The 56,003-nt window shown below is 73.4% G+C and carries 54 protein-coding genes and 1 riboswitch (2 of these 55 running past the window's edge); of the genes, 24 read left to right on the top strand and 30 right to left on the bottom strand.

All coding sequences use genetic code 11. From position 1 onward, the window contains the following. The 4 genes from purH to LN652_RS18110 form a co-directional block, all read right to left on the bottom strand. Positions 1-92, bottom strand: the beginning of a protein-coding gene (purH, locus tag LN652_RS18125) for a bifunctional phosphoribosylaminoimidazolecarboxamide formyltransferase/IMP cyclohydrolase (RefSeq protein ID WP_230441982.1). 1,486 nt of this gene lie to the left of the window's left edge; the window shows 92 of its 1,578 coding nt (coding positions 1-92); it begins with the start codon at positions 90-92; its stop codon lies off the left edge, out of view. A gap of 35 nt (positions 93-127) precedes the next feature. Further along, a riboswitch (ZMP/ZTP riboswitch) is annotated at positions 128-206 on the bottom strand. A 2-nt stretch (positions 207-208) separates the two neighbouring features. Then, positions 209-841, bottom strand: coding sequence for a phosphoribosylglycinamide formyltransferase (gene purN / locus LN652_RS18120; RefSeq protein WP_230441981.1), 633 nt, complete (start codon positions 839-841; stop codon positions 209-211). 9 nt (positions 842-850) lie between these two features. After that, positions 851-2,047: a YibE/F family protein gene (locus LN652_RS18115; protein ID WP_230441980.1), complete on the bottom strand. Its 1,197-nt coding sequence runs from the start codon at positions 2,045-2,047 to the stop codon at positions 851-853. Positions 2,048-2,050: 3 nt separating this feature from the next. Beyond that, positions 2,051-3,340, bottom strand: coding sequence for a cell division protein PerM (locus tag LN652_RS18110; RefSeq protein ID WP_230441979.1), 1,290 nt, complete (start codon positions 3,338-3,340; stop codon positions 2,051-2,053). A 137-nt stretch (positions 3,341-3,477) separates the two neighbouring features. On the opposite strand from LN652_RS18110, the gene LN652_RS18105 reads away from it, so the two are divergent. From LN652_RS18105 to LN652_RS18095, 3 genes are all read left to right on the top strand, one after another. Continuing rightward, positions 3,478-5,367, top strand: a complete 1,890-nt coding sequence (locus tag LN652_RS18105) for a SigE family RNA polymerase sigma factor (RefSeq protein WP_230441978.1) — start codon at positions 3,478-3,480, stop codon at positions 5,365-5,367. A 36-nt stretch (positions 5,368-5,403) separates the two neighbouring features. Continuing rightward, positions 5,404-6,153 carry a hypothetical protein gene (locus LN652_RS18100; protein WP_230441977.1) on the top strand — a complete coding sequence of 250 codons (750 nt, stop codon included), beginning with the start codon at positions 5,404-5,406 and terminating at the stop codon, positions 6,151-6,153. A 142-nt stretch (positions 6,154-6,295) separates the two neighbouring features. Beyond that, positions 6,296-6,505, top strand: coding sequence for a hypothetical protein (locus tag LN652_RS18095; RefSeq protein ID WP_230441976.1), 210 nt, complete (start codon positions 6,296-6,298; stop codon positions 6,503-6,505). A 27-nt stretch (positions 6,506-6,532) separates the two neighbouring features. On the opposite strand, the gene sucD is transcribed toward LN652_RS18095, so the two are convergent. Next, on the bottom strand, positions 6,533-7,414 hold the full coding sequence (sucD, locus tag LN652_RS18090; RefSeq protein ID WP_230441975.1) for a succinate--CoA ligase subunit alpha: 882 nt from the start codon (positions 7,412-7,414) through the stop codon (positions 6,533-6,535). A 17-nt stretch (positions 7,415-7,431) separates the two neighbouring features. Next, positions 7,432-8,601: an ADP-forming succinate--CoA ligase subunit beta gene (gene sucC, locus LN652_RS18085; RefSeq protein ID WP_230441974.1), complete on the bottom strand. Its 1,170-nt coding sequence runs from the start codon at positions 8,599-8,601 to the stop codon at positions 7,432-7,434. A 129-nt stretch (positions 8,602-8,730) separates the two neighbouring features. On the opposite strand from sucC, the gene LN652_RS18080 reads away from it, so the two are divergent. From LN652_RS18080 to LN652_RS18070, 3 genes are all read left to right on the top strand, one after another. Then, on the top strand, positions 8,731-10,053 hold the full coding sequence (locus LN652_RS18080) for a cryptochrome/photolyase family protein (RefSeq protein WP_230441973.1): 1,323 nt from the start codon (positions 8,731-8,733) through the stop codon (positions 10,051-10,053). Positions 10,054-10,253: 200 nt separating this feature from the next. Further along, positions 10,254-11,027 (top strand): M23 family metallopeptidase, encoded by a 774-nt coding sequence (locus tag LN652_RS18075; protein ID WP_230441972.1) that lies wholly within the window; start codon positions 10,254-10,256, stop codon positions 11,025-11,027. Between the two features lie 338 nt (positions 11,028-11,365). Then, entirely contained in the window at positions 11,366-11,503 is a 138-nt protein-coding gene (locus tag LN652_RS18070) for a hypothetical protein (RefSeq protein ID WP_230441971.1), read from the top strand. Between the two features lie 94 nt (positions 11,504-11,597). Here LN652_RS18070 and pcrA read toward each other — a convergent pair whose 3' ends face one another. From pcrA to LN652_RS18040, 6 genes are all read right to left on the bottom strand, one after another. Next, on the bottom strand, positions 11,598-13,991 hold the full coding sequence (pcrA, locus tag LN652_RS18065; protein ID WP_230441970.1) for a DNA helicase PcrA: 2,394 nt from the start codon (positions 13,989-13,991) through the stop codon (positions 11,598-11,600). An 81-nt stretch (positions 13,992-14,072) separates the two neighbouring features. Further along, positions 14,073-14,426, bottom strand: coding sequence for a hypothetical protein (locus LN652_RS18060; protein ID WP_230441969.1), 354 nt, complete (start codon positions 14,424-14,426; stop codon positions 14,073-14,075). Between the two features lie 35 nt (positions 14,427-14,461). Continuing rightward, positions 14,462-14,908, bottom strand: a complete 447-nt coding sequence (locus tag LN652_RS18055) for a universal stress protein (RefSeq protein WP_230441968.1) — start codon at positions 14,906-14,908, stop codon at positions 14,462-14,464. 1 nt (position 14,909) lies between these two features. Continuing rightward, positions 14,910-16,340, bottom strand: coding sequence for an APC family permease (locus LN652_RS18050; RefSeq protein ID WP_230441967.1), 1,431 nt, complete (start codon positions 16,338-16,340; stop codon positions 14,910-14,912). Positions 16,341-16,407: 67 nt separating this feature from the next. Then, entirely contained in the window at positions 16,408-17,088 is a 681-nt protein-coding gene (locus LN652_RS18045; RefSeq protein ID WP_230441966.1) for a LuxR C-terminal-related transcriptional regulator, read from the bottom strand. Next, on the bottom strand, positions 17,085-18,386 hold the full coding sequence (locus tag LN652_RS18040; protein WP_230441965.1) for an ATP-binding protein: 1,302 nt from the start codon (positions 18,384-18,386) through the stop codon (positions 17,085-17,087). The genes LN652_RS18045 and LN652_RS18040 overlap by 4 nt, the downstream gene beginning before the upstream one ends. Before the next feature lie 144 nt (positions 18,387-18,530). On the opposite strand from LN652_RS18040, the gene LN652_RS18035 reads away from it, so the two are divergent. Both LN652_RS18035 and LN652_RS18030 read left to right on the top strand, forming a co-directional pair. Then, positions 18,531-19,790 (top strand): PspC domain-containing protein, encoded by a 1,260-nt coding sequence (locus LN652_RS18035; protein WP_230441964.1) that lies wholly within the window; start codon positions 18,531-18,533, stop codon positions 19,788-19,790. A gap of 11 nt (positions 19,791-19,801) precedes the next feature. Then, positions 19,802-20,113 carry a hypothetical protein gene (locus tag LN652_RS18030; protein WP_230441963.1) on the top strand — a complete coding sequence of 104 codons (312 nt, stop codon included), beginning with the start codon at positions 19,802-19,804 and terminating at the stop codon, positions 20,111-20,113. Here LN652_RS18030 and LN652_RS18025 read toward each other — a convergent pair. Both LN652_RS18025 and LN652_RS18020 read right to left on the bottom strand, forming a co-directional pair. Then, complete coding sequence (locus tag LN652_RS18025; protein WP_230441962.1) at positions 20,102-21,793, bottom strand: aminotransferase class V-fold PLP-dependent enzyme; 1,692 nt, start codon at positions 21,791-21,793, stop codon at positions 20,102-20,104. The genes LN652_RS18030 and LN652_RS18025 overlap by 12 nt on opposite strands. A 35-nt stretch (positions 21,794-21,828) precedes the next feature. After that, entirely contained in the window at positions 21,829-22,833 is a 1,005-nt protein-coding gene (locus LN652_RS18020; RefSeq protein WP_230441961.1) for a glycerophosphodiester phosphodiesterase family protein, read from the bottom strand. A gap of 66 nt (positions 22,834-22,899) precedes the next feature. Here LN652_RS18020 and LN652_RS18015 point away from each other — a divergent pair, with 66 nt between their 5' ends. The 9 genes from LN652_RS18015 to LN652_RS17975 all read left to right on the top strand — a co-directional run bounded on the left by LN652_RS18015 (position 22,900) and on the right by LN652_RS17975 (position 34,053). After that, positions 22,900-23,442, top strand: a complete 543-nt coding sequence (locus LN652_RS18015) for a YbaK/EbsC family protein (protein ID WP_230441960.1) — start codon at positions 22,900-22,902, stop codon at positions 23,440-23,442. Between the two features lie 50 nt (positions 23,443-23,492). Next, positions 23,493-24,161, top strand: coding sequence for an alpha/beta hydrolase (locus LN652_RS18010; RefSeq protein WP_230441959.1), 669 nt, complete (start codon positions 23,493-23,495; stop codon positions 24,159-24,161). A 79-nt stretch (positions 24,162-24,240) separates the two neighbouring features. Next, positions 24,241-25,953, top strand: coding sequence for an ABC transporter ATP-binding protein (locus tag LN652_RS18005; RefSeq protein WP_230441958.1), 1,713 nt, complete (start codon positions 24,241-24,243; stop codon positions 25,951-25,953). Beyond that, a complete protein-coding gene (locus LN652_RS18000; protein WP_230441957.1) occupies positions 25,950-27,698 on the top strand; it encodes an ABC transporter ATP-binding protein in 1,749 nt (582 codons plus the stop codon). The genes LN652_RS18005 and LN652_RS18000 overlap by 4 nt, the downstream gene beginning before the upstream one ends. A 55-nt stretch (positions 27,699-27,753) precedes the next feature. Further along, a complete protein-coding gene (locus tag LN652_RS17995; RefSeq protein ID WP_230441956.1) occupies positions 27,754-28,707 on the top strand; it encodes a hypothetical protein in 954 nt (317 codons plus the stop codon). Positions 28,708-28,906: 199 nt separating this feature from the next. Beyond that, entirely contained in the window at positions 28,907-29,947 is a 1,041-nt protein-coding gene (locus tag LN652_RS17990) for an LLM class F420-dependent oxidoreductase (RefSeq protein ID WP_230441955.1), read from the top strand. Next, complete coding sequence (locus LN652_RS17985; RefSeq protein ID WP_230441954.1) at positions 29,935-30,825, top strand: oxygenase MpaB family protein; 891 nt, start codon at positions 29,935-29,937, stop codon at positions 30,823-30,825. The genes LN652_RS17990 and LN652_RS17985 overlap by 13 nt, the downstream gene beginning before the upstream one ends. Beyond that, positions 30,818-31,966, top strand: a complete 1,149-nt coding sequence (locus tag LN652_RS17980) for an acyl-CoA dehydrogenase family protein (protein WP_230441953.1) — start codon at positions 30,818-30,820, stop codon at positions 31,964-31,966. Before LN652_RS17985 ends, LN652_RS17980 begins: the two co-directional genes overlap by 8 nt. Positions 31,967-32,079: 113 nt before the next feature. After that, positions 32,080-34,053 (top strand): carboxypeptidase-like regulatory domain-containing protein, encoded by a 1,974-nt coding sequence (locus LN652_RS17975; protein WP_230441952.1) that lies wholly within the window; start codon positions 32,080-32,082, stop codon positions 34,051-34,053. Between the two features lie 10 nt (positions 34,054-34,063). Here the strand turns inward: LN652_RS17975 and LN652_RS17970 are convergent, their stop codons facing one another. From LN652_RS17970 to LN652_RS17960, 3 genes are all read right to left on the bottom strand, one after another. Then, positions 34,064-34,408 (bottom strand): hypothetical protein, encoded by a 345-nt coding sequence (locus LN652_RS17970; RefSeq protein ID WP_230441951.1) that lies wholly within the window; start codon positions 34,406-34,408, stop codon positions 34,064-34,066. Between the two features lie 31 nt (positions 34,409-34,439). Continuing rightward, positions 34,440-35,060: a hypothetical protein gene (locus LN652_RS17965; protein ID WP_230441950.1), complete on the bottom strand. Its 621-nt coding sequence runs from the start codon at positions 35,058-35,060 to the stop codon at positions 34,440-34,442. Positions 35,061-35,178: 118 nt separating this feature from the next. Next, positions 35,179-35,706, bottom strand: a complete 528-nt coding sequence (locus LN652_RS17960) for a SigE family RNA polymerase sigma factor (protein WP_230441949.1) — start codon at positions 35,704-35,706, stop codon at positions 35,179-35,181. Between the two features lie 136 nt (positions 35,707-35,842). On the opposite strand from LN652_RS17960, the gene LN652_RS17955 reads away from it, so the two are divergent. Then, a complete protein-coding gene (locus LN652_RS17955) occupies positions 35,843-36,058 on the top strand; it encodes an amphi-Trp domain-containing protein (RefSeq protein WP_230441948.1) in 216 nt (71 codons plus the stop codon). Positions 36,059-36,073: 15 nt separating this feature from the next. Here LN652_RS17955 and LN652_RS17950 read toward each other — a convergent pair whose 3' ends face one another. Beyond that, the gene (locus LN652_RS17950) at positions 36,074-36,898 is read right to left on the bottom strand and encodes an NADPH-dependent oxidoreductase (RefSeq protein WP_230441947.1); all 825 of its coding nucleotides are present in this window, start codon (positions 36,896-36,898) and stop codon (positions 36,074-36,076) included. Positions 36,899-36,999: 101 nt separating this feature from the next. On the opposite strand from LN652_RS17950, the gene LN652_RS17945 reads away from it, so the two are divergent. After that, the gene (locus LN652_RS17945; protein WP_230441946.1) at positions 37,000-37,791 is read left to right on the top strand and encodes a DinB family protein; all 792 of its coding nucleotides are present in this window, start codon (positions 37,000-37,002) and stop codon (positions 37,789-37,791) included. 23 nt (positions 37,792-37,814) lie between these two features. On the opposite strand, the gene LN652_RS17940 is transcribed toward LN652_RS17945, so the two are convergent. Together LN652_RS17940 and LN652_RS17935 are read right to left on the bottom strand one after the other, a co-directional pair. Then, complete coding sequence (locus LN652_RS17940) at positions 37,815-38,756, bottom strand: NAD(P)/FAD-dependent oxidoreductase (protein WP_230441945.1); 942 nt, start codon at positions 38,754-38,756, stop codon at positions 37,815-37,817. After that, the gene (locus LN652_RS17935; protein ID WP_230441944.1) at positions 38,753-39,985 is read right to left on the bottom strand and encodes a flavin monoamine oxidase family protein; all 1,233 of its coding nucleotides are present in this window, start codon (positions 39,983-39,985) and stop codon (positions 38,753-38,755) included. The genes LN652_RS17940 and LN652_RS17935 overlap by 4 nt, the downstream gene beginning before the upstream one ends. A 58-nt stretch (positions 39,986-40,043) precedes the next feature. Here LN652_RS17935 and LN652_RS17930 point away from each other — a divergent pair, with 58 nt between their 5' ends. Beyond that, entirely contained in the window at positions 40,044-40,229 is a 186-nt protein-coding gene (locus tag LN652_RS17930) for a PspC domain-containing protein (protein ID WP_230441943.1), read from the top strand. Positions 40,230-40,235: 6 nt separating this feature from the next. Here the strand turns inward: LN652_RS17930 and LN652_RS17925 are convergent, their stop codons facing one another. Then, complete coding sequence (locus LN652_RS17925; protein WP_230441942.1) at positions 40,236-40,547, bottom strand: hypothetical protein; 312 nt, start codon at positions 40,545-40,547, stop codon at positions 40,236-40,238. A 138-nt stretch (positions 40,548-40,685) separates the two neighbouring features. Here LN652_RS17925 and LN652_RS17920 point away from each other — a divergent pair, with 138 nt between their 5' ends. The 3 genes from LN652_RS17920 to LN652_RS17910 all read left to right on the top strand — a co-directional run bounded on the left by LN652_RS17920 (position 40,686) and on the right by LN652_RS17910 (position 45,604). Beyond that, entirely contained in the window at positions 40,686-42,542 is a 1,857-nt protein-coding gene (locus LN652_RS17920; protein WP_230441941.1) for an AMP-dependent synthetase/ligase, read from the top strand. After that, complete coding sequence (locus LN652_RS17915) at positions 42,539-43,378, top strand: glycerophosphodiester phosphodiesterase family protein (RefSeq protein WP_230441940.1); 840 nt, start codon at positions 42,539-42,541, stop codon at positions 43,376-43,378. The genes LN652_RS17920 and LN652_RS17915 overlap by 4 nt, the downstream gene beginning before the upstream one ends. 75 nt (positions 43,379-43,453) lie before the next feature. Beyond that, a complete protein-coding gene (locus LN652_RS17910) occupies positions 43,454-45,604 on the top strand; it encodes an MMPL family transporter (protein ID WP_230441939.1) in 2,151 nt (716 codons plus the stop codon). A 31-nt stretch (positions 45,605-45,635) separates the two neighbouring features. On the opposite strand, the gene map is transcribed toward LN652_RS17910, so the two are convergent. From map to LN652_RS17885, 5 genes are all read right to left on the bottom strand, one after another. Further along, the gene (gene map / locus LN652_RS17905) at positions 45,636-46,409 is read right to left on the bottom strand and encodes a type I methionyl aminopeptidase (protein ID WP_230441938.1); all 774 of its coding nucleotides are present in this window, start codon (positions 46,407-46,409) and stop codon (positions 45,636-45,638) included. Then, entirely contained in the window at positions 46,406-47,137 is a 732-nt protein-coding gene (locus LN652_RS17900) for a type 1 periplasmic-binding domain-containing protein (RefSeq protein ID WP_230441937.1), read from the bottom strand. The genes map and LN652_RS17900 overlap by 4 nt, the downstream gene beginning before the upstream one ends. A gap of 24 nt (positions 47,138-47,161) precedes the next feature. After that, the gene (locus tag LN652_RS17895) at positions 47,162-47,470 is read right to left on the bottom strand and encodes a hypothetical protein (protein ID WP_230441936.1); all 309 of its coding nucleotides are present in this window, start codon (positions 47,468-47,470) and stop codon (positions 47,162-47,164) included. A 13-nt stretch (positions 47,471-47,483) separates the two neighbouring features. Beyond that, positions 47,484-49,199 (bottom strand): sodium:solute symporter family protein, encoded by a 1,716-nt coding sequence (locus LN652_RS17890; protein ID WP_230441935.1) that lies wholly within the window; start codon positions 49,197-49,199, stop codon positions 47,484-47,486. A gap of 90 nt (positions 49,200-49,289) precedes the next feature. Next, entirely contained in the window at positions 49,290-49,673 is a 384-nt protein-coding gene (locus LN652_RS17885) for a VOC family protein (RefSeq protein ID WP_230441934.1), read from the bottom strand. A gap of 74 nt (positions 49,674-49,747) precedes the next feature. Between LN652_RS17885 and LN652_RS17880 the strand changes: the two genes are divergently transcribed. Next, positions 49,748-50,101 (top strand): hypothetical protein, encoded by a 354-nt coding sequence (locus LN652_RS17880; protein WP_230441933.1) that lies wholly within the window; start codon positions 49,748-49,750, stop codon positions 50,099-50,101. 124 nt (positions 50,102-50,225) lie between these two features. Here LN652_RS17880 and guaA read toward each other — a convergent pair whose 3' ends face one another. The 4 genes from guaA to LN652_RS17860 all read right to left on the bottom strand — a co-directional run. Further along, positions 50,226-51,803, bottom strand: coding sequence for a glutamine-hydrolyzing GMP synthase (guaA, locus tag LN652_RS17875; RefSeq protein ID WP_230441932.1), 1,578 nt, complete (start codon positions 51,801-51,803; stop codon positions 50,226-50,228). A 375-nt stretch (positions 51,804-52,178) separates the two neighbouring features. Next, positions 52,179-53,894 (bottom strand): GMC oxidoreductase, encoded by a 1,716-nt coding sequence (locus LN652_RS17870; RefSeq protein WP_230441931.1) that lies wholly within the window; start codon positions 53,892-53,894, stop codon positions 52,179-52,181. A gap of 1 nt (position 53,895) precedes the next feature. After that, a complete protein-coding gene (locus LN652_RS17865) occupies positions 53,896-55,524 on the bottom strand; it encodes a succinic semialdehyde dehydrogenase (RefSeq protein ID WP_230441930.1) in 1,629 nt (542 codons plus the stop codon). Between the two features lie 97 nt (positions 55,525-55,621). Next, on the bottom strand, positions 55,622-56,003 hold the 3' end of the coding sequence (locus tag LN652_RS17860; protein WP_230441929.1) for a GuaB3 family IMP dehydrogenase-related protein. 728 nt of this gene lie beyond the right edge of the window; only the last 382 of its 1,110 coding nucleotides appear in the window; the start codon falls outside the window, past its right edge; the stop codon is at positions 55,622-55,624.

Raw genomic sequence — 56,003 nt, 5'->3', positions numbered from 1 at the left:
AGGCCGCGGACGAGGTCGTCGAGACCGGCCTTGTCGTAGACCGAGACGAGCGCTCGGCGGATCGGGATGCGGTGCTCGGCATGGGAAGACACGGGACTCCTCGGACGGATCGGGATCGTTGTCGAGTCGAGGGCACCCAGGCGTTCGATGCACCTCGCGCGTCACTCCCCGGTGGTGGCCCACCTGCGCCAGTCGTGTGAGCCGCAGACTACCGAGCCGGGGCGCCGATGCGAACCCGGCGGCCCTCGACCGCGACGCCCTCGCGGGCGATCCGGCCGACGGCGTCGACGAGCATGGCGCGCTCGGCCGCCTTGATCCGCTCGTGCAGCGACGCGACGTCGTCGTCCTCGCGCACGTCGACCGGCACCTGCGCGACGATCGGGCCGGTGTCGACGCCGGCGTCGACCACGAACAGCGTGGCGCCGGTGACCTTGACGCCGTGCTCGAGGGCGTCGCGCGGGCCGTGCATCCCGGGGAAGGCCGGGCACAGCGCGGGGTGGGTGTTGAGGGTGAGGAACCGGTCGAGGAAGTCCTGGGCGAGGAGCTTCATGAACCCCGCGGAGACGACGAGGTCGGGCTCGAAGCGCTCGACCACCGTCGCCAGGGAGGCGTCCCAGCCCTCGCGGGTCTCGAAGTCCGACACCTTCCGGACGAACGTCGGCACCCCGGCCCGCTCGGCGCGCGCGATCCCCTCGATGTCGTCGCGGTCGGCGCCGACGGCGACGACGCGTGCGCCGTAGGCCGGGTCGGCGCAGGCGTCGAGGAGTGCCTGGAGGTTGGTGCCCGACCCGGACACCAGGACGACGAGGCGGGCGGGCTGGGAGCCGGGGACGTGTGCCACGCCCGGATTCTAGGCGCGGTGCGACCCGCCGGTCGTCCCGGCGCCGCGCCCGCGGACGAGCAGGCCCGCGACGAGCGCCGCGATCGCCGTGGTGACCGGCACCGCGGCGACGATCCCGAGCCCGCCGACCAGGCCGCGGACGACCTCCTGGGCCACCACCTCCTGGCTGACCGCGACGCCGAACGGCAGCTCGAGCGCCGAGAACACCAGCATCAGCGGGAGCGTGGCCCCGACGTAGGCGAGGACGAGCGTGTTGACGGTCGAGGCGACGTGGGAGCGACCGATCCGCATCGCGCGCACGAACAGCGACCGGGTCGTGGCGTGCGGGTCGACGTCGGCCAGCTCCCAGACCGCCCACGTCTGGGTGACGGTGACGTCGTCGAGGACGCCGAGCGCGCCGATGACCAGCCCCGCGAGCAGCAGGCCGCGGAGGTCGACCTGGGCGGCGATGGTGGAGATGTACTGGCTGTCCTCGCCGACCAGGCCGGTGAAGTGGCCGACCGTCGTGAACGCCCAGCCGAGCCCGCCGATCACCACCAGGGACACGAGGGTGCCGAGCATCGCCACCGTGGAGCGCACGGTGAAGCCGTGGGAGAGGTAGAGCGTGACGACCATGCTGGCCGCCGCGGTGACCACCGCGACCACGAGCGGCGACGACCCCTCCATGATCGCGGGCAACGTGAATACCGCGATCAGCACCAGCGTGAACGCGAGGCTGACCAGCGACCCGATGCCGCGCCAGCGCGAGAGCAGCAGCACGCCGGCCGCGAACAGCACCGTCAGGGTGAGCAGCGGCCGTCCGCGGTCGAAGTCCTGGAAGGCGTACTGCTCCCCCTCGGGCGCGGACGGGGCGTGGGACACGATGATCCGGTCGCCGGGCGCCACCTCGGGAGCCCCGGGGCCGTAGGGCAGGATCACCAGGTCCTCCCCCGGTGCGCCGGGGCCGCTGAGCAGCTCGACGAGGGCCGCCCGGCAGCCGTCGGAGTCGCGCTGGCAGGCGCCGATCGACTCGACGCGGGCCGTGCCGCGCTGGACGTCTGCCCCGGGCGTGGTGAGCTCGAGGTCGCCCGAGGGCCAGAGCACGAAGAGCCCGACGAGGGTGGCCAGGACGAGTGGTCCGACCAGCGCGGACATCAGCACCCGGAGGTGACGGGGCGCGGGCCCGAGCGAGGAGTCGCCCGGGACGTGGCTGTGGCCTGCTCCCACCCCTCAGTCCTCGGCGGGAGCAGCGGTCGTCGACGCCGCGTCGGCGTCGGCGTCGTCGGTGGACCCGTGCGCGGCGGCGGCCCGCCACCGCAGCAGCGCGAGCAGCGCCGAACCGAGCAGCGCGCCGACCCCGCACGCGGTGACCGCGTGGACCAGGACGTCGGGCACGAACGGCCCGACGAAGCGCATCCGTCCCGGCCCGGCGGCACCGCCGGACAGCGCCGCCAGCACCGCGAGCGCGAGGCCGGCGGCCAGCCCGCCGCCGCAGCCGGCGAGGACGGTCCGGTCCCAGGTGAGCAGGCGGGTGCGCAGCGTCCGGTGGGCGACGACCGCGGAGACGAGCGGCACCACCGCCATCGAGGCGCCCATCCAGCCCGGCGGGGTGCCGACCGCGGGCAGGGCCGCCAGCAGCGGGAAGACCGGCAGCGGCCCGAGCACGACCGCGGCCGGGGACACGACGGTGGCGCCGCCGACGGCGAAGCCGGGGCCGAGCAGCCAGGAGCCGGCGAAGAGGGAGGCGTTGGGCAGGAACGCGGCGTTGACGAGCGCGTAGAGGGCGGACTCGCCCGGGCTGGGGTGCAGCCGGGCGGTCATCGTGGCCGCGTCGTCGAAGGAGAGCGCGAGGGCGAGCAGCACGAGCAGGCCGCCGAGCACGACCAGCCGGACCAGCAGGGCGACCGCGACCGCCGTGGCGGCGCGCAGCGCCACCGGCACCTGGGCGGCCCAGATCGCGGCGCGCCCCGAGCCGGTCGCGATGGCCGGAGCGGCGACGGTGGCGGTGAGGAGGACGGTCCAGCCGAGCACCCGTGGCACGGACGGGTCCGCCGTGGCGCCGGCCGCGAGCGTCGCGACCACCACCGCCACGACGGCGTACCCGGCGAAGAAGAGGGCGACCGCGGTCGGGACCGTCAGGTCCCGCTCGCCGTCGGAGATCCGGTCGGCGTCGGGCCCGTGGCCGGAGAGCGAGTCGCCCACGCGGTGGCCGAAGCGCCACATCGACCACGCCGCGATCGCGGTGATGCCGAGCGGCACGATGGTCACCCGGACGCCGAGCACGGTCAGCCCCGAGCCGTGGCCGGCGAGCCAGGCGAGCGCGCCCATCCGCATCCCGTCGCGCGGTGCGCCGTGCACGCCCGCGTCGGTGGCGAACCAGCCGATCACCCCGGCCGCGAGCAGCACGACCAGCGGACCGGCGGCGGCCAGCACCCCACCCAGCGTGGCGATCAGCACCAGCGGGCGGGGGCGGGCAGGGTCGGTCCTCGCGGTGTCCGGACGGGTGAGCAGCGACGTCATGGCCGGCCCATCATCCCCCGGGCGTGGGCGCGGTTCGCGCTCCCACGCCGCCCGGTCGGCGCAGGGCCGTGGCGGCAGCGGGCGGCCCCGGGGAAGATGTGCACGCGCTGGTGTCACTCCCGTACCGTGGAGCGGTCATGAGGAGCCCGGAGACCTTCGACGCCTACTACGTCGAGACGCGCACGCGACTCCTGCACGAGGCCTACGCCCTGACCGGCGACGCACCGGCGGCGCGGGCCGCGGTGCGGGACGCCTTCGTCGTGGCGTGGCACCACTGGCGCAAGGTCGCCCTCCTCGACGACCGCGACGCCTACGTCCGCCCGCTGGCGCTGCGCCGGGCGCGCCGTCGCCACACCGCGCGCATCTGGCACCGCGACAAGGCGCTCGCGCCCGAGACCCGGCTCACCCTCGACGCGCTGGCCAAGCTGCCGGCGCGCCAGCGCGAGCTGCTGGTGCTCAACGGGCTGTCCGCGCTGTCCCTGTCCGACATGGGCCGCGAGGTCGGCCTGCCCCGCGCCGAGGTGGAGCGCGAGCTGCAGACCGCGACCTCCCAGTTCTCGCTGCACCGCGACGTCCCGACCACCGAGGTCAGCCGCCTGCTGCACGACCTCGCCGAGCCGCTGGAGTCGGTCCGGTGGCCCCGCGCGACCGCCGTCCGGCGTGCCGGCGCGGCGCGACGGCGTACGCACACCGTCATCGGGGCCGGCCTGGCGACCGCTGCGCTGGTGGTCTCGGGGTCGCTGGTCGCCACCGGCTCCGGCACCGAGCCCACCAGCCTCGCCGAGGAGAAGGCGGGCCCGGGCGTCACGGTCCACGCCCCCGTCGACGACACGTCCGGGCGGCCCGTGCTCGACGAGGCCGCCCTGCTCGGGCCGGCCCAGACGGCCCGGTTCGGCCGGGGCCTGGACTGGGAGGAGACGGGCACCGCGGCCACCGGGCCCGACGGCGACCTGCTCGCACCCTGCCAGCGCGAGCCCGTCGCCGATCCCGACGGGCTCGCCGCCCTCGCCCGCACCTGGGAGGGCTCCTCCACGCGGACCGCGCGGCGGGGCGACGGCGCGACGGGCAACCGGCAGCGCGGGCAGCGGACCGAGGTGACGTCGACCGCCGTGCAGGTCGTCGAGCGCTCGCGCGACCGCGAGGCCGCCGGCGCCGCCTTCGAGACCGCCTCGCTGTGGTTCGCCGGCTGCGCCGACCCGCGGACCCAGCTCCTCGCGACCCGCGACGTGAAGCGGGTCGGCGACGTCGCGCGGGAGTTCCGGCTCCGCACCTGGGGCAGGCAGCCCTCCACCGTCTCGGTCGCCCTCGCCCGCACCGGCGACCTGCTCGTCACGACCGTCGTCAGCAGCCGCGGGAAGCCGGTCAGCGACAGGGACGCGACCACGTCGCTGGCCGCCGCCGTCAACGCGCTGTGCGGCGCCGACGGCGCGGGCGCCTGTGCCGGGCGGGCCCGCACCCGGACCGCTCCTCCGCTCGACCTCGGCACGGGCTCCGGGATGCTCTCGGTGGTCGACCTGCCGCCGGTGACGGCCGTGCGTGGCCCCTGGGTCGGCCCGGACCCGACGCGGGCCCGGACCAACGACGCCGCGACCCGGTGCGACCGCACCAGCTTCCAGGCCAAGGGCATCAGCAGGGCCCTGACCCGGACGTTCCTCTTCCCCGAGACCCGCAACGCCGCACAGCTCGGACTGACCCAGACGGTGGGCTCGATGCGCGAGGCCGCCGCCGAGAGGTTCGTCGAGCAGGTCCGCACCCGGATCCGGCAGTGCGGCCAGGCCAACCTCGGCACCTCGGTCACGCCGTTGGCCGCCACGTCGCGCGGTGACACCGAGATGCAGGCGTGGGCGCTGTCGATCGAGCTGAACGACCAGCAGTCCTTCCCGTTCCTGATGGCGATCGTGCGCGACGGCGGCGCGGTCTCCCAGCTCGGCTTCGCGCCCGACCGGAACATGACGATGTCGCGGCCCGACTTCGTCGCGCTCGCCCGGAGGGTCCAGGAGCGCCTCGCGACGCTCGACGCGTCCTGACGCAACCTTTTCGCGTCCCCGGCTGTCTCACAGGGCATGAGGCACCGCTCCCGGCTCCCGACCGCCGCCCCGGCGTGCCTGCTGGCGTGCCTGCTCCTCGTCACGGGGTGCTCCGGCGACCGGGCCGACGAGGGCGCCTCCTCCGCCACCGGCAGCGCGTCCTCGACCGCTCCGGGCGAGACGTCCTCGGGCCAGGAGGACGCCACCACGCCGCCGCCCCTGACCACCATCCCCGACGACTTCCCGCTCGCCGCCGGCATGGGAGCCCCCGCCGACGACGTCGCGACCGCCCGCAGCGGCGCGGGGCTGCGCACCCTCGAGCTGTGCGGCACCGCCCCGCTCCGGGGGCTCAGCACGCGCGACCGGATGGTCGCCGACAACAGCGGCGGCGAGGCCGCCGACACGCGCGAGCTGGTGCTCCTCGGCAGCCCGGACGACGCCCGCACGGTGGCACGGATGTTCGTCGACCTCGCCACCGACTGCGACCGACCCGACGTGCGCGACGGCACCCGCACCCAGACCCGGGTGCTCGGCTCGGCCTTCGGACCCGGGCCCGCCACGACGCTGCTCCAGACCTACACGTTCGACGACGAGCCCGGCACCGGCGCCACCGTCGTCCACGTCGTGCCGGTGGGAGCCGCGCTGCTCGTCACCTCGACCTACGGCCCGTGGACGCGCGGTGACGTCGACGCCGCGGTCGCCCGCACGACGCGTCCGCTGCGCGAGACCGTCGCGGCGCTCACCGCGTTCGACGAGCCGGACGACGACGCCGGGTCGTCCGGATGAGGGGCCGATGCGGCCCCGGAGCCGTTCGCGACGTACCGTACGTGCTTGCACGCGCTCGGACGCCGCAGGCTCACGAGGTCGACGAGACCACCGCAGAGACCGTCCCAGCGATGTGCCAGCTCATGAAAACGGGGTAATCACGATGTCCATTCCTTCGACGCTCGCCAGCTCGGCGTGCCCGACCCTCCCGTCGCCGCGGCGCGCCTCGGCGACCGCTCCGGTCCGCCTGCTCGGCGCCCACGTCGTGTGGCGCCTGCTGTGGGAGGCCCACCCGCCGGCCCGTGCGGCCCGCGCGGTCCGTCCGGAACGCCGGACGGCCCCGCAGGAGGACCTGCGGGGCCGTCTGGAGTGACCCGGCCGGAGCCGGACCACGGGCTGCTCAGAGCTTCTGCAGGACCTCGCGCATCAGCGCGGCCGTCTCGGACGGCGTCTTGCCGACCTTGACCCCGGCGGCCTCGAGGGCCTCCTTCTTGGCCTGCGCGGTGCCCGAGGAGCCCGACACGATGGCGCCGGCGTGGCCCATGGTCTTGCCCTCGGGAGCGGTGAAGCCGGCGACGTAGCCGACGACCGGCTTGGTCACGTGCTCCTTGATGTAGGCCGCCGCGCGCTCCTCGGCGTCGCCGCCGATCTCGCCGATCATCACGATCGCCTTGGTCTCCGGGTCGTTCTCGAAGGCCTCGAGGGCGTCGATGTGGGTGGTGCCGATGATCGGGTCGCCGCCGATGCCGATGGCGGTGGTGAAGCCGAAGTCCTTCAGCTCGTACATCATCTGGTAGGTCAGCGTGCCCGACTTCGACACCAGGCCGATCGGGCCCTTGCCCGCGATGGTGTGCGGCGTGATGCCGGCGAGGGACTCCTCCGGGGTGATGATGCCCGGGCAGTTGGGGCCGATCATCCGGGTCTTCTTGCCCTCGAGGTACTGCACGACCTCGGCGGTGTCGAGGACCGGGACGCCCTCGGTGATCACGACGAGGAGCGGGATCTCGGCGTCGATGGCCTCGATGCAGGCGTCCTTGGTGAACGCCGGGGGCACGAAGGCGACGGACACGTCGGCGCCGGTCTCCTTCATCGCCTCCTCGACGGTGCCGAAGACGGGCAGCTCCTTGCCGCCGAGCTCGACGGTGGTGCCGGCCTTGCGGGCGTTGACGCCGCCGACGATGTTGGCGCCGGACTCGACCATGAGGGTGGTGTGCTTCGCGCCCATCCCGCCCGTCATGCCCTGGACGATGACCTTGCTGTCCTTGTTGAGGTAGATGCTCATTCTGTCAGTTCTCTCTCTCAGGCCTGGTGGGCGAGCTCGGCGGCCTTGTCGGCCGCGCCGTCCATCGTGTCGACCTGGGTGACCAGCGGGTGGTTGAGCTCGTCGAGGATCGCGCGACCCTGCTCGACGTTGTTGCCGTCGAGGCGGACGACCAGCGGCTTGGTGGCCTCGTCGCCGAGGATCTCCAGCGCGCCCTTGATGCCGTTGGCGACCTCGTCGCAGGCGGTGATGCCGCCGAAGACGTTGACGAACACGCTCTTGACCTGCGCGTCGTTGAGGATCACGTCGAGGCCGTCGGCCATCACCTGGGCGTTGGCGCCGCCGCCGATGTCGAGGAAGTTGGCGGGCTTCACGCCGCCGTGCGCCTCACCGGCGTACGCGACCACGTCGAGGGTGCTCATCACGAGGCCCGCGCCGTTGCCGATGATGCCGACCTGGCCGTCGAGCTTGACGTAGTTGAGGCCCTTGTCCTTGGCCTTCGCCTCGAGCGGGTCGGCCTCCTCGCGGATCTCGAACTGCTCGTGCTCGGGGTGGCGCACCTCGGAGGCGTTGTCGTCGAGCGACACCTTGCCGTCGAGCGCCTCGAGCTTGTCGCCCTCGAGGCGGGCGAGCGGGTTGACCTCGACGAGGGTGGCGTCCTCCTCGACGTAGACCTTCCACAGCTTCTGGACCATCTCGATGGCCTGGTCGCGCAGCTCGGCGGGGAACTTCGCCTCGTCGACGATCGCGGCGGCCTTCTCGGGGGTCACGCCCTCGAGGGCGTCGATGCGGATCTGCTTCACGGCGTCGGGGTTGGTCTTGGCGACCTCCTCGATCTCCACGCCACCCTCGACCGACGCGATGCACAGGTGCGAGCGGTTCGAGCGGTCGAGCAGGAAGGAGAAGTAGTACTCCTCCACCGGCGGGGTGGCCGGGGTGACCAGGACGCGGTTGACGCGCAGGCCCTTGATCTCCATGCCGATGATGTCGCGGGCGTAGGACTCGGCCTCGTCGGCGGTCTTCGCGATCTTCACGCCGCCGGCCTTGCCGCGGCCGCCGGCCTTGACCTGCGCCTTGACGACGGTGACGCCGCCCATCTCCTCGGCGGCTGCGCGAGCGGCCTCGGGGGTCTCGGCGACCACGCCGAGCGTGGTGGCGACTCCATGCTTGGCGAAGAGCTCCTTCGCCTGAAATTCCATCAGGTCCACGAGGTGACCAGTCCTTTTCGTCTGCGGGCATGAGCAGGGGTATCCCCTCCGGCACACTAGACCTCCCCCACCGCCCCCGACGAGGTCGGGTGAGCGTGGTGGTGGTCACCCCCCGGCTACGTTGAGCGCATGGCTGAGCACGACTCCTCGGTGATGTGGTTCCGCCGCGACCTGCGGGTGCGCGACAACCCCGCGCTGCTCGCGGCGCTCGACGAGGGACCGGTCACGGGCTTGTTCGTCGTCGACCCGGCGCTGTGGGACGGGGCCGGACCGGCGCGCCGGGCGTGGCTGGCGGCCAACGTCCTCGACCTCGCCGAGCGGGTGCCGATCTCGCTGAAGTACGGGGACCCGCGCGAGGTCGTGCCGCGGGTGGCCGCCGGCCGGCGGGTCCACGTCTCCGCCGAGACCACGCCGTACGGCCGGCGCCGCGACGACGCCCTCGGCCAGGACGTCGAGCTGGTCGCCACCGGCTCCCCGTACGCCGTGGGCCCGGGCCGGGTGGTCAACGGGAGTGGCGGTCCCTACCAGGTGTTCACCGCCTTCGCGCGGGCCTGGCGCGAGCACGGCTGGCCCGAGCCGGCGCACACCCCGCGCTCCCCCGACATGGCGCCGGCCGACTCCCACCAGCGCGCGCTCGACGTCCTGCACCGCGCGGTCGAGGAGGCGCCGTTCGACCTGCCGGGTGCCGGCGAGGACGCGGCCTGGCGCCGCTGGCGGACCTTCCGCGACGGCGGGCTGTCGGACTACAGCAGCGAGCGGGACCGGCCCGACCACGACGGCACCTCGCGCCTCTCGCCGTACCTCCACCTCGGCGTGCTGCACCCGCGCTCGCTGCTCGCCGACCTCGACCCCGCCTCGACCTACGCCACCGAGCTGGCCTGGCGCGAGTTCTACGCCGACGTGCTGTGGCAGGAGCCCCGCTCGGCGTGGCACGACCTCAAGCCGGCGCTGGAGGGGATGCGCTACGACGAGCCGGAGGACGCGATCGAGGCCTGGCGCACCGGCACCACCGGCTTCCCCATCGTCGACGCGGGGATGCGGCAGCTGCGCGAGACCGGGTGGATGCACAACCGGGTCCGGATGATCACCGCCTCCTTCCTCACCAAGGACCTCCACGTGTGGTGGCCGGTCGGCGCACGCCACTTCCTCGACCTGCTCATCGACGGCGACGTCGCGTCGAACAACCACGGCTGGCAGTGGGTGGCCGGCACCGGCACGGACGCCTCGCCCTACTTCCGGGTGTTCAACCCGGTGACCCAGGGACTCAAGTTCGACCCGCAGGGCGACTACGTGCGCCGCTGGGTGCCCGAGCTCGACCACCTCCCCGGCAAGGCCGCCCACGAGCCGTGGAAGTCCGACACCGGCTACGAGCAGGACTACCCTCGCCGGATCGTCGACCACGCCGAGGAGCGCACCGAGGCCCTCGAGCGCTACCAGGCGGTGCGCCGCTGACGTCCGGCTTCCGGACGTAATCCACAGTTGCACCACGAATCGGTGCAAGGGTTGCGCTTTCCCGTGATCTTTCCGTTACAGTCGTGCGCGGTCTTGCCGACCCGACCCCCCTGACCCGGCAGATTGGTGACTCCTCCATGGGCAACCACCGAGCGGAGCGCGCTCCCAAGCGTCGCACCACCTCGGCTCCGGCTGCACCCGTGACCGGAAAGCGACGGGCCTCCACGCCCCCGCGCCGGTCCCCGCTGTCCAGCCTGCCGTCCCTCCCCCTAGTCGCAGGGGTCGCGGTCCTCGCGATCTCGGCCGGTGGCGCCGTCGCCGCCGGCGGCGCGGGCGCGACCCGGCTCACGGCCTCCGGATCCTCGGTCGACGCCGCGAGCGCGATCGGCGCGTCCGGCACGGCGCTGGCCCGCCGGGGCGAGGTCGCCAGCCGCGACCACACCCGCGACGCCGACGTCAGTGCGGAGGAGACCGACCCCGAGCTCGTCGCCCTGGCCGAGAAGCAGATGGCCGAGCGGGCCGCCAAGCTCGACGAGATGCGCAAGGCGGCCGAGGAGCAGGCGGCGAAGATCAAGGAGAACAAGTGGGTTCTCCCCCTCGCCAACTACCAGATCACCGCGACCTTCGGTCAGTACGGCCTCTGGGCCAGCTATCACACCGGCCTGGACTTCAACGGCAACTCGGGTGACCCGATCATGGCGGTCGCCAACGGCACCGTCACCTCCACCGGCTACGACGGCGCCTACGGCAACAAGACCGTCGTCACGCTCGACGACGGCACCGAGATCTGGTTCTGCCACCAGACCTCGATCTACGTCTCGGTCGGCGACCGGGTCAACGGCGGCGAGGTCATCGGCACCGTCGGCGCCACCGGCAACGTCACCGGCTCGCACCTCCACATCGAGGTCCGCCCCGGTGGCGGCGGTCCGGTCGACCCGTTCCAGGCGTTCGTCGAGCACGGCATCGTCCCCTGACCCTCCTCCGCTGACGGTCGGCCCGGCGGCGTACGCCGTACGCCTCCTCCGCACCCGAGCGGTGAGCCAGCCACCTTTTCCGCGCGCGGAACGTGGCTCACGCACCGCCCATCCGCGCGGCGCGCGGTGACCCGCCCGCCAGCGGTGAGCCAGCCACCTTCTCCGCGTTGGGACCGTGGCTCACGCACCGCCCATCCGCGCGGCGCGCGGTGACCCGCCCGCCAGCGGTGAGCCAGCCACCTTTTCCACGTTGGGAACGTGGCTCACGCACCGCTGCCCCCGGCGCGCGGTGACTCGCCCGCCAGCGGTGAGCCAGCCACCTTCTCCGCGTTGGGAACGTGGCTCACGCACCGCCCCGTCCCCAGCGCCGCGGGGACTCCCCGCAGGTACGCCGTACGTCCTGGCTCGCGGTCACCCCGGCCGCCGCCGACCATGACGTACGCCCGTCGGCGCCCGTCGGCGCCCGCGAGCGGTGAGCCACCCACCTTCTGCACGCGCGGAACGTGGCTCAGCCACCGCTGCCCCCGGCGTACGCCTCGTCCTCGCCCGAGCGGTGCGTGACGCGGGCCGCTAGAGCTTCTCGACCGGCGCGTAGCGCAGCAGCAGGCGCTTGACGCCCTCGGAGCCGAAGTCGATCGAGGCGACCGACTTCTCCGCGACCCCCTCGACCGCGACCACGGTGCCCATCCCGAACGAGTCGTGGACGACCCGGTCGCCGGGGGCCAGGCTCGGGATCTCCCGGGCCGGCTTGGCCTTGGCGGCCGCGTCGGCGCGCATCGCGGCCGACGTGAAGTTGCGGCGGCCGGCGTCGGTCGGGCTGCCCATCCGGACCGAGCCGCCGGTGTGGTCGGCGCGGCCCCAGCGGGTCTGCTCGGCGGCGGTGCGGCGCCAGTCGACGAGGTCGACGGGCAGCTCGTCGAGGAACCGGCTGGCCGGGTTGTGGGCCGGGGCGCCCCACGCGGAGCGGACCATCGCCCGCGAGACGTAGAGCCGCTGCTGCGCGCGGGTGAGCCCGACGTAGGCCAGGCGACGCTCCTCCTCCAGCTCGGGCTGGTCGCCCAGCGAGCGCTGGTGGGGGAAGATCCCGTCCTCGAGACCGGTCAGGAACACGACCGGGAACTCCAGGCCCTTCGCGGTGTGGAGGGTCATCAGCGTGACCACGCCCGAGTCGTCGCCGTCCGGGGCGTCGGGGATCTGGTCGGCGTCGGCGACCAGCGCCACCCGCTCGAGGAAGTCGCCCAGGCCCACCGCGACCGTGCCGGCCTCGATGTCCGCGGGGTCGGCGCTCGGGCCGGGCTGCGGGTCCTCGGCGAACTCGCGCGCGACGGCGACGAGCTCGGCGAGGTTCTCGACGCGGGTGCCGTCCTGCGGGTCGTCGCTGGCCTCGAGCTCGGTGAGGTAGCCCGACCGCTCGAGGACCGACTCGAGGATCACGTCGGGCCGCTCGTCGGCCGCGACCATCGACTGCAGCTCCTGGACCATCGCGACGAACGCCTCGATGTTGCGCAGCGAGCGGGTCGCGAGACCCGGCGCCTCGGCGGCGCGGGTCAGCGCCTCCCAGAAGGTGGTCCGGTCGCGGTCGGCCAGCGCGGCGATGCAGGCCTCGGCCCGGTCGCCGATGCCGCGCTTGGGGGTGTTGAGCACCCGGCGCAGCGAGATCTCGTCGGCGGTGTTGACCAGCATCCGCAGGTACGCCAGGGCGTCGCGGACCTCCTTGCGCTCGTAGAAGCGGACCCCGCCGACGACCTTGTAGGGCTGGCCGGTGCGGATGAACACCTCCTCGAAGACGCGCGACTGGGCGTTGGTGCGGTAGAAGACCGCGACGTCGGCGGGGCGTACGCCGTGGTCGTCGACGAGGGTGTCGATCTCCTGGCTCACGAACCTGGCCTCGTCGTGCTCGTCGTCGGAGACGTAGCCGACGATCCGCTCGCCGTCGCCCGCCTCGCTCCACAGCCGCTTGGGCTTGCGGCTGCGGTTGTTGCCGATGACGGAGTTGGCCGCGGTGAGGATGGTCTGGGTGGACCGGTAGTTCTGCTCGAGCAGGATCGTCGTGGCGTCGGGGAAGTCCTGCTCGAAGTCGAGGATGTTGCGGATGTCGGCGCCGCGGAAGGCGTAGATCGACTGGTCGGCGTCGCCGACGACCATCAGCTCGCTGGGCTCGACGCGCTCCCCCGCGACCTCGGTCTCCGGCTCCTCCATCGAGACGCCGCACAGCTGCTGGATCAGGCTGTACTGGGCGTGGTTGGTGTCCTGGTACTCGTCGACGAGGACGTGGCGGAACCGGCGGCGGTAGTTCTCGCGGACGTCGGGGAACGCCTGCAGCAGGTGGACCGTGGTCATGATCAGGTCGTCGAAGTCGAGCGCGTTGGCCTCGCGCAGGCGCCGCTGGTAGGCGGTGAACGCCTTGGCGTAGGCCTCCTCGAAGGAGTTGCGCGCCTCCTTGGCGGCGTCCTCGGCGTCGCGCAGCTCGTTCTTCTGGTCCGAGACCCAGTTGAGGACCGCGTTGGGCTGGTAGCGCTTGGGGTCGAGCTCGAGGTCGCGCAGCACCAGCGTCATCAGCCGCTTGGAGTCGGCGGCGTCGTAGATCGAGAAGTTCGACTTGAAGCCGAGCCGGTCGATCTCCTTGCGCAGGATGCGCACGCACGCGGAGTGGAAGGTGGAGACCCACATGATGCGGGCGCGCTTGCCGACGAGCTCCTCGACGCGCTCCTTCATCTCGGCCGCGGCCTTGTTGGTGAAGGTGATCGCCAGGATCGACCCGGGATGGGCCTTGCGCTCCTGGATGAGCCAGGCGATGCGGCGGGTGAGCACGCGGGTCTTGCCCGAGCCGGCTCCGGCCACGACGAGCAGCGGCGCGCCGGCATGGGTCACGGCGGCCCGCTGCGGGTCGTTGAGACCGTCGAGGAGGGGGTGGTCGCGGTGCTCGAAGAGGGCCTGGTCGGCCGGTGCGTCAGTGGGGCTCATGTCGCGTCCAGCCTATGCGCCGGGGACGACATCCGCCGCCTCGCGACCGCCGCCTGTGCAGGGGACCCGGGACGGGCCGGGTCAGGCGTGCGCGGGCGACCAGAACACGGCGATCGCGATGTTCGCCACGGTGAGCGCGAGGAGGCCGTAGTAGAGGCCCTGCGGGATGCTCGGCTTGCGGAGGTTGGCCATCACCAGGACCAGGATGACCAGGCCGATCGCGAACTTCACGCCGATCTTGGCGTGGTCGGGGCTGCCGAGGCCCTCGAGCACTCCGACGAGCAGCAGACCGGCCAGGAACGCGGTGCCCGCACCGTCGCGCATGAGGGAGTTGACGACCTTCGGCTCACTGCGCAGCTGCACCAGCAGGCCGCCGAGCAGGGCGGCGAAACCGAGGATGTGGACGAAGAGCAGCACCAGCCGCAGGGTCTCCATGGCGGACACCCTAGCGACCGGCGCGAGGCTCCCCGTCAGCGCTTCTTCTGCTTCGGCGCCGGCCGGACGACCAGCACCGGGCACGGCGCGTAGTGCTGCACGCGCTGGGCGGTGCTGCCGACCAGGACGCTGTCGCTCAGCCCGCGACCGCCCGCGGCCACCACCACCAGGCCGGCGTCGTACTGCTTGGCGGCCTTGATGATCTCGTTGGCCGCCGAGCCGCTGCGGATCCGCTTGTGGACCTTGGGGCCCCACCCGTCGAAGACCGCCGCGATCGCGTCGACGGCGCCCTGGGCGGCGTCGCGGAACGAGCCGTCCAGCTTGTTCTCCGACAGGTCGTCGGCGAACGCGACCGAGGCCAGCGGACGGATCACCGCGACCACCGAGACGTCGGTGATCTTGGCGGGGTCGGCGAACGACTTGAGCTGCTTGGCGGCTGCGAGCGACTGGCGCGAGCCGTCGGTGGCGACGACGACGTGCATGTCAGGCTCCCTTCACGGTCTCGTCGAGGTCGGGGGTGCGGGTCCCGGTGCCCTTGCTGCCGAAGAGCTTCTCGGCGACGAACAGGATCCCGCCGACGGCCAGCAGCCCGGCGCACCACCAGAGCGAGTGCGGGTCGTCGTAGACGGCGTAGTAGAGGATCGCGAGGTTGCCGAGCAGGCCCAGCACCAGCAGCGGGGTGTTGGCCCGGAAGGCGCGGTCGTCCTCGTCGTGCCCGCGCAGCTTGAGGCACGCCACGATGACCAGCGCGTAGATCGCGAGCAGGAAGACCACCGTCACGGTCGCGAGCCGGTTGACCAGGTCGAGCCCTCCCCCGGCCGCCGACACCGCGTAGCCGGTGACCAGCAGCGCCGCCACCACGAGGCCGCTGAAGAGCAGGCCGACCCACGGGCTGCGACGCACGGGGTGGATCCGGGCGAAGACGCCGGGGACGACGTCCTCGCGGGCCATGCCGTAGAGGATGCGCGGCTGCGTCACGAGCGTGACCAGCGTCGTGTTGGTGATCGCGACGAGCGCGATGATGGTGAAGAGCTTGGTCATGAAGTCGGTCGAGATCGGGAGGATGCCGGACTCGACCACCTGCAGCAGCGCGGGACCCAGGTCCTCGTCGGCGAGCTGGTCGGTCGGGACGGCGAGGGCGGCCGCCATCGAGACCAGGACGTAGACGATGCCGGCCACGACCATGCCGCCGACCATGGAGCGCGGGAAGGCCTTGTAGGGGTCGATCGTCTCCTCGGCGACGTTGGCGGTGTTCTCGAAGCCGGTCATCGCGAAGAACGACAGCGCGACGCCCGCGAGGACCGCCAGCGCCGGGTTGCCGGAGACGCTGATGTCACCGAGCGTGGAGAAGTCCGCCTGGCCCTCGGCGACGTGCCAGATGCCGATCACCATGATGATGACCAGGCCGCTGACCTCCACGAAGGTCATCAGCATGTTCATCACCACGGACTCGGTGATGCCGATGTAGTTGACCACCACGAGCAGCGCGACGAAGACCAGCGAGACCAGCAGGGCCGGCGGTGCGGACCAGAGCTCGGTGAAGTACGACGCGAAGCCGGTGGCGAGCGAGCCGGTCGCCGCGAAGCTCGCGGCGAGGAACGACACGGTCACCAAGAAGGTCAGGGCCTTGTTGCCGAACGCCTTCTGCACGTAGAGCGAGGAGCCCGCGGCACGGGGGTACTTCGTGACCAGCTCCGCGTAGGCCGCGCCGGTGATCGCAGCCACGGTGACGCCGGCGGCGAAGGCGATCCAGAAGGCACCTCCGACGGCCGCGGCGACCAGGCCGATGAGGACGTAGATGCCGGATCCCAGCACGTCGCCGAGGGTGTAGAAGAACAGCTGGCCCCCGGTGATGGACCGCTTGAGCTCGCTGTCGTCGTCGTCCAGGTCGGGCTTCGTCACCGTGTCTGCCATCCGTCGACCCCACCGGTTCGGGGCGGGCTTGTCAAACCTCGCTCACCCCGTCGGGGGTCGGTGGCGCTCAGAGCAGGCGGCGGTCGGAGGCCCACTTGGTGAGCTCGTGGCGGCTGGAGAGCTGCAGCTTGCGCAGCACCGACGACATGTGGGTCTCGACGGTCTTCACCGAGATGAAGAGCTCCTTCGCGACCTCCTTGTAGGCGTAGCCGCGGGCGATCAGCCGCATCACCTCGCGCTCGCGCTCGGTCAGCCGGTCGAGGTCCTCGTCGACGGCCGCGACGTCGATCGAGCCGGCGAAGGCGTCGAGCACGAAGCCGGCCAGCCGCGGCGAGAACACCGCGTCGCCGCCCGCGACGCGGGTGATCGCGTCGACCAGCTCGGGCCCGGTGATGGTCTTGGTGACATAGCCACGGGCACCGCCGCGGATGGTGCCGATGACGTCCTCGGCCGCGTCGGACACCGAGAGCGCGAGGTAGAGGGTGTCGTGCGACGGCTGGCGGCGCATCACCTCGACCCCTCCCCCGCCGGGCAGGTGCACGTCGAGCAGCACGACCTGCGGGCGCAGCCGGTGGACCACGTCGACCGCGGCGTCCGCGTCGGCGGCCTCGCCCACCACCTCGACCACGCCCGCCCCGCTCGCGGCGAGCTCGGCGCGCACGCCGGCCCGGAACATCGCGTGGTCGTCGACCAGCACGACGCGCACGGGTCCGGCAGGGCCGGTCGGGCCGGGGGTGGTCTCGGTCATCGGGTCTCCTGGTCGGTCGGGTGGGCGGAGCGGGGCATGTGCAGGCGGACCTCGGTGCCCTCGCCGGGGGCCGAGCGTACGTCCGCCCGCCCGCCGTGGCGCACCATCCGGTCGACGATGCTGCTGCGCACGCCCTGGCGGTCGGGGGCGACCGCGTCGGCGTCGAAGCCCGCGCCGCGGTCGCGGACGAACACGTCGACGGCGGTCGGGGTGGTCTCGGCGAAGACGTCGGCGCGCCGGGTGCCGGCGTGCTTGGCGACGTTGACGACCGCCTCGCGGGCCGCGAGCACGACCGGTCGCAACGCCTCGTCGAGGTCGCAGTCGCCGACGGTCACCACGTCGACCACGACGGGGTGCTGGGACTCCACGTCGGCCGCCATCTCCTTGAGCGCGCCGGCCAGGGTGGTGGCGTCGGCGGTGTCGGCCTCGAAGAGCCACTGGCGCAGGTCGCGCTCCTGCGAGCGGGCGAGCCGGGCCACGGTCGTCGCGTCGTGGGAGTTCTTCTGGATCAGGGCGAGCGTCTGCAGCACCGAGTCGTGCAGGTGGGCGGCCATGTCGGCGCGCTCCTGGGTGCGGACCCGCTCGGCGCGCTCGGCGCCGAGGTCGTCGACCAGGCGCACCACCCACGGCCCCACGACCAGCGCGAGGCCGAGCAGGCCGAGCAGGCCAGCGACCAGCACCGGCACGGCGAACCGGGCCTGCCCGGCGACGACGGCGAACACGATGAGCGCGGTCAGCACCAGGCCGAGGCCGGCGGCGATCCGGGTGTACGCCGCCCAGCCGCCGTTGCCGAAGACGGCGCGGAACGGGTCGATGCGGCCCGAGGAGTCGACCCAGCGCTCGCGCTGCGCCTCGTCGGCCTGGCGCCACAGCAGCGCGATGCCCGCGACGCCGAGCACCACCGGCCAGAACAGGACCCCCTGGCCGAAGATCCCCTCGAAGCCCAGCACCACGCCGAAGAACAGCGCGCCGAGCGCGACCGCCGGGCCGGCGTCGCGCAGCCGGGAGCGTCGGCCGGGGCGCTTGCCGGTGCGGGTCGCGCTCTCCAGCCCGGGCGCGCTCACCTCGAACGCCTGGCCCGAGGGCAGGAACATCCACAGGCCGGCGTAGAGCAGCAGCCCGAACCCGCCGAGGAGCGCGGTCGCGACGAAGAACGTGCGCACCCAGAGCACCGGGACGGCGAGGTGGACGGCCAGCCCCGCCGCGACCCCGCCCGCGATCGGGGAGGTGGTGTCGCGGTGGGCGCGGCGCGTCCCGCCGGGACGCTGTCCGGCTGCGCTCGTGGTGGTCTGGCTCATCGTGGCTCCATCGTGGCAGGCGCGAGGGGGCCGGACCATGAGGACTGACCCCGAGGCGCCCCTGAGCCGCCCCCGGGTCGGCGCGGGGCGGATCAGGGCTGTCCCCGATGGTGGGCGTTCGCGGGAGCGGCGAGAGTGGGTGACATGGACGAGACCACCGGCACCACCTCCACCGGCACCGGCACCGAGCCGCCGCCGGGCTCCGGCCCCCGGGTCACCCGCGACGACGTGCTGGACCTCGGGCGGCTGCGGCGCAGCGTGACCGACCGCCACGTCGCGGGCGTCGCCGGCGGCCTGGCCCGCCACCTCGACATCGACCCGATCATCGTGCGGGTCGTGCTGGTGGTGGCCGTCTTCTTCGGCGGCGCCGGCCTGCTCGCCTACGTCGGCGCGTGGATCCTCGTGCCCGAGGAGGGCACGTCCGACGAGCCGCTCGGCCTCGACCGGCGCAACCGGTCGATCGCGCTGGCCGCCGTGGGCGTGTTCGCCCTGCTGTGCGCGGTCGGCGAGTGGGCCGGTGCGTTCTGGTTCCCGTGGCCGCTGGCGGTGGTCGCCGCGCTGGTCGTGTGGTTCCTGCACCGCAAGCGCTCCGGCGAGCCGACGCGCGGCTACGGGGCCGCGGAGCCGCCGGCCCCGCCCTTCGCCACCGGCGAGGCACCCACCTACGACCCCACCTACGACCCCACCGACGCCTCCACCGACCCCGCCGCCGCGTGGACGCCGGCCGCCGGGCCGGTGGCCTACCAGGGCTGGGACGCGTCCTACGCCCGCCCGGCCCGGGCACCTCGGACCCCGCGCAACCCGCGCCGGCGCGGGCCGATCCTGTTCTTCTTCACGCTCGCGCTCATCGCGCTGGCCGAGGGCGTGCTCGGCGTCGTCGACCTGGCCGGGGTCGACGTCGTCGACAGCGCGTACCCGGCGCTCGCCCTCGCCCTGACGACCGTGATGCTCCTGGTCGGCTCCTTCTGGGGCCGCGCCGGCGGGCTGGTCCTGCTGGGCCTGGTCGCGGCGCTCGCGACGGCGGCCGCCTCGGTCGGCGAGGACGTGCGCGACACCCGCGTCGAGCACGCGCCGACGTCGGCGGCGGACGTCCGCGACAGCTATGACTTCGCCGGCGGCACCTTCACCCTCGACCTCTCGCAGGTGCGCGACGTCGACGGGCTCGACGGGCACGACATCGACATCACCGGGGTCGGCGGCCGGGTCGAGGTCGTCGTCCCCGATGGCATGGACGTGGACGTCGCCACCGGGGTCGTCGGCGGCTACAGCCGGGTCTTCGGCACCAGCAGCGACGGCTTCGACATCACCCAGGACGGCACGGTCGACGGCGGCGTCGGCGCCCCGGACCTGTCCATCACCATCGACCTGGTCGGCGGCGAGATCGTCGTCCGCGAAGCAGCCTGAGGAGCACGACGATGACCGAGCACGACGACCGCGACACCTACTCCACCTACGACACCTACGGCACCGACGTGTACGGCTACGACGAGCCGATGGTCGGCCCCCTCGACGCACCGGACCGGCCCTCGGGCTTCCACCCGGTCAACGTCGGCCAGCTCGTGATGGGCGTGGCCTTCGCCGGCCTGCTCGTCGTCTGGGCGCTGTTCCAGACAGACGTGGTCGACGGCAGCCAGCTGCGCTGGATGATGCCGGTCCCGTGGATCGCCGCGGGCGCGGCCGGTCTCGCCGCGACGGTGTGGCCGTCGCGGTCGCGCTCAGCCGAGTGAGCCCGCGGGCAGCGCGAACCAGCGCAGGGCGTCGAAGTCCTCACCGAGGTGCGCCGGGTCCGACCAGTCCGGCGGCGTCGCGGCGGCCATGATCGCCCGCCCCTCGTCGAGGTGCTCGCGGAGCACCTCGACGGGGGCCGTCGTCGTGTGGCTCGGCCAGGTCATCGTGCCGTCGGGGGCGTAGGAGACGTCGGTGAGGCGCAGCGGCGGCTCGACGGGTCCGGTGCGGTGGTGCCAGAGCCCCGTGAGCGGGTCGAAGCGGTAGTCGCCGAGCAGCCGCCAGCCGTCGCGGGCGACGAGGCGGACGGCCTCGACGACGTAGGAGAAGACCTCCTCGTCGACGAAGTAGTTGAAGTTCACCCGCACCCACCCGGGCTTGATGCCCTCGCACCCGGTGGCGATCTGGGCCTCGAACGCGTGGCTGCGGTCGAGGTCGATGTCGAGCAGCCGGTGGCCGTAGGGGCCGGCGCAGGAGCAGCCGCCCCGGGTCTGGATGCCGAAGAGGTCGTTGAGCAGGGCCACGACGAAGTTGTGGTGGAGATAGCTGCCGTCGGGCGCCTTCACCACGAAGGAGACGATCGAGAGCCGCTGGGAGTCGAGGTTGCCGAGGATCTGCAGCGTCGGCTCGGCCTGCCACGCCTCGACCGCGCGGCGCAGCAGCGTCTCCTCGTGGGCCTGGATCGTCTCGACGCCGACGGCCTGCTTGAGCTGGAACACCAGCCCGGCGCGGATCGACTCCACGATCGCCGGGGTGCCGCCCTCCTCGCGGTGGGCGGGGTCGTCGAGGTAGCGGTGCTCGGTGGGGTTGACGTACATGACCGTCCCGCCGCCGGGCACCACCGGCACCCGGTTGGTCATCAGCTCGCGCCGCACCACCAGCACGCCGGGCGTGCCGGGGCCGCCGATGAACTTGTGCGGGCTGATGAAGATCGCGTCCTTGTGGGAGCCCCCGGGGCCGTACATCTCGATGTCGACGTAGGGGGCGCAGGCGGCGAAGTCCCAGAAGCTGAGCGCGCCGTGCTCGTGCAGCAGGTCGGCGACGCCCTCGGTGTCGGTGACGATGCCGGTGACGTTGGACGCCGCCGAGAACGAGCCGATCTTCAGCGGCCGGTCGGCGTGCCGCTCGAGCTCCTCGCGCAGGTGGTCGAGGGAGACCCGGCCGTCGGCGTCCTCGTGGATGGTGACGACGTCGGCGATCGTCTCGCGCCAGCTGACCTCGTTGGAGTGGTGCTCGAAGGGGCCGATGAACACGACCGGGCGCTGGTCGGCGGGGATCGCGTCGGAGAGGTGGTACTGGTCGTCGAGGCCGGCCGGGACCCGCAGCCCGAGGATGCCGATCAGCTTGTCGATCGCGGCCGTGCTGCCGGCGCCGCAGAACACCACGACCGTCTCGTCGTCGCCGCCGACGGCGTCGCGGATGATGCGGCGCGCGTCCTCGCGCAGCCGCGTCGTCTGCAGGCCGGTGCCGCTGGCCTCGGTGTGGGTGTTGGCGTAGGCCGGCAGCACCTCGTGGCGGATGAAGTCCTCGACGAAGGTGAGGCTGCGCCCGGACGCGGTGTAGTCGGCGTAGGTCACCCGGCGCGGCCCGTAGGGACCCTCCATGACCTGGTCGTCACCGATCACGGACGCGCGGATGCGCTGCAGGAGGGCCTTCGATGCGTCGGTGCACACGTGCGTCACGCAGGTGAGCGTACGCCGGTGGCAGGCCCTCCCTGTCACCCCAGCGCCACGACCTCGCGCCGGGCCGAGAGCGCCTGCTCGGGGTGGTCGGTGATCACGCCGTCGACGCCCGCGTCGAGCAGCGCCCGGACCGCGGCGGTGAGGTCGCCGAGGCCGTCCGGGGCGTCGCCGCGGCGCAGGTGGCGCGGCAGGAAGCGGTTCTCCCCGCGCAGGGTCCAGACGTGGACGGTGAGCCCGCGGCAGTGGGCGTCGCGCACGAGCGGGGAGGGTGCGCCGGTGGCGTCGGTCGGGTCGCGCGGGAGCACCATCGAGGTGTGCGGTCCGATGCCGTCGGCGTACTCGTCGATCCGGTCGAGGGCCTCCGGCGTGACCGGGTCACCGGGCTCGAGCAGCTGCACCAGCGGGAGCCGGGTCCGTCCCGCGAGCCGGCGCAGGATGCCGGCCTCGAAGGACATCAGCGTCACCCGCGCCCACGGGTGGTCGAGGCCGTGGCGGGCGAGCTCGCGCAGCAGCGGCTCGTCGAGCGGCAGGCCCGCCCGGTCGTGGTGGTCGGCGTGCTTGAGCTCGAGCAGCACCCCGACCGGACGGCCGCGCCGCAGCGACTCGGCCGCCACCATGGCGAGCACCTCGGTCAGCGTCGGCACGCCCTCCGCGCCGTCGTAGGCCGTGTTGGCCGGACGGGTGCGGGGCATCCGCTCCCGGGCCGCCAGGGTCTTCAGCTCGGCGAGCGTCAGGTCCTGGGCGAACCAGCCCCGCTGGGCCACCCCGTCGACGGTGCGGGTGCGGCGCAGGTGGGCGAGCCCCGCACGCGACGCCACGTCGGTCGTCGTGCTGAGCTCGAGGTCGTGCCGGGCGACGAGCACCCCGTCCCGGGTGGAGACGAGGTCGAGCTCGATGTCGTCGACGCCCATCCGGATCGCGGTCCGGTAGGCGTCGAGGGTGTGCTCGGGACGGTGCCCGCTGGCGCCGCGGTGCGCGACCACGGCAGGCGTGAGGACCAACGACGGGGCCATCTGGAGCGCCTCGCGGGTCACCGTCATGGCAGCAGCCTGACCGGCCGACGGGACCGGACGGTGACGCCTGGGTGAATGCCGCATGATGGCCGCGTGACGCTCCCGAGCCTGCCCACCCTGGAGTCCCTGCCCGCGACCGGGCACCCCGACCTGGTCGCCCCGCCGGTCGCGGCGGCGCTCGCGTCCTGGCCGGGCGCCGCGGAGGTCGCGGTCGTGGCGATCGACCCCGACCTCGCGGACACCGCGGCGATGAGCGAGGCGTACGACGTCCCGATGAGCGCCGGCGGCAACTGCGTCGTCGTCTCCGGCACGCGCGGCGGCGACGAGCGGGTCGCGGCCTGCGTGGTCCGCGCCGACACCCGGGCCGACGTCAACACGCTCGTGCGCAGGCTCCTCGACGTGCGGAAGTGCTCCTTCCTGCCGATGGACCGCGCGGTGGCCGACTCGGGCATGGAGCACGGCGGCATCACCCCGCTCGGGCTGCCGTCCGGTTGGCGGGTGCTGGTCCACGACGCGCTCCTCGACGAGCCGCTCGTCGTCCTCGGGAGCGGGGTGCGCCGCTCGAAGCTGCTGGTCCCCGGCCGGCTGCTCGCCGACCTGCCCGGCGCCGAGGTCGTGGCCGGGCTCGGGCGCTGACGGTGCCGACCGGGGATGGGACGGCCCGGCGGGGGTACGGGCCGGACGCCATGACCGGTCCCCGCCTGATCCCCGTCCGCACGCCGTCGCGTCCCGAGGGCGTGGTCCTGGTGCTGCACGGTGGTGCCGCCCGGGGCGACGACGCGACGGTCAGCCCGACGCAGCTGTCGGTGCTGCGGATGGTGCCGGTGGCCCGGCGGGTCGCCCGGGCCGGTGGCCGGCGCCTGGCGGTGCACCGGCTGCTCAACTCCCACCGCGGCTGGGACTCCCGGACGACCCCGGTGATGGACGTGGCGTGGGCGCTGGAGCGGGTCCTCGAGCTGCACGGCGACCTACCGGTGGCCCTCGTCGGGCACTCGCTGGGAGGGCGGGCGGCGCTGCTCGCCGCCGGCGACCCGGCCGTGCGCTCCGTGGTCGCGCTCAACCCCTGGCTGCGTCCTGACGACCGGCTGCGGACCGAGGCCAGGGTGCTGGTCGTGCACGGGACCGACGACCGGATCGCGCGTCCCGCGGCGTCGCTCGACCTCGTCGCCCGTGCCCGGCCGTCGGTGGACGTGAGCCGGGTCGAGGTCGTCGGCGGGCGGCACGCGATGCTGCGCCGGGGCCGTACGTTCGAGTCGCTCGCCGCCGACTTCGTCACCGCGACCCTGCTCGGGTCGAGCCCCCGCTCGGATGCGGTGGCGGCGGTGCTCGCAGGCGAGCGGTCCGTCCAGGTCTGAGGGAGCGCGTCCCTCTGGCCCGAGGCCTGCCGTCGAAAACCGGTCGAGGAGCGGGTCGGCCCCCACCTAGGATCACTCGGTGCGCAGCCTCCCCGTCCCCGATCCAGGAGTGGCGGACCACCGCACCCCCGGTCGCTTCCTGTGGTGGCTGGCCCGCGGCCAGTGGCAGACGCTGCTCGGCGGGATGTTCTTCGGCATCGTGTGGATGTCGTGCCAGGCGGTGATGCCGGCGGTGCTGGGTCGGGCGATCGACCGCGGCGTGGCCGCCCGCGACGAGCAGCAGCTGGTCGTCTGGGCCGGCGTCATGCTCGGCATCGGCCTGCTGCAGGCCGTCACCGGCATCATGCGCCACCGCTTCGCGGTCACCAACTGGCTCACCGCGTCCTACCGCGTCGTCCAGCTGACCACGCGCCAGTCGGTGCGGCTCGGCGGCTCGCTGCCGCGCAAGGTCAGCACCGGCGAGGTGATCGCGATCGGCACCACCGACCTCGACCACATCGGCAACGTGATGGACGTGACCGCCCGGTTCTCCGGCGCGATCGTGTCGTTCCTCCTGGTCTCGACGATCCTGCTCACCACCTCGGTCCAGCTCGGCCTGGTGGTGCTGATCGGCGTGCCGCTGCTGCTCCTGCTGATGGGACCGCTGCTCAAGCCGCTGCAGGCCCGCAGCGCCACCGAGCGCCAGATGCGTTCCGACCTGTCCAACACCGGCACCGACATCGTCGGCGGCCTCCGGGTGCTGCGCGGCATCGGCGGCGAGGGCGTCTTCCTCGGCCGCTACCGGCGTGAGTCGCAGGCGACCCGGACCGCCGCCGTCGAGGTCGCCCGCCTGCAGTCGGTGCTCGACGCGCTGCAGGTCTTCCTGCCCGGGATCTTCGTGGTGCTGGTCGTCTGGCTCGGCGCCCGCTCGGCGGTGGCCGGCGAGATCAGCGCCGGCGAGCTGGTCGCCTTCTACGGCTACTCCGCCTTCCTCATGCTCCCGCTGCGCACCGCCACCGAGTTCGCCAACAAGCTGATCCGCGGACGGGTCGCGGCCTCGCGGGTCTGCCGCGTGCTGGCGCTCGACCCCGACGTCGTCGAGCCGGCCTCCCCCGCGCCCACCCCGGCCCCGCTCGCCGAGCTCCGCGACGCGCGCTCCGGCCTGCGCGTACGCCCCGGCACCCTCACCGCGATCGTCTCGGAGCGCCCCGACGACTCCGCGCACCTCGCCGACCGGCTGGGGCTGTGCGCGGCCGAGCAGGACGACGAGGTGTCGCTCGGCGGGACCCCGCTGACGTCCCTGCCGCACGCGGTGGTGCGCGAGCGGGTCATGGTGTCCGACACCGGTGCCACGCTCTTCGCCGGGCGCCTCGGCGACCGGCTCGACGAGCACGGTCGCGGCGGCGTGGAGGCCGCGATCGCCACCGCCTCGGCCGAGGACGTGCTCGAGGCGCTGCCCGACGGACTCGACACGGTCGTCACCGAGAAGGGCCGCTCCTTCTCCGGCGGCCAGCGCCAGCGGCTGGTGCTGGCCCGCGCCCTCACCGCCGACCCCGAGGTCCTGGTCCTCGTCGAGCCGACCAGCGCCGTCGACGCCCACACCGAGGCCCGGATCGCCTCGCGGCTGCGCGCCCACCGCGCCGGTCGTACGACGGTCGTCACGACCGTCAGCCCGCTGCTGCTCGACGCGGTCGACGAGGTCGCCTTCCTCGTCGACGACCAGGTCGTCGCGACCGGCACCCACGCCGACCTGCTGGCGTCCCACCCGGACTACCGCGCCGTCGTGGTGCGCGACGTGGAGGTCAGCGCATGAGCGTGACGACGAGGCTGCCGATCGCGGACGGTCGTGCGGTGCGCCGCTACGTCGGCCAGGTCGCCCACCGCCACCCGTTCCTGCTGTGGAGCGCGCTCGGGCTCCACGTGCTCGCAGCGCTGACCGCGCTCGCCGCTCCCCGGCTGCTCGGCGACCTGGTGCAGGCCGTCGAGGAGGGCACCACCCGCGCCCACGTCGACCGGATCGTGGTGCTGCTGGCGGTCTTCCTGGTCGCGCAGTCGGTGCTGACCCGCTACGCCCGCTACCGCTCGCAGGTGATGGGCGAGCTGGTCCTGGCCGAGCTCCGCGAGGACTTCGTGGCCAACACGCTGGCGCTGCCCGTCGGCACCGTCGAGGCGGCCGGCTCCGGCGACCTGCTGACCCGCACCGGCTCCGACATCGACCGGCTCGGGTGGTCGGTGCGCTGGGCGCTGCCGGAGTGGACCATCGCCGTGGTCACCGCGGTGCTCACCTTCGCCGCGGCGCTGTCGGTGGGCTGGTGGGTGTTCCTGCCCTGCCTGCTGGCGATGCCGCCGCTGGTGGTCGGCCTGCGGTGGTACCTCGCGCGCGCCAAGGACGGCTACCTCGCCGAGACCGCGTCGTACTCCCAGATCACCACGACGCTCTCGGAGACCGTCGAGGGCTCGCGCACCGTCGAGGCGCTCGGGCTGGGAGCCAAGCGGGTCCAGCAGGGCGACGACGACTGCCGCGCGTCCTTCGCGGCCGAGCGCTACACGCTCCACCTGCGCACCCGGTTCTTCCCGAGCATGGAGCTGAGCTACCTGCTGCCGGTCGTCGGGACGCTGCTCTTCGGCGGCTGGCTCTACGCCCGCGGCGAGGTGACCCTCGGCGAGGTCACCACCGCGACGCTCTACGTCCAGATGCTCATCGACCCGGTCGACCGGCTGGTCTCGATCCTCGACGAGCTCCAGCTCGGCGCGGCTGCGCTGTCCCGGCTGCTCGGCGTCGCGCAGGTGCCCGACGACCGCTCCGTGTCCGGCCGCGAACCGGCCTCGGAGAAGCTCGACGCCGAGGACGTGCGCTTCGCCTACGTCGAGGGCCGCGACGTGCTGCACGGCGTCGACCTCGACGTCGGGGTCGGCGAGCGGATCGCGATGGTCGGCCCGTCCGGCGCCGGGAAGTCCACCCTGGGCCGGCTGCTGGCCGGCATCCACCCGCCGCGCACCGGCAGCGTCACGGTCGGCGACGTCGGGCTGGTCGAGCTGCCGCTCGACGACCTGCGCGGCCACGTCGCGCTGGTGACCCAGGAGCACCACGTCTTCGTCGGCACGCTGCGCGAGAACCTGGTGCTCGCCCGCCCCGAGGCCGACGACGCTCAGGTGCTGGACGCGCTCGACGCCGTGGACGCCCGCGACTGGGCGCTGGCGCTGCCCGAGGGGCTGGACACGCTCGTCGGCTCCGGCGGTCGCAGCCTGAGCGCGGCGCAGGCCCAGCAGGTCGCGCTGGCCCGGCTGGTGCTGGCCGACCCGCACACGCTGGTCCTCGACGAGGCCACGTCGCTCATCGACCCCCGCGCCGCCCGTCACCTCGAGCGCTCGCTCGCGCGGGTGCTGGAGGGACGTACGGTCATCGCGATCGCCCACCGGCTCTTCTCCGCCCACGACGCCGACCGGGTCGCGGTGGTGGAGGACGGCGTCATCGCCGAGCTCGGCTCGCACGACGAGCTCGTCGAGGCGGGCGGGTCGTACGCCTCGCTCTGGGAGTCGTGGCACGGGAAGGGCTGATCACGGTTCGGTGTCGGACCAGCACACCGCCGCCGCGACGCGGCATGCTCGGCGCATGAGGGGACGGGGGACGCTCGTGGTCGGCGCGCTCGCGCTGCTGGCGCTGGTGCTGCCCGTGGTCGCGCTGGTCTCGGCGCTCGGCGCGGACCCGCCGGCGCCGCCGCGCTCGGACGTCGACCGCGCCTACGCGATCAGCGGCGAGCTGACCTGCGACACCGACGTGACCCAGCTGCCGGTGGTCCCGCTCGACGCCGAGCCGCTGGCGATGCTGGTGTGCGCGCGCGACGACAGCTCGATGCCCTGGACGGCACCCACCGACCTGGTCGAGGGCGACCTGTCCCGCTTGCGCGACGTGCTCGACGGCCTCGAGGAGGCGCCGGTCGAGGACGTGGCCTGCACGATGCAGGCCGGCTGGGGCTACGACCTGGTGCTGCGGTTCTCCCGCGACCGCTACGCCCGGATCGAGGGTGACACCGCAGGCTGCGGCTTCGTGACCCTCGGGGTCGGGCGGTGGTACGGAGCGAGCGAGGTCCTGGAGACGGCTCTCGCCCTCGTCGAGGAGCAGCGTGAGGGGCAGGACGCCCCGACCGCACTGCCACCGGTGCCGGACTGCCCGGCCGACGACCCGCCGACGCCGTACTCCCTCACCGGGTCGGCCGCGGACATGGTCGTCGCGGTGTCCTGCTGGCGACCGGACGCCCGCGAGCTGCCGCCGTTCCGCGGGCCGGTGCGCGTCCCGTCCGCGGCACTCGCCGTGCTGACGGCCGACCTCGAGCGTCGGGCCGAGCCGCTCGGGGACCCGGGCAGGTACGACTGCCCGGGCGGGGACGACGCGCTCTACGCCCAGTCGCTGGTCGGTCGCACCGCCTGGGGCGACCTCGTCTCGGTCGACGGCTGGTGCCACGAGCTCGTCGCGCGGCGCCCGCTGACCGCTCCGGACCACGAGCGGCCGCTGGCCTGGTACCCCTCGCCGCGTGCCCAGCGGATCCTCGACGAGCTGCGGCGCTGAGCCGCAGGGCGAGCGGTGCGTGAGCCACAGTCCTGGTGCGGAAAAGGTGGGTGGGACACCGCTCGCCCGCGTGTCGCGCGGGGACACGCCTGCGAGCGGTGACTGACCCACCTTCGCGACGCCGAGAATGTGGGTGGGACACCGCTCAGCAGGCAGCGCGGCCCTTCCATTGTGACAGTGAAACTGTCACGATTGCGGCATGCGCCTCGCCACCCTGCTGATGTACGACGGCAACCCCCGCAAGGCCGCCGACGACGTGGTCGCGCTGGAGCGCGCAGGTCTCGACAGCGTGTGGGTCGCGGAGGCGTACGGCTTCGACTCCCCCACGCTCATGGGCTACCTCGCGGCGAAGACCGAGACCGTGCAGATCGGGTCGGGGATCCTCAACATCTACTCCCGCACGCCGGGCGCGCTGCTGCAGACGGCCGCCGGACTCGACAACGTCAGCCAGGGGCGCGCGATCCTCGGCCTCGGCGTGAGCGGCCCGCAGGTCATCGAGGGGTTCCACGGCGTGCCCTACGCGAAGCCGATGGCCCGCACCGCGGAGGTCGTCGACCTCGTCCGGCGCGGGCTGAGGCGCGAGCCGCTCACCTCCGACGGCGTCTTCCACCTGCCCCTGACCAAGGAGCACGGAGCGGTCACCGGGCTGGGCAAGCCGCTCAAGATCCTCACGAAGGTCGAGCGCGACACCATCCCGATCTGGATCGCCTCGCTCGGCCCGAAGAACGTCGAGCAGACCGCCGAGATCGCCGACGGCTGGATCCCCCACCTCTTCCACCCCGAGAAGGCCCACCTGGTCTGGGGCGACGCGCTCGCGGCCGGCAACGCCAAGCGGCTCGACGGCCTCGGCCCGCTGCAGGTGATGGCCGGCGGCATGCTCGCGATCGGTGAGGGGGCCGACACCAAGGCGCTGCTCGACTTCGCGCGGCCGATCTTCGCGCTCTACGTCGGCGGCATGGGCGCGAAGGGCAAGAACTTCTACAACGACGTCGCCCGCGCCTACGGCTACGAGGAGGAGGCGGAGAGGATCCAGGACCTCTACCTCTCGGGGAAGAAGAAGGAGGCCGAGGCGCTGGTGCCGACCGAGTGGCTCGAGGCCGCCAACCTCGTCGGGCCGGAGTCGTACGTCAAGGAGCGGATCGCCGCCTTCCGCGAGGCCGGTGTGACCGACCTCAACATCACCCCCGTCAGCGACGACCCGGCCGCCACCGTGGCCCAGGTGAAGGAATGGGTGTCCTGAGCCCGCGCCGCTCCCGGCGCCTGGCGAACCTCCACCGGATCCGGACGCTGGACCCGGAGGTCGACCACGACGAGATCCTGCGGCTGACGGCCCGCTTCGAGTTCCCCTGGGACTACTCCCAGGGCACCGGCATCGCGTTCCTGCGCGACTACGGCATCCCCTCGATCGCGCGGCTGCTCGACCACACCCGCGAGTTCGAGGACCACGGCGTCAAGCGCTACGACGACACCATCCTGATCGGCCAGGAGGCCACGCTCGACGGCATCGACTCGCCGCGCTCGCACGCCGCGCTGCGCCGGCTCAACCGGATCCACGGCCACTACGACATCGCGGCCGAGGACTTCGCGTACGTCCTCGCGACCACCATCGTCGGCCCGGTGCGCTGGATCGAGGCCTACGGCTGGCGCCGACTCGACCCCCACGAGCTGGCCGCGATCACCAAGGTCACCACCCGCTTCGGTGAGCTGATGGGGCTCAAGGACCTGCCCACGACCTACGACGGCTACCTCGCCCTGCTCCTCGACCACGAGCGACGGCACTTCACCCCCACGCCGGAGGCGACCCGGCTCGCGGAGGCCTCGATCCGGATCGCGAAGGAGACGTCGCCCGCGCCGCTGCGCCCGCTGCTGCGACGGGTGACGATCGCGGTGATGGACGAGCCGCTGCGCGAGGTCCTCGGCCTGCCGCGGCAGCCGCGCTGGTTCGTGCGCGCGGTCCGCGACGGGCTGCGGCTGCGCGGCCGGCTGCTGCGGCTCGCGCCCCCGCGCCGCACGGCGTACGTCCACCGCCCCACGACCTATCCCGGCGGCCACACCCTGGCCGACCTCGGCCCGCTGTCCATGCTCGACGACCTGAACGGAACCCCACGCCATGCCTGACCGCCCCAGCATCCTGGAGCAGGAGCACGAGGACTTCCGCGCCGTCGCGCGCGCCTTCTTCGACAAGGAGGTGACGCCCCACCACGCCGCGTGGGAGGAGGCCGGTGTCGTCGACCGCGAGGTGTGGCGTCGCGCCGGCGAGCGGGGGCTGTTGTGCTTCGACGTCGAGGAGGCCTACGGAGGCGCGGGCATCAAGGACTTCCGCTACAACATGGTGCTCAGCGAGGAGGCCGCACGGGCCGGCGCCTCCGGGCCCGGGTTCGCCGTCCACACCGACATCATCGTCCCCTACCTCTCCTCGCTCGGGACCGACGAGCAGAAGCAGCGCTGGCTGCCCGGCTGCGTGTCCGGCGACATCGTCACCGCGATCGCGATGACCGAGCCCGGCGCCGGGTCCGACCTCCAGGGCATCCGCACGACGGCGGTCGACGCGGGCGACCACTACGTCCTCAACGGGTCGAAGACCTTCATCTCCAACGGCATCCTGTCCGACCTGGTGGTCGTGGTCTGCCGGACGGACCCCGAGGCCGGCCACCAGGGCATCTCGCTGCTCGTCGTCGAGCGCGGCATGGAGGGCTTCGAGCGTGGCCGCAACCTTGCCAAGATGGGCCTGCACGCCCAGGACACCGCCGAGCTGTCGTTCACCGACGTGCGGGTGCCGAAGGAGAACCTCCTCGGCGAGGAGGGCCGCGGCTTCGTCTACCTGATGGAGAACCTGCCGCAGGAGCGCGTCTCGATCGGCTGCATCGCCGTCGCCGCGATCGAGCACGTCCTCGACCTGTGCCTGGCCTACGCCAAGGAGCGCGAGGCCTTCGGCCGGCCGATCGGGAAGTTCCAGCACAACCGCTTCGTGCTCGCCGAGATGGCCACCGAGGCCCACATCGCCCGGGTCTTCATCAACGACTGCGTGCTGCGGCTCAACGCCGGCACGGTCGACACCGCGCTCGCCTCGATGGCGAAGTGGTGGACCACCGAGCTGCAGAAGCGCGTGGTCGACGCGGGCGTCCAGCTGCACGGGGGCTACGGCTACATGGACGAGTACCCGATCTCGAAGGCCTACACCGACTCCCGCATCCAGACCATCTACGGCGGCACCACCGAGATCCAGAAGGAGATCATCGGCCGGATGCTGGGGCTGTGAGGCCCCACCCCTCGGTCCGGGTGTCATGGACAGCCTGACGGCGCGCCGCTAGGTTTCCCGCACGGCACCCGCTCCGGTTGCCCGGGAGCCGGGGGGCTGCAGTGCGGCGGATCATGGTCGTCATCGGTGTGCTCGTCGCCTCGACGCTGGTCGCCCCTCCGGCGTCGGCCGCCGAGGTCAACGTCGTCGGACGCGTGGTCGGCGAGGACGGCCGGGTCCTCGGCGGCGTGACGGTGACCCCGTTCTACGAGCTGTCCCCCGACCGGTTCGTGGAGCTCAGCTCCTACGAGACCCGCGCCGACGGCACGTTCCGGGTGCCGGACGACCTGAGCAACAGCACCGTGCGGCTGCGGTTCGTCGACGGCCGGGGCCGGGCGCTGACCGAGTTCTACGACGGTGCCGCGGACCTCGCGTCCGCCACCGACATCGAGGTGGGCGCGAGCACCGTCGACCTCGGCGACGTCGGACTGAGCACCGCCTCGCACATCACCGGCCACCTCACGGGCGAGTCCGGCGAGCCCGTGACGAGAGGGGTCGTCACGGCCTGGACCGGCAGCCCGGGCGCCTGGGACCTGGTCAGCCGGGCCGACACGGACAGCGCCGGCTTCTACGACGTCGGCGGGCTGCCGGAGGGCGCGTACCGCCTGCGGTTCCAGGACTACAGCGGCGAGCGCGCGGAGGAGGTCTACGCCGACGCCGCCAGCCTGGACGAGGGCAGGGACGTGGCGGTCGGACCGCTCGAGGTCGTCCCCGGGATCGATGCGGTGCTGGCCACCCACTCGACGCTGTACGGGCGCGTGGTGGACGCCGCCGGCGTTGGCGTCCGGGGCATCTGGGTGCGGTCGTGGACGCAGGTCGACGGGCAGTGGCAGCGCGTGGCGACCGGGCACGGGACCACCGACCGGGACGGCTGGTACGTCATCTACGGGCTGACCGAGGGCGCCTACCGCCTCGAGCTCCAGGATGACTCCGGCGCCTGGCTCCACGAGTTCTACGACGACTCCCCCGACCTCGCCGGTGCCACCACCGTCGACCTCCCGCACGCGACCGAGCTCGCGGTCGGCGACGCCACGGTCGACCACGCGGCCGGGATCAGCGGCGACGTCACCGACCCCGCCGGCGAGCAGGCCCAGGCACGCGTGAGCGCCTGGCGCGAGGTCGACGGGACGTGGACCGAGGTCGCCCACGACACCACCGACCACGCCGGCCACTACGACATCCTCGGCCTCAGCGCCGGCCGCTACGTGCTCGGCTTCGACACCGACGGTGACCTCGTCGACCAGTTCCACCCCGACGCGGTGTCGATCGGGGACGCCGTGCCGATCGACCTCGCCGACGGGCAGCACCGCGAGGTCGACGCCGAGCTCGCCGAGGCCGCGTTCACCGCCATCGGTGCCCCCGCGCTGGCGCGCTACGGAGACCCCACCACCGAGCCGAACAACGCCGGGATCGACGCGGACTGGGCGACCTGGTCGGCGTGGCCGGACAGCCGGTCGTGGCAGTGGTACCGCGACGGCGTCCCCGTCCCGGGCCAGGGCGACCGCTACGACCTCTCCCCCGACGACCTCGGCGCCTCGATCACGGTCGTGGAGACCGCCGTGTCGCGCTTCGGGACAGTCGCGACCAGCCGGTCCGCGGCGCTCGTGGTCCCCACCGCCACACCGACACCCACCCCGACGCCTACCCCGACCCCGACTCCCACCCCGACTCCCACCTCGACGCCCACTCCGACCTCGACGCCCACTCCGACCTCGACGCCCACCCCGACCTCGACGCCCACCTCGACGCCCACGCCCATTCCGCTGCCGACGCCCGCGGCCCCGTCGGTCCTCGCACCCGTGGTCGCGCCCAGCCTGACGGGACACGTCCGCGCAGGAACGGTGCTGCGCGTGCGCCGCGGGAGCTGGCCGGTCGGTGGGGTCACGCTGCGCGTCCGTTGGTACGCCGACGGGAGCAGGCTGCGCGGCGAGGACGGGCGCCGGCTCCGCATCGGCCGCCGCCTCGCCGGCTCGCGGATCGTGGTCCGCGTCGTGGCGCGTGCCGAGGGCCACGAGCCGTGGCGACGCCGGTTCCGCGTGCCCGACTGAGCGGGGCGGCTCAGCCGTGCTCGGCGCGGTAGCGCTCCACCAGCGCGTCGAGCAGCGCCTCCAGCTCACCGGCCAGCGGCTCGTCCAGGGTCCGGAACGACCATGTCGCCCGGCCGGTCCGGCACGCCCGGAGCCCGGGCTGGGCGGCCGCGACCACGTCGGGGTGGCGGTCCGCGACGACCAGGTAGAGCCCGACGTGCCGGCTCGCGCGCTTCACCGCGGCGAAGTAGTCGTGACCGGTGGCGCCCGGCCACACCAGCGCGGGCACCCCGTAGATCGTGCCGTCCACCAGCTCGGGCCGGTGCCGGTCGAGCGCCTGCCAGAGCCTGGCCTCCACCGCGTCGAGGTCCGCCATGGCCCGAGCCTAGGACGCCGTCGACGAGTCGTCAGCCGTGGACGACCTCGGCGTCGGGCCCGACGACCACGCTGGACAGGAAGGTGAGCGCGGCGTCGCGGGTCCAGCCGAGGTCGGCGGGGAACTGGACGCGTACGGTGCCCTGCGGCTCCCCGGGCCGGGTGGCCACCGACACGGTGACGTAGCCGTCGCCGTTGTCGCGGACGACCATCTCGCGACCGTCGACGGTGACCCGCTCGCCGCCGCCGAGCGGGAGGTCGTCGAGCATGATGACGAGCTTGCCGACGAACGACGCCGGGTCGCGGTTGGTCTCCCCGATCCGCCCGATCGTCACGGCGAACGGCTCGTTGTTCTGCACCTCCCAGCCCTCGGGTGTGGTGCCGAACGTGTACGGCCCGGCCGCCATCGGCTGCGCGACCAGGCGCACCTCCTCGGCCGCCGGGCGCTGCGGCCGCTGCTGGCGCTGCCCGCGCGGCTGCCGCTCGGGCGCCGCCGAGGCGTCGGCGCCGGGGGCGGACGGCGGCGCGGCCGGCGGGGCACTCGGCGGGGCGGCATCGGTGCCGGCGGGCTCGCTGCCGCCGACGACGACGGCGGTGCCGGCGCCGAGCACGGCGAGGGTGGTGAGCGCGCGAGCCCGGCCGAGAACGTACACCGCTGCCGGCGGCGCAGCGCGGTGCGGGCGCGGGCCAGGTCGTCGACGGCGGACGCGGCGGCGGCTCCGGGGTCCCCCGGGCGGGCGACGCGGTCGAGCAGGTCGTGCAGCTGGTCGTTCATCGGGTCTCCTCGGTGGCGGGGTGGAGCGCGACGTCGAGCACCTCGCGCAGGTGGGCGAGCGCGCGGGCGTTCTGGGACTTGACCGTCCCGGGGCTGCAGCCGAGGACCCGCGCGGTCTCGGCGACGTCGAGGTCGAGCCAGTGGCGCAGCACGACGACGGCGCGCTGGCGCGGCGCCAGGCCGGCGAGCGCGTCGGCGACGACGGCCCGGGTCTCGTGGTCCGCACCGGTCGGCGCGGACGCGCCGGGGTCGCGGGGCTCCTGCGCCGACAGCTCGCGCCGCCGGTGCGCCCGCCGGGTCTCGTCGATGAAGGCGTGCGTGAGCGCGGTGCGGGCGTAGGCGAACCGGTTGTCCGCGCGCCGGACGTGGCGCCAGCGCAGGTAGAGCCGGGTCAGGGTCGTCTGCACGACGTCCTCGGCCCAGCCCTCGTCACCGGCGGTCAGCAGCCGCGCGGCGCCCACGAGGGCGGCCCGGTGCTCGCGGACGAACGACGAGAACTCCTCGTCCCTGCCTGCAGGTCCCACTGTGACACCCCCGTGCCGGTCCTGGCCGGACGTGCGTCCGGCTGCCTCCACCCACACTGACGGGTGCGGACGCCCGGACGGTTGCACGCCGGTCCGACGAGCCGGCGCGTGCCCACCCGCTCGTTAGGTTCGGGACATGGACCTCTTCGAGATGGACGAGACCCGCACGATGACCCGCGAGGAGGCGGCGGCCCGGCTGCGCGCCCTGGCCGACTCGCTCGCCAAGCACAACTCCGTGGAGTTCGCGCGCGACGGCGGTCGGGTCACGGTCGCCGTGCCCGACGAGGTGCGGCTCAAGGTCGAGGTCGAGCTCGGCGAGGACAACGAGGTCGAGATCGAGCTGACCTGGTAGTCGGTGGGTAGCCGGTCAGCGCACCGGCAGGCCGAGGCCCTCCAGCGCCTCGCGCAGCCGGTGCCGCCCGGCCATCGACTGCGGGCCCGCCAGCCGCGCCAGCACCCGGTCGGTCCACGCCCCGCCGAGGCCGTAGCGCTCGTTGTAGTCCGCGAGCCGCTCGTCGTACGCCGCCAGGTGGGCGTCGGCGCGCGCGGCGTCGTACTGCTCGTGGTGGAGCACGGCCTGCTGCGGCAGCCGCGGCTTGACCCCGGCGTGCTCGGACGGGTCCGGGCGGCCCACCGCCAGGCCGAACGCCGCCACGGCGTGCGGCGGCAGCCCGAGCTCGGCCGCGACCTCCTCGGGGTTGTTGCGGATCGCCCCCACGTAGCAGGAGCCGAGCCCCAGCGACTCCGCGGCCACCACGGCGTTCTGCGCGGCGAGGGCGACGTCGATGAAGCCGATCAGCGCGGTCTCGAGGTAGTCGGCCGCGTCGACCGAGCTCCCCCGGCTCTCCGCGAGCCGCCGGGCGCGCCCCAGGTCGGCGACCCAGACCAGCAGCAGCGGCGCCTCGGCGACGAACGACTGGCGCGCGGCGAGCGTCGACAGCCGTCGGCGTCGCTCCGGGTCGCGCACCGCGACCACGCTCCACGGCTGGAGGTTGGACGAGGTCGGTGCCGACTGCGCCGCCGCGACCAGGGCACGCAGCTCGGGCTCGGACACCTCGTCGGGCAGGAAGCGGCGCACCGACCGGTGCGCGAGCTGCAGTCGGACGACGTCGGACGCGGCCGTCGGCTCCTCCCCCTCCTCGCCGTAGCGCTGGTTCCACCCGGTGTCGCGCACCTGCTCCGTGGTCGTCATCCCCGCCCCGCTTTCTCGCTTAACATGACTTGATTACACGAGTTTGCCACACCGGGTCGATCCGGACGCGCCTCGTCCGGATCCGTCCCTACGGTGGCCCCATGACCGACTTCTCCGAGCAGGACCTCGCCGGCTCCACGTTCGAGCGCGTCGACCTCAGCGGCAGCACGTGGCGCGAGGTGCGGCTGCGCGACGTGGTGCTCCGTGAGGTCGACCTGAGCGGCACCCGGGTGCGCGCGGCCTACCTCGACGGCGTCCGGATGACCGGCGTGGAGGTCCCCGACCTGGAGATCCACGGCGAGATCGGCCGGCTGGTCGTCAACGGCGTCGACGTCACGGCCCACGTCGAGGCCGAGCTCGACCGCCGGATGCCCGAGCGGGCGTTGATGCGCCCCGCCACCGCCGACGGCTTCCGCGAGGCGTTCGACGTGGTCGACCGGCTCTGGTCCGCGACGCTCGACCGTGCCCGCACCCTGCCGCAGGAGCGGCTGCACGAGCGGGTCGACGAGGAGTGGTCGTTCGTCGAGACGCTGCGCCACCTCGGGTTCGCGCACGCGTGCTGGGTGGGCGGCGTGGTCCTCGCCGATCCGTCGCCCTGGCACCCGCTCGACCTCCCGTGGGACGAGGCGCCGGATGTCGACGGCGTGCCGTGGGACCGCGACGCACGCCCCGCGCTGGACGACGTCCTCGCCGTGCGCGCCGAGCGGCGCGCGACCGTCGCGGGCGTGCTGGCCGACCTCGACGACGCCGGGCTGGCACGTCCCGTCTCGTCGGCGACGGCCTTCCTGTCCGACGCCGAGGGACTCGACGTCGCCCAGTGCCTGCGCGTGGTGCTCCACGAGGAGTGGGAGCACCGGCTCTACGCCGAGCGCGACCTCGCCGTGCTGGCCTGACGACGCGGATCAGCCGGTCGGGCTCAGCCCCCGCCGAGCCGCGCGGCCAGCGCGCGCCCGAGGCGTACGCCCGACAGCCACGCCGTCTCGACCTTCGGCGTCGACCCCCAGCCGTCGCCGCACACCCCCACCAGCCGGTCGCCCTCGACCAGGCCGAAGGGCTCGTCGCGCTCACCGGTCGGACGCGCGAAGGTCCAGCGGTGGACGTGGACGTCCTCGGGCTCCGGGAGGTCGAGCACCCGGCGCAGCGCCGCCACCATCGCCGGGCCGGCCGCGGCGGGGTCGTCGAGGTGGCCGGAGGCGAAGCCGGGCGTCGAGTGCGCGACCAGCACCGGGGCGTCGTCGCCGCGTCGCCGACCGTCGTCGGCGACCCACGCGAGGGTCGGGTCGTCGTTGACGAACGCGCCGTCGAACCGGCCGGTCGGGCTCACTCCGTCCCACGTGCGCGACGGCCAGCGCGCCGCGAGCGCGAGCACCGGCTCCCACGTGCGGGTCAGGACCTCGGCCACCGGGTGCGCGCCGACCAGCCGACGGGCCTGCGGGTCGGGCATCGCGAGCACGACGACCTCGCCGAGGCCGGACAGGTCGGTGAGGTCCTTGCGCTCCACGTCGAGGTCGGCCGCGAGGTCCTCGACCAGCGTCCGGAGCCCGTGGGTCGCGCCCCAGCGGACCGGCCCGGACTTCGCCTCCGGCTCGCCGTCGCCGAGGGCGCAGAACGTGTCGGTCCACTCGCGGGCCAGGTCGCGTGCCGCCCAGTCGTCGACCACCGCCCCGAACGCCTCGTCGGAGACCGTGAAGTAGGACGCCCCCAGGTCCACCCGGCGCTCCCACAGGGTGCGCGAGGCCATCCGCCCACCGGGGACGCGACCGCGGTCGAGCACCCGCACGGCGATCCCGGCAGCGCGCAGCTCGCGAGCACAGGCCACCCCCGCCAGTCCGGCCCCGACCACCACGACGTCGCTCATGCGCGGGCCCCCAGCACGGCCTCGGCGGCCCGCTGGCCGCTGACGAGCGCGCCCTGGATGGATCCGGTGTCGCGGTGGTCACCGCACACGACGAGACCGTCGACCTCGACGGGGCGGACGTCGCGGTAGGGCACCGGCTGCACCGGCAGCGCGTCCGGCACCTCGTGCCGGGCGACCACCTCCCAGCGCGACGGGTCGACCCCGAGCAGGTCGCCGGCGTGGCGACGCATCTCCGCCTCGCCCGTCACCCGAGCGGGACCGAGCAGCGCGGAGCCCTGCACCAGGTGCCGGCCGGCCGGGGCGTACGACGGGGCGGCGCGCGAGACGACAGCGGCGTTGACCAGCGGCCCCTTCGCGGTCCGCCGGGCGTCGACGTGGAGCAGGTCGGTGTCGGGTGCCTGCGGGGCGGACCACCACGTCGTGACGACGCCCTTGGTGGCGACCTCCGGCACACCTGCCAGCGCGGTCGCCTGCGCGGCACCCGCGGCCACGACCACCTGTCGGGCCGTCCACGTGCCGTCGTCGGTCTCGACCGACGTCGCGGTCACGCGACGGACCCGCTGCTCGAGGCGTACCCGCTCCCCCAGGCTCGCCGCCAGCTGCTCGGGCAGGGCCTGCATCCCGCCCTCCGGGAGCGCCGGGACGCCGCGCACGAACATCCAGGTCAGCAGCAGCGCGAACCGATTGGCCGTGCTGCCGTCGTCCTCCAGCAGCACGCCGGCGAAGAAGCGGTCGGCCACCCGGCGCAGCAGCCCGTCGACGCCCGCGCCGTCGAGCGCGGCGCGCCGGTCGACGTCCGGACGGCGCGCGACGACCTCCGAGAGCCGGCCGCGGCGCGGGCGGAGCAGCGGCGCCGCCCACCGCGCCAGCGCCGCCACCTCGGCGGGCCGGCCGGCGACGGTGCGGAGCGTCTGCGGGACGAGCCGCGGCTCGCGCGCCGGGTGCCCCAGCACGCGGAGCCCGCTCTCGGTGCGGGCGGCCACGCCCGCACCGAACGGCTGCAGCCCCAGCGCCCCGACGTCGACCCAGCGGCCGACCGCGGGGTAGGCCGGGTTGAGCAGCTGGAAGCCGCGGTCGACGAGGAAGCCGTCGACCCGGTCGGTGCGGATCCGCCCGCCGACGGCGTCGGCCGCCTCCAGCACCACCACCTCGCGCCCGGCCGCGACCAGCGCCTGCGCGCATCGCAGCCCCGCCAGCCCGGCACCCACGACCACCACGTCTGCGTCCACGGGACGACCCTAGAGAGCGGCGCCTAGTTCCTGCCCGCCGGTCGGGTAGACATGGGGCATGGCCACCTCGTCGCTCGTCCGTCCCCGCCAGGGCAAGATCATCGCCGGCGTGTGCGCCGGCCTCGCCGACCGCTTCGGCGTCCCCCGCGGCCTGGTCCGTCTCGCCTTCGTGGTCTTCGGGCTCGTCGGCGCCGGCGAGATCGCCTACATCCTGGCGTGGATCCTCATGCCGAAGGGCGACTGACGGCCCTCACTCCGCTCCGCCGCCCTCGCGCCGCTCGTGCAGCCGCTGCTGCGCCTCGGCGAGGAAGGCGAGGCACGGCGCGTCCTCACCCGGGTGCTTCTCGACGAGGTGGAAGGTCCAGCGGTCCATCGCCGCCATGAAGCCGTTGTCGCCGCCCGCGCGGTGCGTCGACCAGGGCCGGTCGCCGCGGGCCGTGCACGAGGTGCAGGAGATCCGGTAGAGGAACTGCTGCTCGCCGTCGAGGTCGATCCGCACCCGGGCGAGCGGCCCCGCCTGCGCTGCGGCCCTGCGTTCGCGGGCCGAGCGGCTCGCCACCATGTCGTCTCCCGGTCGTCGGTCCTCGAGGTCGTGCCGGCCCAGTCTCCCCCACCGTGCGGGGACCTCCGGACCAGCCCTAGCCAGCCCAAGGCGCCGACCACCATGATGTGACCCCCGCCACATCCCGAGGAGACGGACATGACCGCGACGCAGCCCGATCCCGACGTCCTCGCCGTCCGCGAGGACTACGAGGCCAGGATCCTCGGCCTCCACATGCCGGCCCTCGTGCGACGGGCGGCCGAGCGCTTCGGCGACGACCCCGCGTTCTCCGACCGCTTCGACGTGCCCGAGGGCGCGACCTGGTCGACGATCTCCTGGCGCGAGACCTGGGAGCTCACCCAGCAGGTGGCCGCGGCGCTGATCGACCTCGGCGTGGAACGGGGCGAGGCCATCGCGGTGATGGCCACCAACCGCACGGCCCACACGCTCGCCGACTACGGCGCGATGACGGCCGCAGCGGTGCCGATGTCGATCTACAACACGCTCGCCCAGGACCAGGTCGCGTTCATCGCCGGCGAGTCCCGACCGGTCGTCGTGCTGCTCGAGGACCACGACCGCTACCGCCGCTGGGAGCGCGCGCTGGCCGAGGTCGACTCGATCCGCCACGTCGTCATGCTGGCCGACGCCGAGCGCGTCGACGACCCGCGGGCGATGACCTGGGCCGACTTCCTCGCGCGCGGCAGCGACACCGCGGCCGTCGAGGAGCGGACCGACCGGATCACCCCCGACCTGCCGGCGACCTACCTGTACACCTCCGGCACGACCGGCAACCCGAAGGGCGTCGTGCTGACCCACCACAACGTGATGTACGAGGCGGTGTCGACCCTCGACGCCGCCGGCCTGCACGGCCAGCAGCGCACCATCAGCTACCTCCCGCTGGCCCACATCGCCGAGCGGGTGCTCGCGACGTACGGCCCGCCCCTCCTCGGCAGCCACGTCCACGCGATCCCCGACCCCGCCGCCCTGCTCGGGGCGCTCGGCGAGGTGCACCCGACCGCGTTCTTCGGCGTCCCGCGGGTGTGGGAGAAGATCAAGACCGGCATCTCCGCCAAGCTCGCCGAGGACCCCGACCCGGCCAACCAGGAGCTGGTCCGCAACGCGATGGCCGCCGGGCTGGCGTGGACCCGGGCCCACGAGGTCGGCAACGAGATGACGCCCGAGGTGGAGGCGGCCTACGCCGAGGCCGACACCGCGATCCTCGGCTTCCTGCGCCTGCTGCTCGGGCTCGACCAGGTGACGTGGGCCGCGAGCGCGGCCGCGCCGATGCCGCTGGAGGTCGCGAAGTTCATGGGCGGGCTCGGCCTCCACGTCTACGACGTCTACGGGATGACCGAGACGACCGGGGCCTTCACCTCCAACGGTCCCGGCCACTTCAAGCTCGGCACCGTCGGGCGGGCCAACCCCGGGATCGAGGTGCGGCTCGGCGAGGACGACGAGATCCTCTGCCGCGGCCCGGTCAACACCCCCGGCTACCACCGCCAGGAGTCCGCGACGCGCGCGCTGATCGACGAGGACGGGTGGATCCACACCGGCGACATCGGCCGGGTCGACGAGGACGGCTTCTGGTCGGTCGTGGACCGCAAGAAGGAGCTGATCATCACCTCCGCCGGCAAGAACATCGCGCCGTCCAACATCGAGAACTACCTCAAGGAGTCGCCGATCGTCGGGCACGCGATGGCGCTGGGCGACAACCAGCCCTACGTCGTCGCGATCCTCACCCTCGACGGCGAGATCGCCCCGCTGGTGGCGGCGAAGATGGGCATCGAGTTCACCGACCTCGCCGACCTCTCCACCAAGCCGCAGATCCGCGCGATGGCGCAGGCGGCCGTCGACGCGGCCAACGAGCGGCTCTCGCGTCCCGAGCAGGTCAAGGCCTGGGAGCTGCTGCCGCACGAGTGGACGGCGGAGTCCGAGGAGCTGACCCCGACGCTCAAGCTGAAGCGCCGCGTGGTCAACGCGAAGTACTCCGACGTGGTGGACCGACTCTACGGGTGAGCACCGACGGAGCGTTCGACCTGCAGGCCCACCGCGGGGGTGCGGGGCTGTGGCCGGAGAACACCCTCGAGGCGTTCGGCCGCGCGCTCGCCCTCGGCGTCTCGACGCTCGAGCTCGACGTCCACCTCACCGCCGAGGACGACGTCGTGGTGGCCCACGACCCGGCGCTGGCCGACGCGCGGGTGATCCGGCGCCTCACCCGCGGCGACCTGCCGCCGACGATGCCGTTGCTGCGCCAGGTCGCGGCCCTGCTCGAGGAGCGCGGGGCCGACCCGGTGCGGCTCAACCTGGAGATCAAGTACGACGCCCTCGACGGGTCCGGGCTGACCAGCCGCGAGCACTTCGTGGCCCTCGTGGTCGACGCGCTGCGGGTCGACGGGCTGGTCGGCCGGTCGGCGGTGCAGTGCTTCGACTGGGGCGTGCTGGCACTGGTGCACGACGCCGAGCCGGCGCTCGCGCGCAACCTGCTGGTGTCGCCGGCCTACCTGCGACCGCACGGCGCGGCGCCGTCCCCCTGGTTCGACGGGCTGCCGGTCGACCCCGACTTCGTCGTCACCGCGGCGGGCCTGGGCCTCGCCGCGATCTCGCCGGTGCACGGCTCGCCCTACCGCTCGGGCGTCGACGACCCGGACTACCGTCCCTTCACCACCCCCGCGATGGTCGACCAGGCGCACGCGGCCGGGCTGGCGGTCGTGCCCTACGTCGTGGACGACCCCCCGACCATGCGGCACCTGGTCGAGGTCGGCGTCGACGGGCTGATCACCAACCGGCCCGACCGGCTGCGCGAGGTGCTGGCGGACCTGCACCGGCCCCTGCCGCCGTCCTTCAGCCGCTGATGCGGGTCGTCCCGGTCTAGACCTCCGGGGAATCACCGATGCGCGATGTCGGTGCGTGCTGTTGTGCTGGACGGCATGAATCGCCAGATCGCCGGAGCCCTGACCGGCCGAGTGACCAAGTGGGTCGTCCTCGCGGCCGTCCTGGTCCTCACGGCCATCATGGCGTCGTTCTCCGCCAAGCTCACCTCGGTCCAGAACAACGAGGCCTCCTCCTGGCTGCCGGAGTCGGCCGAGTCGACCCGGGTCCTCGAGGAGCTCTCGGAGACCGTCGACCCCAACGACATCCCCACGCTCGTGGTCTACCACCGCGACGGTGGGCTGACCGACGCCGACCTCGCCGCGATGGAGGAGGACGGGCCGCAGATCGCCGGGCTCGCGGGCGTGACCGGCGACGGCGTGCTGACCCCGGCCGCGGCGCAGGCCGCCCAGGCCCAGGGAGCGCCGGTGCCGACCCTGGTGTCCGACGACGGTGAGGTCGCCTACCTCTACTTCGTGCTCAACTTCGGCGCGAACGGCTGGAACGACATCCCGGAGGCCGCCGACGAGATCCGCGACATCGCCACCCTCGACGGCGGTGAAGTCCACCTCGCGGGCTACGGCGGCCAGGCCGCCGACTCGGCCGAGGCGTTCGAGGGCATCGACACCAACCTGATCTTCGCCACCCTCGGTGTCGTCATCGTCATCCTGCTCTTCACCTACCGCAGCCCGGTCCTGTGGTTGCTGCCGATCCTCTGCGCGGTCTCGGCCAACTTCATCGCCACCGGCCTGGTCTACCTCCTCGCGAAGTACGCCGGCCTCACGGTCAACGGGCAGAGCCAGGCGATCCTGAGCATCCTGGTCATCGGTGCCGGCACCGACTACGCGCTGCTCCTCGTCGCCCGCTACCGCGAGGAGCTGCGTCGCCACGAGGACCGCCACGAGGCGATGGCGTTCGCGCTGCACCGCGCCGCCCCGGCGATCCTCGCCAGCGCCGCGACCGTCGCGGTCGGGATGCTGTGCCTGTCGTTCGCCGACCTCAACTCGACCGCCGGGCTCGGCCCGGTGCTGGCCATCGGCGTCGTCGTGACGATGGTCGTGATGACCACGCTGCTGCCGGCGCTGCTGGTCATCTGCGGTCGCTGGGTGTTCTGGCCCAAGCGCCCGACCTTCCGCAGCGCCGAGCCGACCTCCGCCGGCCTGTGGGCGCGCGTCGGCCGGGCGATCAGCCACCGGCCGCGCCGCGTCTGGCTGACCACGACCGGCCTGCTGCTGCTCGCCTGCCTCGGCCTCTTCCGGCTCGACGCCTCCGGCCTGTCGACGGAGGACACGTACACGAAGGAGTTCGACTCGATCAAGGGCCAGAAGCTGCTCGCCGACCACGGCCTGGCCGACAACTCCAACACCATCCAGGTCGTCACCGACGCTGACGCCGCCGACGCGGTCGCCGCCGCGCTGGAGGGCATCGACCGCCTCGGCACGCCGGGCGCACCGCAGCCGGTCAGCGACGGACGGGTCTGGTTCGAGGCCACCGTCGACGCCGACATCTCCTCCACCACCGCGGCCGACGTCGTGGAGGCCAGCCGCGAGGCGGTCCACGCGGTCGACGGTGCCGACGCGGTCGTCGGCGGAGGGGCGGCGTTCTACCTCGACACCAAGATCGCGTCCGAGCGCGACAGCCTGGTGATCATGCCGCTGGTCCTCGGCGTGGTGCTGCTGATCCTCATCGGCCTGCTGCGGGCCCTGGTCGCGCCCCTCATCCTGATGGCCACGGTGGTGCTGTCCTTCGGCGCCGCGCTCGGCATCTCGGCCCTGCTGTTCGAGTACGTCTTCGGCTTCGCCGGGTCCGACCCGGGGTTCCCGCTGTTCGCCTTCGTGTTCCTCGTCGCCCTCGGCATCGACTACAACATCTTCCTGATGACCCGCGTGCGGGAGGAGACCGCGACCCACGGCACCCGCAAGGGGTCGCTGATCGGCCTCGCCTCCACCGGCGGCGTGATCACGAGCGCGGGCATCGTCCTCGCCGCGACGTTCCTGGTCCTCGGTTCGCTGCCGCTGGTGTTCCTCGCCGAGCTCGGCGTGGCCGTGGCGCTCGGCGTCATGCTCGACACCCTCGTGGTCCGGTCGGTGCTGGTCACGGCGCTCAACCTCGACCTCGGCGGCAAGATCTGGTGGCCGAGCCGGCTCGACTCGGCCGACATCCCGCTCACCGAGGCCGAGGCGGCCGCGCCGCTCGAGACCGTGCACTGATCCGCCGGCAGCGGTCGGCGCGACACCCGGGTCAGCGGGTCGGCAGGGTGAGGACCTCGGCCCCGTCCTCGGTGATCGCGACGGTGTGCTCGCTGTGCGCGGTGCGGCAGCCGGTGACGCTGCGCAGCGTCCACCCGTCGTCGTCGGTGACGAGCACCGGGGTGTCGGTCATGACCCACGGCTCGAGCGCGAGCAGGAGGCCCGGCCGCAGCTGGTAGCCGCGGCCCGCGCGACCGTCGTTCGACACGTGCGGGTCCTGGTGCATGGTCGTGCCGATGCCGTGGCCCCCGAACTGCATGTTGATCGGGTAGCCGGCGTCGGTCAGCACGGAGCCGATCGCGCTGGAGATGTCACCGATCCGGACCCCGGGACCGGCGACGTCGATCGCGGCGGCCAGCGCGCGCTCGGTGGTCTCGATCAGCCGCACGCTCTCCTCGGGGCGGCTGTCCCCGACCACGAAGCTGATCGCGGAGTCGGCGGCGATGCCGTCGAGCCGCACCGCGAGGTCGAGGGTGAGGAGGTCGCCGTCGGCGAGCCGCTGGTCGCGCGGACGGCCGTGCAGGACCGCGTCGTTGACCGACGTGCAGACGTGGTGGCCGAACGGGCCGCGGCCGAACGACGGCGCGTAGTCGACGTAGCAGGACTCCGCGCCCGCGTCGCGGATCATCTCCGCGGTCCAGCGGTCGAGGTCGAGCAGGTTGGTGCCGACCTCGGCGCGCTCGCGCAGGGTCTGCAGGATGTCGCCGACCAGTGCGCCGGTGCGCCGGGCCCGGTCGACCTGGACGGGGGTGAGGATCTCGATCATCGCAGGCCGAACCTCTCACACCGCTTCTCGGTGTTGCCCGAGCAGAGGTCGTCGAGCGTCACGACGCCCTGCCCCACCAGGACCGTGGTGAGCGTGTCGACGGTGACCTCCTGCGCGGTGTAGAACCAGGACTCGACGCCGTCGACCCGCTCGCCGCCCGGCACCGGCGTACCGGCGAGCAGCGCCACGGAGACGTCGGCCGCCTGCTCGCTCATCGCCCGGACCGGCACGTAGGTCATCGACTCCTCCTCGCCGAGCAGGACGTCGCGCGCCGCCTCGACGTCGGAGCCGTTGCCGCCCGACCCGGTGCCGCCCGGGAGGTCGCCGTCCTCGAGACCCACGAAGCGGTCGGCCCCGGGGACCAGCACGCCGAGCGCGACGACCGGGACGGCGCGGCCGGAGACGTCGCCGACCGCGTCACCGTCGACCGGGACCACCACGATGACCTCCGCGGAGTCCGCCTCGGCCTGCCGGACCTGGCTGCGCTGGGTGTCGACGTCGCCCTCGGCGTCGTAGACCCGCACGCGGCACTCGTCGCACGTCGCCTCGACCCGGTCGGTGAAGTCCTCGACGTCGACGCCCTGCGCCGCGCCGTCGGCGCCGTCGGCGACGAGCAGCGCGACGGTGGGCTCGTCGCCGAGGCAGCCCGACAGCGCGGGCACGGCGGCCAGCAGCACGGCCGGGAGGAGGGTGCGGAGGGGACGTCGGGGCAGGCGGGCGCGAAGCATCGCGACGAGGTTACCGGCTCCCGGTCAGTGCGACGGCGGGCGCCGGCGCGAGGGCGCCGGGCGGGCCGGGTCGTCGTCGGGCTTCTCGACGTCGGCCGGCACGACGATCGGGCGCAGCCGCGCCCAGCCGAGGAAGACGCCCGCGACGACCAGCAGGGCGACACCCGTCCAGAGGTTGGCGTTGACGTCGCCCGTCTTGTCGTACTCCGGGTCGCCGAAGATGCCAGCCAGCGCGAGGATCACGCCGTAGGTGCCCATCAGCGCGCCGATGATGTTGCGGATGTCGAAGGCACCCGCCTTGTGGGGGGCGGACCCGTCGGTCTCGTGGGACATGCTGACCCCTCTCTCAGAAGGCGACGTTGAGGACGACGACCATGGCCAGGGCGACGCCGGCGAGCGGCACCGTGCGCCGGTACCACGGCAGGGCGGCCTCGTCCGGGTCGACGAGGTCCTCCTTGGGTGTCTCGGACCAGACCAGGCCCTTGAGCTCGGAGGCGGGCTTGGGCTTCGTCACCAGCGACACCACCACGCTGAGCACGATGTCGACGACGAACGCCGTCGCCGCCGCGAGGAAGGCCGCGCCCTGGCCCGGCAGGTCGATGACCCCGGCGGCGGCGAGCCGGTCGACCGCCACCGCCGACAGGGTGCCGAAGACCAGGCCGACCCAGCCCGCGGTCGGGGTCATCCGCTTCCAGAACATGCCGAGGATGAACGTCGCGAAGAGCGGGGCGTTGAAGAACCCGAACAGCGTCTGGAGGTAGTCCATGACGTTGTCGTAGCCCATCGCGATCCGCGCGGTGAAGATCGCGATCACGGTGGCGGCGACGGTCGCGAGGCGACCGATGCGCAGGTAGTAGTCGTCGCTGTGGTCCTTGCGGATGTAGCGCTGCCACAGGTCGTAGGAGAAAACGGTGTTGAAGGCCGAGATGTTGGCCGCCATGCCCGCCATGAACGCGGCGAGGAGGCCGGCGATGGCCAGGCCGAGCAGGCCGTTGGGCAGCACCTCGCGCATCAGCAGGAGCAGCGCGTCGTTGTAGGCGACGCCCTCCCCCGACGCGCCGCCGGCCGGTGACCCGCCGTTCTTCAGGTCGATCATCTCCTGCACCAGGACGGCGGAGATCATGCCCGGGACGATGACGATGAAGGGGATGAACATCTTCGGGAAGGCGCCGATGATCGGCGTCTTGCGGGCCGCGGAGATCGAGTTCGAGGCCATCGCGCGCTGGACCTCGACGAAGTTGGTCGTCCAGTAGCCGAAGGACAGCACGAAGCCGAGGCCGAAGACGATGCCGATCACCGACAGCAGAGGCGAGTCGAAGCCCGACAGGGCCTGCCCGGGCCACGACTCGAGCTGCTGCGCGGCCGGCGCGACGCCGGCGTCGGCGGGGGCGTTCTGGGACGCCGCGGTGATCTTGTCCGTCAGGCCGTCCCAGCCGCCGACGCGGTGCAGGCCGATGAGGGTCAGCGGCAGCAGGGAGGCCACGATCACGAAGAACTGCAGCACCTCGTTGTAGATCGCGGCGCTGAGCCCGCCGAGCGTGATGTAGGACAGCACGATCACGCCGGCGACGACGAGCGCGATCCAGATCGGCCAGCCCAGCAGGGCGTGCACGATGCCGGCGAGCAGCGCGAGGTTGACGCCCGCGATCAGCAGCTGGGCGACCGCGAAGCTGATCGCGTTGACCAGGTGGGCGCCGGTGCCGAAGCGGCGGAACATGAACTCGGGGACCGAGCGCACCTTGGAGCCGTAGTAGAACGGCATCATCACCACGCCGAGGAACAGCATGGCGGGGACCGCGCCGACCCAGAAGTAGTGCACCGTCGGCAGGCCGATCTCGGCGCCGTTGGCCGACATGCCCATGATCTCGACCGCACCGAGGTTCGCTGAGATGAACGCCAGTCCGGTGACCCACGCCGGGAGGGAGCGACCGGACAGGAAGAAGTCGATCGAGTCGGACACCGAGCGACGCGCCATGACGCCGATGCCGAGGACGAATCCGAAGTAGATCGCCACCAGCAGGTAGTCGAGCCAGGTTGCGTCGATCAAGGTGTCAGACGACACGAGTCACCTCCGAGGTGCATGTGGGCCACCCGCAAACCTAGACCCGCCCCCCGGGGCCGCGGGACCACCCCTGCGGGCACATGATGCACGTCACTCGCCCGCGACGACCTCGACCTCGAAGCCCTCCGACGACTCGAGGTAGAGCGCCACGTGCTGCTCGCCCCCGGCGTGCGGGTACCGGTCGGCGTACAGCTCGTGCCAGCCGTGCTCCGTCGACTCCGCACGCACCCGGTCGAGCGCCTCACGCCCCGGGACGGTCAGCGCGAGGTGGTTGATCCCCGGACGCAGCCGGTCGTGCGTGCCGTGCTGGTCGCGCGAGTGCTCCATGAAGACGTACGTGCCGTCGTCGTGCACCCACGACAGCACGCCCTCCTCGCGCTGCCACCCGCAGGCGGCGAGCAGCCACCCCCACTCCCCCTCCGCCGTCGCGACGTCGTCGACCCACAGGTCCAGGTGGTGCAGGGCTCGCGGCATGGCCCGACCCTAGGTCCCGACCCACCGCCGGTCGTGGAAGGCGCCCCGCGCCCCGTTCGTGGCAGGGTGGACGGATGCCACCGCTCTCGGGTCGCACGGTCGCGCTGCTCGTCGTGCTCGGCGTCGTGCTGGCGGTCGCGCCCGCGCTGGCCGCCGGCTTCACGCTGTGCGGGGTCTCGGGCTGCTCCGGCGCCGGCTTCGGCGTCTCCGCCGACCCGGGGACCACCCGCGTCCTGCTGGTCGTCGCGGGCCTGGTCGCGGCGCTGCCCCTCGCCGGCTACGCCCTGCGGCGCCGCAGCGGCCGGCTCGCGGCGTACGCCCTCGCGCTCGCCGTCGCCACGACCCTCGTGTCCGGGCTGCTGATCGGCGCGGACCTCCGCGGCTGCCCGCGCGGCGTCGACAGCGCGACCTGCGGAGCACCGGGTTGAGGGCACCATGCAGGCAGTTCGCGACCGACCGCGGGTCCGCTGGGCGTGACGCGCGTCGGCACCGCGGCGAACTGCCTTCATGGTGCGCGTCCGAGCCGCTCGTGGCGCGCTCAGCGGGGGTGGGTCACTCCCACTCGATGGTGCCCGGCGGCTTCGAGGTGATGTCGACGGTGACCCGGTTGATCTCGGCGACCTCGTTGGTGATGCGGGTGGAGATCCGCTCCATCACCTCGTAGGGCAGGCGCGCCCAGTCGGCCGTCATCGCGTCCTCGGAGGTGACCGGGCGGATCACGACCGGGTGGCCGTAGGTGCGGCCGTCGCCCTGGACGCCGACGGAGCGGACGTCGGCGAGCAGCACGACCGGCATCTGCCAGATGTCGCGGTCGAGTCCGGCGCGGGTCAGCTCCTGGCGGGCGATCGCGTCGGCGCGGCGCAGGATGTCGAGGCGGTCGGCGGTCACCTCGCCGATGATCCGGATGCCGAGGCCCGGCCCCGGGAACGGCTGGCGCCACACCATCTCGGCCGGCAGCCCGAGCTGCTCACCGACCAGGCGCACCTCGTCCTTGAAGAGCGTGCGCAGCGGCTCGACCAGCGCGAACTCGAGGTCCTCCGGGAGGCCGCCGACGTTGTGGTGCGACTTGATGTTGGAGGTGCCGGCGCCGCCGCCCGACTCGACGACGTCGGGGTAGAGCGTGCCCTGGACGAGGAAGCCGACCTTCTCGCCCTGCTCGGCGGCCTCGCCCAGCACCGCGACCTCTGCGGCCTCGAAGGCGCGGATGAACTCGCGGCCGATGATCTTGCGCTTCTCCTCCGGGTCGGTGACCCCGGCGAGCGCGGCGAGGAAGGTCTCGCGGGCGTCGTAGACGTGGAGGTTGACGCCCGTGGCCGCGACGAAGTCGCGCTCGACCTGCTCGGCCTCCCCCTCGCGGAGCAGCCCGTGGTCGACGAAGACGCAGTGCAGCCGGTCGCCGATCGCGCGCTGCACGATGGCCGCGGCCACAGCCGAGTCGACGCCGCCGGAGAGCCCGCAGATCGCGATGCCGCGCTCCCCGATCTGCTCGCGCACGCGCTCGATCTGCTCCTCGGCGATGTTGAGCATCGTCCAGGTCTGGCGGCAACCCGCGATGTGGTGCAGGAAGTGCTCGAGGACCTTCTGGCCGTGCTCGGAGTGCAGCACCTCGGGGTGCCACTGCACGCCCGCGAGGCCGCGGTCGACGTCCTCGAAGGCGGCGACCGGCGTGACGTCGGTCGAGGCGAGGACGGTGAAGCCCGCCGGCGCCTGCGCGACCGAGTCGCCGTGCGACATCCACACCTTGTGCTCGGCGGGCAGGCCCTCGAGGAGCGTGCCGGGCTCGCTCACGGTGACCGGCGTACGCCCGTACTCGCGCGCGCCGGTGTGGGCGACCTCGCCGCCGAGGCCCTTGGCCATCAGCTGGAAGCCGTAGCACATGCCGAACACCGGCACCCCGGACGTGAAGACGTCGGAGTCGATGCCCGGCGCGCCCTCGGCGTAGACGCTCGACGGGCCGCCGGACAGGATGATCGCCTTCGGCTTGCGCGCGAGCATGTCCGCCACCGGCATGGTGTGCGGGACGATCTCGGAGTAGACCCGCGCCTCGCGGACGCGCCGCGCGATGAGCTGGGCGTACTGCGCACCGAAGTCGACGACGAGGACCAGGTCGTGCTCTGCAGGCTGCGTCACGCGCGGAGTCTATCGAGCGGGAAGCACCAGGGCCCGGTCGGGGAGGGAGGATGACCGGGCCCTGATGCTTGCCTCCCGACGTCTGCAGGACAGCGCCGGGAACGAGGTGCCCGGCCCTTGGGAGGGAGCTGAGCTGCCGGACCCCTCACCCCGCCCAACGACGCCTGCGTTGCCCGGTTACGGCCCGTGTGGACGGAATTCGGTCGGGATCGCTCGAGGGTGGCGGCACACGACACAGGCGCGCCCACCCTGGCGGCACACGACACCGTCGGCGCCCGGATCGATGTCGTATGCCGCCACCCTCGACCACACCGATGTCGGGTGCCGCCACCCTCAGGCGGCGGGCGGCCGACGGCCCCGGACGCACCAGCAGGATCAGCTCACGCCGACGATCGGCAGCCGCAGCGCTCCCGGCGCGGCCTCCGGCACGACCGGGTTCTTCGGCTCGACCGGGGCGAGGCGCCGGTAGGCCGACCCCAGCGCCGGGCGCGGGTCGGGCTCGCCCTTGTTGGGCCAGTACGCCATCGCCCGCTCGGCCTGCGCGGTGATCGTGAGCGACGGGTTGACGCCGAGGTTGGCCGAGACCGCCGAGCCGTCGACGACGTGCAGGCCCTCGTGGCCGAACAGCCGCTGCCACGGGTCGACCACGCCGGTCTGCGGGGAGTCGCCGATCGTGCAGCCGCCGATGAAGTGCGCGGTCAGGGGACGGTTGAACGGCTCGCCGACGTTGCCGCCGGGCGTGCCGCCCATCTTCTCCGCCATCCGGCGCACGGCGTCGTAGGCGACGGGGATGTAGGTCGGGTTGGGCAGCCCGTGGCCCTGCTCGCTGGTCATCCGCCAGCCGAAGCGGCCCTTGACGCCCTTGGTGGTGATCGAGTTGTCGAGGGTCTGCATCACCAGCGCGACGACGGTCCGCTCGGACCAGTGCCGGAAGTCGTAGAGGTCGAGCGCAGTACGCCGCTGGGCCCACAGCTCGCGCAGCCAGGTCCGGACCCGCGAGGTGCCGGGCACGTCGTCGGCCAGCACGGTCTGCAGCAGCGCCATCGCGTTGGAGCCCTTGCCGTAGCGGCAGGGCTCGACGTGGGTCACGTCGTCGGGGTGCCACGAGGAGGTGATCGCGACGCCCTCGGTGTAGTCGACCGTGCTGCTCGACGGGGCGAGCGCGCCGAGGATCGACTCGGAGTTCGTCCGGGTGAGCACCCCGAGCCGGTCGCTGATGCCGGGCAGGTCGCCCTCCCCCTTGAGCTGGTGGAGCAGCTTCTGGGTGCCGAGCGCCGCCGCGGAGAACACGACCTGGTCGGCGGTGAACGTCCTCGTCGCGGTGCGGCGCGAGAGCTTGGCCTTGGTCCAGCGGGCGGTGACCTCGTAGCCGCCGCCCGCTCGCGGGCGCACGCGGGTGACGGTGGTCAGCGGGTGCACCACCGCGCCGGCCTGCTCGGCGAGGTGGAGGTAGTTCTTGACCAGGGTGTTCTTGGCGTTGTGCCGGCAGCCGGTCATGCACTCGCCGCAGTTGAGGCACGCGTTGCGGACCGGGCCGACGCCGCCGAAGAACGGGTCGGCCACCTCGTCGCCGGCCTCCGCGTCGGGGCCGCCGAAGAACACGCCGACGGGCGTCGGGTGGAACGTGTCGCCGACCCCCATGTCGTCGGCCACCTGCTTCATCACCTCGTCGGCCGGCGTGTGCCGCGGGTTCTGGACGACGCCGAGCATCCGCTTGGCCTGGTCGTAGTAGGGCGCGAGCTCGGACTTCCAGTCGGTGATGTGGGCCCACGACGGGTCGCGGAAGAACGCGTCGAGCGGCTCGTAGAGGGTGTTGGCGTAGACTAGCGACCCCCCGCCGACGCCCGCACCGGCGAGGATCATGCAGTCCTTGACCATGTCGATGCGCTGGATGCCGTACATCCCGAGCGACGGCGCGAAGAGGAACCGCTTCGCGTCGAACGACGTGGCCGGGAAGTCGCCGTCCTCGAAGCGGGCGCCGGCCTCGAGGACGCCCACCGAGTAGCCCTTCTCGGTCAGCCGCAGCGCGGTGACCGACCCGCCGAAGCCGGAGCCGACGACGAGGACGTCGTAGTGGGTCTCCTGGGCCACGTCAGGCCCGGCCCAGCTTGTTGAGCAGCCGCAGCGCGGAGGTCATCACCCTCGCGTTGGTCTCCTCCGACATGCCGAGCATCGGGGCGATCGGCACCAGCCGCTGGGTCGCGACCGACTGGGCCTCGGTGTAGCGCAGCACGCCCTCGGCGCCCTGCCGGCGTCCCATCCCGGACTCGCGCATGCCGCCCATCGGGGCGCCGAGCGAGCCGAACGTCGCGCCGTAGGCCTCGTTGACGTTGACCGTGCCGCACCGGATCCGGCGCGCGACCGCGCGGCCGCGCGCGGCGTCGCGGGTGTAGACCGAGGCGTTGAGGCCGTAGTGCCCGTCGTTGGCGCGGGCGATGGCCTCGTCCTCGCTGTGGAAGCGGTAGAGGGAGACGACGGGGCCGAAGGTCTCCTTCCCGAAGCACTCCATGTCGACCGACACCCCCTCGAGGATCGTCGGCTCGAAGACGAAGGGGCCGAGGTCGGGGCGCGCGCGCCCGCCGGTGAGCACCGTCGCGCCCTTCGCGACGGCGTCCTCCACGTGGGCGGTGACCGTGTCGAGCTGGGCCTGGGAGATCAGCGAGCCCATGTCGACGTTCCAGTCCTGGCTGGCGCCCAGCGTCATCGCCTGCGTGCGGGAGACGAACGCGTCGACGAACCGGTCGTAGACCTGGTCGGCGACGTAGAGCCGCTCCATCGACACGCAGAGCTGGCCGGCGTTGGAGAACACCGCGCGCACCGCGCCCTCCGCGGCGCGGTGCACGTCGGCGTCGCGCAGCACCAGCATCGGGTTCTTGCCGCCGAGCTCCAGCGAGCAGCCGACCAGCCGGTCGGCGCACTGCCGGGCGATCACCCGCCCGGTGGCCGTCGAGCCCGTGAAGCAGACGTAGTCGGCGGACGCGACGACCGCGCCGCCCACCTCGGGGCCGCTGCCCGCGACGACCTGCCACACCTCGGGCGGGAAGCCCGCCTGGTCGAGCAGCTCGGCGGCCAGCAGCGCGGTGAGCATGGTCTGCAGGTCGGGCTTGGCGACCACGGCGTTGCCGGCGAGCAGGGCCGGGATGCCGTCGCAGAGCGCCATGGTGAGGGGGTAGTTCCAGGGCGAGATGATGCCGACGACGCCCTTCGGCACCCGGTGCACCTCGGCGCGCGTGAGCACCGGGAACATGCCGGCGACGCGGCGGCTGTCGAGGTGCTGGTGGGCGGTGCGGGCGTAGTAGCGCGCGGTCAGCGCGAGGTGGGCGACCTCGAGGTACGCGTCCTTGCGGGCCTTGCCCGACTCCCAGACCACCAGGTCGATCAGCTCGTCCTGCCGGTCGAGCAGCAGGTCGTGCAGGCGCAGCAGCGCGGCGGCGCGCTCGTCGAGCGAGGTGCCGGCCCACGCCGCCTGCGCGCGGCGGGCGCGCTCGAACGCCTCGGCGACGTCGTCCTCGGACGACACCGGGAGGTGCGCGAGCGGGGCGCCGCCGACCGGGGACGCCACCGCGTGGGTGCTGCCGGAAGTGCTGACGACCCGGGACGTCAGCCGTGCGACGTAGGTGCGGTCGAGGGCGTAGGCCGCGGTGGCGTCGTGCTCGGGGTCGGCGGGACCGTCGACGACCGGACCGGTGTGCTCGCCGCCCGCAGGGCTCTGCTCACTCATCCTGGCAGCGTAGGACGCCCCCGGGCGGGCGGCTACCGGTTGGTCACCTTCGTCCCACCATTTGACATGTCAGGCCGATTTGTCCAACGCGGAGCGGTCAGTGCTGGACGACGACCTCGATGCGCTGGAACTCCTTGAGCTCGGTGTAGCCCGTCGTCGCCATCGCGCGGCGCAGCGCGCCGACGAGGTTCATGGTGCCGTCGGCCGTGCGCGAGGGACCGAACATGATCTCCTCCAGCGACCCGACGGGCTCGAACCCGACCCGCTGGCCGCGGGGCAGGTCGGCGTGCGTGGCCTCGCTCCCCCAGTGGAAGCCGTGGCCGGGCGCCTCGGTCGCGCGGGCCAGCGGCGAGCCGATCATCACCGCGTCGGCGCCGCAGGCGATCGCCTTGGCGATGTCGCCGGAGCTGCCGATCGAGCCGTCGGCGATGACGTGGACGTAGCGGCCGCCCGACTCGTCGAGGTAGTCGCGACGAGCA

Source organism: Nocardioides okcheonensis, from assembly GCF_020991065.1.
In the GTDB taxonomy this organism is placed as follows: Bacteria; Actinomycetota; Actinomycetes; order Propionibacteriales; family Nocardioidaceae; genus Nocardioides; species Nocardioides okcheonensis.
Note: the sequence above shows the minus strand (reverse complement) of the source record. Positions and strands in the feature narration are given on the sequence as shown.

What these genes read in the sequence shown, in the direction of transcription:
- LN652_RS18110 (WP_230441979.1), bottom strand. Translation starts at nt 3,340, where the DNA reads ATGACGTCGCTGCTCACCCGTCCGGACACCGCGAGGACCGACCCTGCC.
- LN652_RS18050 (WP_230441967.1), bottom strand. Translation starts at nt 16,340, where the DNA reads ATGGCAGACACGGTGACGAAGCCCGACCTGGACGACGACGACAGCGAG.
- LN652_RS17940 (WP_230441945.1), bottom strand. Translation starts at nt 38,756, where the DNA reads ATGAGCGACGTCGTGGTGGTCGGGGCCGGACTGGCGGGGGTGGCCTGT.
- LN652_RS18045 (WP_230441966.1), bottom strand. Translation starts at nt 17,088, where the DNA reads ATGACCGAGACCACCCCCGGCCCGACCGGCCCTGCCGGACCCGTGCGC.
- LN652_RS18030 (WP_230441963.1), top strand. Translation starts at nt 19,802, where the DNA reads ATGACCGAGCACGACGACCGCGACACCTACTCCACCTACGACACCTAC.
- LN652_RS17980 (WP_230441953.1), top strand. Translation starts at nt 30,818, where the DNA reads ATGCCTGACCGCCCCAGCATCCTGGAGCAGGAGCACGAGGACTTCCGC.
- LN652_RS18095 (WP_230441976.1), top strand. Translation starts at nt 6,296, where the DNA reads ATGTCCATTCCTTCGACGCTCGCCAGCTCGGCGTGCCCGACCCTCCCG.
- LN652_RS17950 (WP_230441947.1), bottom strand. Translation starts at nt 36,898, where the DNA reads ATGACGACCACGGAGCAGGTGCGCGACACCGGGTGGAACCAGCGCTAC.
- LN652_RS17925 (WP_230441942.1), bottom strand. Translation starts at nt 40,547, where the DNA reads ATGGTGGCGAGCCGCTCGGCCCGCGAACGCAGGGCCGCAGCGCAGGCG.
- LN652_RS17985 (WP_230441954.1), top strand. Translation starts at nt 29,935, where the DNA reads ATGGGTGTCCTGAGCCCGCGCCGCTCCCGGCGCCTGGCGAACCTCCAC.
- LN652_RS18055 (WP_230441968.1), bottom strand. Translation starts at nt 14,908, where the DNA reads ATGCACGTCGTCGTCGCCACCGACGGCTCGCGCCAGTCGCTCGCAGCC.
- LN652_RS17945 (WP_230441946.1), top strand. Translation starts at nt 37,000, where the DNA reads ATGACCGACTTCTCCGAGCAGGACCTCGCCGGCTCCACGTTCGAGCGC.
- LN652_RS17880 (WP_230441933.1), top strand. Translation starts at nt 49,748, where the DNA reads ATGCCACCGCTCTCGGGTCGCACGGTCGCGCTGCTCGTCGTGCTCGGC.
- LN652_RS18060 (WP_230441969.1), bottom strand. Translation starts at nt 14,426, where the DNA reads ATGGAGACCCTGCGGCTGGTGCTGCTCTTCGTCCACATCCTCGGTTTC.
- LN652_RS18105 (WP_230441978.1), top strand. Translation starts at nt 3,478, where the DNA reads ATGAGGAGCCCGGAGACCTTCGACGCCTACTACGTCGAGACGCGCACG.
- LN652_RS17910 (WP_230441939.1), top strand. Translation starts at nt 43,454, where the DNA reads ATGAATCGCCAGATCGCCGGAGCCCTGACCGGCCGAGTGACCAAGTGG.
- LN652_RS18000 (WP_230441957.1), top strand. Translation starts at nt 25,950, where the DNA reads ATGAGCGTGACGACGAGGCTGCCGATCGCGGACGGTCGTGCGGTGCGC.
- LN652_RS17900 (WP_230441937.1), bottom strand. Translation starts at nt 47,137, where the DNA reads ATGCTTCGCGCCCGCCTGCCCCGACGTCCCCTCCGCACCCTCCTCCCG.
- LN652_RS18100 (WP_230441977.1), top strand. Translation starts at nt 5,404, where the DNA reads ATGAGGCACCGCTCCCGGCTCCCGACCGCCGCCCCGGCGTGCCTGCTG.
- LN652_RS18040 (WP_230441965.1), bottom strand. Translation starts at nt 18,386, where the DNA reads ATGAGCCAGACCACCACGAGCGCAGCCGGACAGCGTCCCGGCGGGACG.
- LN652_RS18080 (WP_230441973.1), top strand. Translation starts at nt 8,731, where the DNA reads ATGGCTGAGCACGACTCCTCGGTGATGTGGTTCCGCCGCGACCTGCGG.
- LN652_RS17920 (WP_230441941.1), top strand. Translation starts at nt 40,686, where the DNA reads ATGACCGCGACGCAGCCCGATCCCGACGTCCTCGCCGTCCGCGAGGAC.
- map (WP_230441938.1), bottom strand. Translation starts at nt 46,409, where the DNA reads ATGATCGAGATCCTCACCCCCGTCCAGGTCGACCGGGCCCGGCGCACC.
- LN652_RS18035 (WP_230441964.1), top strand. Translation starts at nt 18,531, where the DNA reads ATGGACGAGACCACCGGCACCACCTCCACCGGCACCGGCACCGAGCCG.
- LN652_RS17895 (WP_230441936.1), bottom strand. Translation starts at nt 47,470, where the DNA reads ATGTCCCACGAGACCGACGGGTCCGCCCCCCACAAGGCGGGTGCCTTC.
- sucD (WP_230441975.1), bottom strand. Translation starts at nt 7,414, where the DNA reads ATGAGCATCTACCTCAACAAGGACAGCAAGGTCATCGTCCAGGGCATG.
- LN652_RS17990 (WP_230441955.1), top strand. Translation starts at nt 28,907, where the DNA reads ATGCGCCTCGCCACCCTGCTGATGTACGACGGCAACCCCCGCAAGGCC.
- LN652_RS18020 (WP_230441961.1), bottom strand. Translation starts at nt 22,833, where the DNA reads ATGACGGTGACCCGCGAGGCGCTCCAGATGGCCCCGTCGTTGGTCCTC.
- LN652_RS17930 (WP_230441943.1), top strand. Translation starts at nt 40,044, where the DNA reads ATGGCCACCTCGTCGCTCGTCCGTCCCCGCCAGGGCAAGATCATCGCC.
- LN652_RS17955 (WP_230441948.1), top strand. Translation starts at nt 35,843, where the DNA reads ATGGACCTCTTCGAGATGGACGAGACCCGCACGATGACCCGCGAGGAG.
- pcrA (WP_230441970.1), bottom strand. Translation starts at nt 13,991, where the DNA reads ATGAGCCCCACTGACGCACCGGCCGACCAGGCCCTCTTCGAGCACCGC.
- LN652_RS18010 (WP_230441959.1), top strand. Translation starts at nt 23,493, where the DNA reads ATGACCGGTCCCCGCCTGATCCCCGTCCGCACGCCGTCGCGTCCCGAG.
- LN652_RS17995 (WP_230441956.1), top strand. Translation starts at nt 27,754, where the DNA reads ATGAGGGGACGGGGGACGCTCGTGGTCGGCGCGCTCGCGCTGCTGGCG.
- LN652_RS17975 (WP_230441952.1), top strand. Translation starts at nt 32,080, where the DNA reads ATGGTCGTCATCGGTGTGCTCGTCGCCTCGACGCTGGTCGCCCCTCCG.
- LN652_RS17970 (WP_230441951.1), bottom strand. Translation starts at nt 34,408, where the DNA reads ATGGCGGACCTCGACGCGGTGGAGGCCAGGCTCTGGCAGGCGCTCGAC.
- LN652_RS17885 (WP_230441934.1), bottom strand. Translation starts at nt 49,673, where the DNA reads ATGCCGCGAGCCCTGCACCACCTGGACCTGTGGGTCGACGACGTCGCG.
- LN652_RS17865 (WP_230441930.1), bottom strand. Translation starts at nt 55,524, where the DNA reads ATGAGTGAGCAGAGCCCTGCGGGCGGCGAGCACACCGGTCCGGTCGTC.